Annotated in this window: 56 protein-coding genes (2 of these 56 running past the window's edge); 21 read left to right on the top strand and 35 right to left on the bottom strand. The window is 66.4% G+C overall.

The genetic code is table 11. The annotated features are described in order from the left end of the window. The 13 genes from A5724_RS27665 to A5724_RS27725 all read right to left on the bottom strand — a co-directional run. Positions 1-631, bottom strand: the 5' portion of a protein-coding gene (locus A5724_RS27665) for a VOC family protein (RefSeq protein WP_067810010.1). 119 nt of this gene lie to the left of the window's left edge; 631 of the gene's 750 nt are visible here — the first part of the coding sequence; it begins with the start codon at positions 629-631; the stop codon falls past the left edge of the window. Positions 632-694: 63 nt separating this feature from the next. Continuing rightward, positions 695-1,591, bottom strand: a complete 897-nt coding sequence (locus A5724_RS27670; protein WP_067809814.1) for an amidohydrolase family protein — start codon at positions 1,589-1,591, stop codon at positions 695-697. Positions 1,592-1,609: 18 nt separating this feature from the next. Continuing rightward, positions 1,610-3,034, bottom strand: a complete 1,425-nt coding sequence (locus tag A5724_RS27675) for an aldehyde dehydrogenase family protein (protein ID WP_067809817.1) — start codon at positions 3,032-3,034, stop codon at positions 1,610-1,612. Between the two features lie 14 nt (positions 3,035-3,048). Next, positions 3,049-4,764 (bottom strand): thiamine pyrophosphate-binding protein, encoded by a 1,716-nt coding sequence (locus tag A5724_RS27680; protein ID WP_067809818.1) that lies wholly within the window; start codon positions 4,762-4,764, stop codon positions 3,049-3,051. 14 nt (positions 4,765-4,778) lie between these two features. Further along, on the bottom strand, positions 4,779-5,720 hold the full coding sequence (locus A5724_RS27685; RefSeq protein WP_067809821.1) for an acyl-CoA dehydrogenase family protein: 942 nt from the start codon (positions 5,718-5,720) through the stop codon (positions 4,779-4,781). Beyond that, positions 5,717-6,883 carry an acyl-CoA dehydrogenase family protein gene (locus tag A5724_RS27690; RefSeq protein ID WP_067809824.1) on the bottom strand — a complete coding sequence of 389 codons (1,167 nt, stop codon included), beginning with the start codon at positions 6,881-6,883 and terminating at the stop codon, positions 5,717-5,719. The genes A5724_RS27685 and A5724_RS27690 overlap by 4 nt, the downstream gene beginning before the upstream one ends. After that, entirely contained in the window at positions 6,880-7,797 is a 918-nt protein-coding gene (locus tag A5724_RS27695) for an acyl-CoA dehydrogenase family protein (RefSeq protein ID WP_067809827.1), read from the bottom strand. Before A5724_RS27695 ends, A5724_RS27690 begins: the two co-directional genes overlap by 4 nt. Continuing rightward, positions 7,794-8,960, bottom strand: a complete 1,167-nt coding sequence (locus A5724_RS27700; RefSeq protein ID WP_067809829.1) for an acyl-CoA dehydrogenase family protein — start codon at positions 8,958-8,960, stop codon at positions 7,794-7,796. Before A5724_RS27700 ends, A5724_RS27695 begins: the two co-directional genes overlap by 4 nt. Positions 8,961-8,963: 3 nt before the next feature. Continuing rightward, positions 8,964-10,187, bottom strand: coding sequence for a CaiB/BaiF CoA-transferase family protein (locus tag A5724_RS27705; RefSeq protein ID WP_082965313.1), 1,224 nt, complete (start codon positions 10,185-10,187; stop codon positions 8,964-8,966). Then, on the bottom strand, positions 10,180-11,067 hold the full coding sequence (locus tag A5724_RS27710; RefSeq protein WP_067809831.1) for an SDR family NAD(P)-dependent oxidoreductase: 888 nt from the start codon (positions 11,065-11,067) through the stop codon (positions 10,180-10,182). The genes A5724_RS27705 and A5724_RS27710 overlap by 8 nt, the downstream gene beginning before the upstream one ends. A 62-nt stretch (positions 11,068-11,129) precedes the next feature. Next, entirely contained in the window at positions 11,130-12,977 is a 1,848-nt protein-coding gene (locus A5724_RS27715; protein WP_067809834.1) for an NAD(P)/FAD-dependent oxidoreductase, read from the bottom strand. Beyond that, positions 12,974-14,317, bottom strand: a complete 1,344-nt coding sequence (locus A5724_RS27720) for an SRPBCC family protein (protein WP_067809837.1) — start codon at positions 14,315-14,317, stop codon at positions 12,974-12,976. Before A5724_RS27720 ends, A5724_RS27715 begins: the two co-directional genes overlap by 4 nt. Positions 14,318-14,326: 9 nt before the next feature. Continuing rightward, positions 14,327-15,178 (bottom strand): SDR family NAD(P)-dependent oxidoreductase, encoded by an 852-nt coding sequence (locus A5724_RS27725; RefSeq protein WP_067809839.1) that lies wholly within the window; start codon positions 15,176-15,178, stop codon positions 14,327-14,329. Positions 15,179-15,315: 137 nt separating this feature from the next. Here A5724_RS27725 and A5724_RS27730 point away from each other — a divergent pair, with 137 nt between their 5' ends. Genes A5724_RS27730 through A5724_RS27750 form a run of 5 tightly spaced genes read left to right on the top strand, consistent with a single transcriptional unit; the run spans position 15,316 to position 21,445 of the window. Beyond that, positions 15,316-16,914 (top strand): SMP-30/gluconolactonase/LRE family protein, encoded by a 1,599-nt coding sequence (locus A5724_RS27730; protein WP_067809845.1) that lies wholly within the window; start codon positions 15,316-15,318, stop codon positions 16,912-16,914. Continuing rightward, positions 16,911-17,648 carry a GntR family transcriptional regulator gene (locus tag A5724_RS27735; protein WP_067809847.1) on the top strand — a complete coding sequence of 246 codons (738 nt, stop codon included), beginning with the start codon at positions 16,911-16,913 and terminating at the stop codon, positions 17,646-17,648. Before A5724_RS27730 ends, A5724_RS27735 begins: the two co-directional genes overlap by 4 nt. Before the next feature lie 10 nt (positions 17,649-17,658). Next, positions 17,659-19,212 carry an AMP-binding protein gene (locus A5724_RS27740; protein ID WP_067809850.1) on the top strand — a complete coding sequence of 518 codons (1,554 nt, stop codon included), beginning with the start codon at positions 17,659-17,661 and terminating at the stop codon, positions 19,210-19,212. Then, positions 19,203-19,976, top strand: coding sequence for an SDR family NAD(P)-dependent oxidoreductase (locus tag A5724_RS27745; RefSeq protein WP_067809852.1), 774 nt, complete (start codon positions 19,203-19,205; stop codon positions 19,974-19,976). Before A5724_RS27740 ends, A5724_RS27745 begins: the two co-directional genes overlap by 10 nt. Continuing rightward, the gene (locus A5724_RS27750; RefSeq protein ID WP_067810015.1) at positions 19,973-21,445 is read left to right on the top strand and encodes a long-chain fatty acid--CoA ligase; all 1,473 of its coding nucleotides are present in this window, start codon (positions 19,973-19,975) and stop codon (positions 21,443-21,445) included. Before A5724_RS27745 ends, A5724_RS27750 begins: the two co-directional genes overlap by 4 nt. 4 nt (positions 21,446-21,449) lie before the next feature. Here the strand turns inward: A5724_RS27750 and A5724_RS27755 are convergent, their stop codons facing one another. After that, complete coding sequence (locus A5724_RS27755) at positions 21,450-22,289, bottom strand: glucose 1-dehydrogenase (RefSeq protein WP_067809854.1); 840 nt, start codon at positions 22,287-22,289, stop codon at positions 21,450-21,452. A gap of 170 nt (positions 22,290-22,459) precedes the next feature. On the opposite strand from A5724_RS27755, the gene A5724_RS27760 reads away from it, so the two are divergent. Then, positions 22,460-22,891, top strand: coding sequence for a VOC family protein (locus A5724_RS27760; RefSeq protein WP_067809856.1), 432 nt, complete (start codon positions 22,460-22,462; stop codon positions 22,889-22,891). Beyond that, positions 22,891-23,556: an SDR family oxidoreductase gene (locus A5724_RS27765; RefSeq protein WP_067809859.1), complete on the top strand. Its 666-nt coding sequence runs from the start codon at positions 22,891-22,893 to the stop codon at positions 23,554-23,556. Before A5724_RS27760 ends, A5724_RS27765 begins: the two co-directional genes overlap by 1 nt. On the opposite strand, the gene A5724_RS27770 is transcribed toward A5724_RS27765, so the two are convergent. Then, positions 23,534-24,607, bottom strand: a complete 1,074-nt coding sequence (locus A5724_RS27770) for a dihydrodipicolinate reductase (protein ID WP_067810017.1) — start codon at positions 24,605-24,607, stop codon at positions 23,534-23,536. The two genes, A5724_RS27765 and A5724_RS27770, sit on opposite strands and share 23 nt — an antisense overlap. Positions 24,608-24,686: 79 nt before the next feature. Here A5724_RS27770 and A5724_RS27775 point away from each other — a divergent pair, with 79 nt between their 5' ends. The 7 genes from A5724_RS27775 (at position 24,687) to A5724_RS27800 (ending at position 29,774) form a co-directional block, all read left to right on the top strand. Continuing rightward, a complete protein-coding gene (locus A5724_RS27775; protein WP_067809861.1) occupies positions 24,687-25,286 on the top strand; it encodes a TetR family transcriptional regulator in 600 nt (199 codons plus the stop codon). A gap of 110 nt (positions 25,287-25,396) precedes the next feature. Then, complete coding sequence (locus tag A5724_RS27780) at positions 25,397-26,044, top strand: hypothetical protein (protein WP_232005005.1); 648 nt, start codon at positions 25,397-25,399, stop codon at positions 26,042-26,044. Positions 26,045-26,200: 156 nt separating this feature from the next. Next, positions 26,201-27,730: a nitric oxide reductase activation protein NorD gene (locus A5724_RS27785; RefSeq protein WP_067809865.1), complete on the top strand. Its 1,530-nt coding sequence runs from the start codon at positions 26,201-26,203 to the stop codon at positions 27,728-27,730. Further along, positions 27,727-28,512, top strand: a complete 786-nt coding sequence (locus A5724_RS27790; RefSeq protein ID WP_067809867.1) for a CbbQ/NirQ/NorQ/GpvN family protein — start codon at positions 27,727-27,729, stop codon at positions 28,510-28,512. Before A5724_RS27785 ends, A5724_RS27790 begins: the two co-directional genes overlap by 4 nt. Positions 28,513-28,526: 14 nt before the next feature. Further along, the gene (locus A5724_RS34985; protein ID WP_255397307.1) at positions 28,527-28,655 is read left to right on the top strand and encodes a hypothetical protein; all 129 of its coding nucleotides are present in this window, start codon (positions 28,527-28,529) and stop codon (positions 28,653-28,655) included. Continuing rightward, complete coding sequence (locus A5724_RS27795) at positions 28,652-29,347, top strand: hypothetical protein (protein ID WP_067809869.1); 696 nt, start codon at positions 28,652-28,654, stop codon at positions 29,345-29,347. The genes A5724_RS34985 and A5724_RS27795 overlap by 4 nt, the downstream gene beginning before the upstream one ends. A 13-nt stretch (positions 29,348-29,360) precedes the next feature. Continuing rightward, a complete protein-coding gene (locus A5724_RS27800; RefSeq protein ID WP_067809871.1) occupies positions 29,361-29,774 on the top strand; it encodes a hypothetical protein in 414 nt (137 codons plus the stop codon). Positions 29,775-29,777: 3 nt separating this feature from the next. Here the strand turns inward: A5724_RS27800 and A5724_RS27805 are convergent, their stop codons facing one another. Beyond that, positions 29,778-30,761 (bottom strand): methyltransferase, encoded by a 984-nt coding sequence (locus A5724_RS27805; RefSeq protein ID WP_082965317.1) that lies wholly within the window; start codon positions 30,759-30,761, stop codon positions 29,778-29,780. A gap of 284 nt (positions 30,762-31,045) precedes the next feature. Here A5724_RS27805 and trpC point away from each other — a divergent pair, with 284 nt between their 5' ends. Next, positions 31,046-31,852: an indole-3-glycerol phosphate synthase TrpC gene (trpC, locus tag A5724_RS27810; protein WP_156752485.1), complete on the top strand. Its 807-nt coding sequence runs from the start codon at positions 31,046-31,048 to the stop codon at positions 31,850-31,852. Here trpC and A5724_RS27815 read toward each other — a convergent pair. The 9 genes from A5724_RS27815 to A5724_RS27855 are packed head-to-tail and all read right to left on the bottom strand — an operon-like array spanning position 31,849 to position 40,904. Further along, complete coding sequence (locus A5724_RS27815; protein ID WP_067809876.1) at positions 31,849-32,286, bottom strand: SRPBCC family protein; 438 nt, start codon at positions 32,284-32,286, stop codon at positions 31,849-31,851. The genes trpC and A5724_RS27815 overlap by 4 nt on opposite strands. A gap of 3 nt (positions 32,287-32,289) precedes the next feature. Further along, entirely contained in the window at positions 32,290-32,472 is a 183-nt protein-coding gene (locus A5724_RS27820) for an antitoxin (protein ID WP_067809878.1), read from the bottom strand. A gap of 9 nt (positions 32,473-32,481) precedes the next feature. Next, positions 32,482-34,884: a cation-translocating P-type ATPase gene (locus tag A5724_RS27825; protein ID WP_067809880.1), complete on the bottom strand. Its 2,403-nt coding sequence runs from the start codon at positions 34,882-34,884 to the stop codon at positions 32,482-32,484. Further along, complete coding sequence (locus A5724_RS27830) at positions 34,881-36,467, bottom strand: serine hydrolase (RefSeq protein WP_067809882.1); 1,587 nt, start codon at positions 36,465-36,467, stop codon at positions 34,881-34,883. The genes A5724_RS27825 and A5724_RS27830 overlap by 4 nt, the downstream gene beginning before the upstream one ends. A 48-nt stretch (positions 36,468-36,515) precedes the next feature. Then, positions 36,516-37,223 carry an SDR family NAD(P)-dependent oxidoreductase gene (locus A5724_RS27835; protein ID WP_067809884.1) on the bottom strand — a complete coding sequence of 236 codons (708 nt, stop codon included), beginning with the start codon at positions 37,221-37,223 and terminating at the stop codon, positions 36,516-36,518. Next, positions 37,220-38,083, bottom strand: a complete 864-nt coding sequence (locus A5724_RS27840; protein WP_067809887.1) for an NmrA/HSCARG family protein — start codon at positions 38,081-38,083, stop codon at positions 37,220-37,222. Before A5724_RS27840 ends, A5724_RS27835 begins: the two co-directional genes overlap by 4 nt. Further along, entirely contained in the window at positions 38,080-39,018 is a 939-nt protein-coding gene (locus A5724_RS27845; protein WP_067809889.1) for a DUF5996 family protein, read from the bottom strand. Before A5724_RS27845 ends, A5724_RS27840 begins: the two co-directional genes overlap by 4 nt. A gap of 33 nt (positions 39,019-39,051) precedes the next feature. Continuing rightward, a complete protein-coding gene (locus A5724_RS27850; protein WP_197518799.1) occupies positions 39,052-40,170 on the bottom strand; it encodes an MBL fold metallo-hydrolase in 1,119 nt (372 codons plus the stop codon). Continuing rightward, the gene (locus A5724_RS27855; RefSeq protein ID WP_067809891.1) at positions 40,170-40,904 is read right to left on the bottom strand and encodes an enoyl-CoA hydratase; all 735 of its coding nucleotides are present in this window, start codon (positions 40,902-40,904) and stop codon (positions 40,170-40,172) included. Before A5724_RS27855 ends, A5724_RS27850 begins: the two co-directional genes overlap by 1 nt. 25 nt (positions 40,905-40,929) lie before the next feature. Between A5724_RS27855 and A5724_RS27860 the strand changes: the two genes are divergently transcribed. Genes A5724_RS27860 through A5724_RS27870 form a run of 3 tightly spaced genes read left to right on the top strand, consistent with a single transcriptional unit; the run spans position 40,930 to position 43,802 of the window. Beyond that, the gene (locus A5724_RS27860; protein ID WP_067809893.1) at positions 40,930-42,399 is read left to right on the top strand and encodes a carboxyl transferase domain-containing protein; all 1,470 of its coding nucleotides are present in this window, start codon (positions 40,930-40,932) and stop codon (positions 42,397-42,399) included. Further along, the gene (locus A5724_RS27865; RefSeq protein WP_067809895.1) at positions 42,396-43,094 is read left to right on the top strand and encodes an alpha/beta fold hydrolase; all 699 of its coding nucleotides are present in this window, start codon (positions 42,396-42,398) and stop codon (positions 43,092-43,094) included. Before A5724_RS27860 ends, A5724_RS27865 begins: the two co-directional genes overlap by 4 nt. Positions 43,095-43,109: 15 nt before the next feature. Then, on the top strand, positions 43,110-43,802 hold the full coding sequence (locus A5724_RS27870; RefSeq protein WP_197518800.1) for a hypothetical protein: 693 nt from the start codon (positions 43,110-43,112) through the stop codon (positions 43,800-43,802). A 5-nt stretch (positions 43,803-43,807) separates the two neighbouring features. On the opposite strand, the gene A5724_RS27875 is transcribed toward A5724_RS27870, so the two are convergent. The 3 genes from A5724_RS27875 to A5724_RS27885 are packed head-to-tail and all read right to left on the bottom strand — an operon-like array spanning position 43,808 to position 45,064. Then, entirely contained in the window at positions 43,808-44,056 is a 249-nt protein-coding gene (locus A5724_RS27875) for a hypothetical protein (RefSeq protein ID WP_067809897.1), read from the bottom strand. A gap of 3 nt (positions 44,057-44,059) precedes the next feature. Then, positions 44,060-44,509 carry a hypothetical protein gene (locus A5724_RS27880; RefSeq protein ID WP_067810026.1) on the bottom strand — a complete coding sequence of 150 codons (450 nt, stop codon included), beginning with the start codon at positions 44,507-44,509 and terminating at the stop codon, positions 44,060-44,062. Between the two features lie 9 nt (positions 44,510-44,518). Then, positions 44,519-45,064: a TetR family transcriptional regulator gene (locus A5724_RS27885; RefSeq protein ID WP_067809899.1), complete on the bottom strand. Its 546-nt coding sequence runs from the start codon at positions 45,062-45,064 to the stop codon at positions 44,519-44,521. A gap of 93 nt (positions 45,065-45,157) precedes the next feature. On the opposite strand from A5724_RS27885, the gene A5724_RS27890 reads away from it, so the two are divergent. Continuing rightward, positions 45,158-46,297, top strand: a complete 1,140-nt coding sequence (locus A5724_RS27890; RefSeq protein WP_067809901.1) for an FAD-dependent oxidoreductase — start codon at positions 45,158-45,160, stop codon at positions 46,295-46,297. Here A5724_RS27890 and A5724_RS27895 read toward each other — a convergent pair. The 4 genes from A5724_RS27895 to A5724_RS27910 all read right to left on the bottom strand — a co-directional run bounded on the left by A5724_RS27895 (position 46,275) and on the right by A5724_RS27910 (position 51,781). Further along, positions 46,275-46,682 (bottom strand): hypothetical protein, encoded by a 408-nt coding sequence (locus tag A5724_RS27895; protein ID WP_067809904.1) that lies wholly within the window; start codon positions 46,680-46,682, stop codon positions 46,275-46,277. The two genes, A5724_RS27890 and A5724_RS27895, sit on opposite strands and share 23 nt — an antisense overlap. Before the next feature lie 128 nt (positions 46,683-46,810). Then, the gene (locus tag A5724_RS27900) at positions 46,811-48,745 is read right to left on the bottom strand and encodes a primary-amine oxidase (RefSeq protein WP_067809907.1); all 1,935 of its coding nucleotides are present in this window, start codon (positions 48,743-48,745) and stop codon (positions 46,811-46,813) included. Continuing rightward, positions 48,742-50,193: an APC family permease gene (locus A5724_RS27905; RefSeq protein ID WP_067809909.1), complete on the bottom strand. Its 1,452-nt coding sequence runs from the start codon at positions 50,191-50,193 to the stop codon at positions 48,742-48,744. Before A5724_RS27905 ends, A5724_RS27900 begins: the two co-directional genes overlap by 4 nt. 88 nt (positions 50,194-50,281) lie before the next feature. Next, the gene (locus tag A5724_RS27910) at positions 50,282-51,781 is read right to left on the bottom strand and encodes an aldehyde dehydrogenase family protein (RefSeq protein ID WP_067810028.1); all 1,500 of its coding nucleotides are present in this window, start codon (positions 51,779-51,781) and stop codon (positions 50,282-50,284) included. Between the two features lie 243 nt (positions 51,782-52,024). Here A5724_RS27910 and A5724_RS27915 point away from each other — a divergent pair, with 243 nt between their 5' ends. Then, a complete protein-coding gene (locus A5724_RS27915) occupies positions 52,025-53,476 on the top strand; it encodes an APC family permease (RefSeq protein WP_067809911.1) in 1,452 nt (483 codons plus the stop codon). Continuing rightward, positions 53,473-54,225 carry an IclR family transcriptional regulator gene (locus A5724_RS27920; RefSeq protein ID WP_067809913.1) on the top strand — a complete coding sequence of 251 codons (753 nt, stop codon included), beginning with the start codon at positions 53,473-53,475 and terminating at the stop codon, positions 54,223-54,225. The genes A5724_RS27915 and A5724_RS27920 overlap by 4 nt, the downstream gene beginning before the upstream one ends. Positions 54,226-54,234: 9 nt before the next feature. Here A5724_RS27920 and A5724_RS27925 read toward each other — a convergent pair whose 3' ends face one another. The 3 genes from A5724_RS27925 to A5724_RS27935 form a co-directional block, all read right to left on the bottom strand. Further along, positions 54,235-55,104 (bottom strand): hypothetical protein, encoded by an 870-nt coding sequence (locus A5724_RS27925; protein WP_197518801.1) that lies wholly within the window; start codon positions 55,102-55,104, stop codon positions 54,235-54,237. Between the two features lie 99 nt (positions 55,105-55,203). After that, entirely contained in the window at positions 55,204-56,817 is a 1,614-nt protein-coding gene (locus A5724_RS27930) for an AMP-binding protein (RefSeq protein WP_067809919.1), read from the bottom strand. Continuing rightward, positions 56,814-57,202 carry the 3' portion of an AMP-binding protein gene (locus A5724_RS27935; RefSeq protein ID WP_067809921.1) on the bottom strand. It continues 1,291 nt past the right edge of the window, so the window shows 389 of its 1,680 coding nt (coding positions 1,292-1,680); its start codon lies beyond the right edge, outside the window — the gene reads right to left on this strand; the stop codon is at positions 56,814-56,816. Before A5724_RS27935 ends, A5724_RS27930 begins: the two co-directional genes overlap by 4 nt.

Genomic DNA, 57,202 nt, shown 5'->3' on the forward strand with positions numbered 1-57,202 from the left:
GGACGGTCTTGTCGACGTCGTCGGCGCCGAGGAAGAAGAACCAGGTCGCCGCGTCTTCTGCCATCACGCCCAACAACGCTTCGCCGTCGAAATTAGCTGTGCTGTAGCGGAATTCGTCGGTGTCGGAGACGACCTCGGTCTGCCAGCCGAACACCTCGCGGTAGAAGTCGAGAGCCTTGGCATAGTCGCGGGTGGTCAGCTGGTGATAGACCGGCGCGCCCGCCTCATTGACGACGGTGTAGCCATGGTGTCCGATCGGCTGCCACAGCCCGATAGCGGCGCCGGTGGGATCGGTGAGCATGGCCATGTGTCCCTTGGCCGGAACCTCCATCGGTCCGACATCCGTGGTGGCGCCTGCAGCGGTGGCGGCCCGCACCGTTGCCGCGATGTCCGAGGTGTGCAGATAAGTGGTCCAGCCGTCGGGCGAGCGGAATTGCGGATCGTTGCCCATCAGCCCCGCCACTGGCTGGCCGTCCTTGGATGCGGTGACGTAACCGCCGTATTCCGGGCCCGCTGATTCGAACGTCCAGCCGAACACGTTGCCGTAGAACTCTTTGGCGCGCTCGAGGTCAGATGTGAGCAGGTCGATCCAGCATGGGGCGCCGAGCGGTGCGCGGTGGCGGATGGGCACGACGGTCTCCTTCAGGTGGTGTGTGGTTCGGTCGTGAATGCAGACCACGGTCGCGTGCAGAATTCATCGCGTGACTCCCAACACCCGCAGCGCGTTGTCCTTGAAGATCAGCGGCGCCAGCGCCGGGTCGATGTTCAGCTCCTGGAAATCACTGCGCCAGCGGTCGATCTTGATGTACGGGTAGTCGGTCCCGAACAGCACCTTGGTGCGTAGTTGGCGGCTGATGGCGTGCACGAGTTGCGGCGGGAAGTACTTGGGCGACCAGCCGCTCAAGTCGACGTAGACGTTGGTCTTGTGCGACGCGATCGCGATCTGCGAGTCCACCCACGGCACGGCCGGATGCGCCATCACGATGGTCAACTCGGGGAAGTCGGCCGCCACATCGTCGAGCAGCATCGGGTCGGAGTAGCGCAACTTGATCCGGTGACCGCCGGGCAGCCCCGACCCGAGACCGGTCTGCCCGGTGTGGAACAACGCGGGCACACCCGCCTCGGTGATGGCCTCGTAAATCGGATAGAAGCGACGGTCGTTCGGCTCGAACGCCTGAATGCTGGGGTGGAATTTGAAGCCTTTGACGCCGTAATCGCGGACGAGTTCGTGCACGCGGTGCACCGCGCGCCGCTCATGCCACGGGTCGACGCTGCCGAACGGGATGAGCACGTCGTTGTTGCGGATCGCGCCTGCGATCAGGTCCTCGATCGAATTCGGCACGTGCCGCGCACCTGTGCGCGCGTCGATGGTGAACACTACCGCGGCCGTGTTGTGCCTGCGGTATTCGTCGGCCAGCGCGTCCACACTCGACAGCGCCTCCGGGCCACGCCTGAAGTACTTGCCGACGGCGTCGACCAGTTCGTCGTCGTAGGCCTTGTGGCCGTGGCCGTCGACCTCCACGTGGGTGTGGATGTCGACGGCCGCGACCCGCTCGAAATCGATACCGTATTCGTACTTTTCGCTGGGCATTGCCGCAGTGTATTGCGGCTACTCCGGCGCGTAGCCCAGTGCCGCCTTGGTCTCCAGATACTCGTCGAACGCGAACTGGCCCCACTCGCGACCGTTGCCGCTGCGCTTGTAGCCGCCGAACGGGGCGTTCATGTCGAAGCCGTGATTGATCGCGACGGACCCCGCGCGGATCTTGCGGGCGACCGCGCGGGCCTGGTCGAGGTCGGCGCCGGAAACATAACCGGCCAGACCGTATTCGGTGTCGTTGGCGATCTCCAGCGCCTGATCGAGATCGTCGTAGCCGAGGATGCACAGCACCGGCCCGAAGATCTCCTCGCGTGCGATGGTCATGTCGTTGCGGACATCCGCGAATACCGTGGGTTTGACGTAGTAGCCGGAGTCGATGCCGTCCGGCCTGCCGAGGCCGCCGACGACGACCGTCGCGCCCTCGTCGATGCCCTTCTGGATCAAGCCCTGGATCTTGTCGAACTGCGCCTTGGACGCCACCGGCCCGATCGCGGTCTTCTCGCTGGGGTCGCCGACCTTCACCTGTTCGGCGACGGCCTTGGCGACGGCGACGGCTTCGTCCTTGCGCGAGTTCGGCACCAGCATGCGCGACGGGGCGTTGCAGCTCTGCCCGCTGTTCATCATCATCACCGTCACGCCCGCGGCCACGCTCTTGGCGAAGTCGTCGTCGTCGAGCACGATGTTCGGGCTCTTACCGCCCAGTTCCTGGCTGACCCGCTTCACCGTCGGCGCCGCATTCCGCGCCACCTCGATACCCGCGCGGGTGGACCCGGTGAACGACACCATGTCGACGTCGGGATGGCTGGACAGCGCGGCGCCGACGCCGGGGCCGTCGCCGTAGACCAGGTTGTACACCCCGGCGGGAACGCCTGCCGCGTCGAGGATTTCGGTGAAGATCTGCGCCGAGTAGGGCGCCACCTCCGACGGCTTTAGCACCAAGGTGCATCCGGTCGCCAGGGCGGGGTACACCTTGACCGCGATCTGGTTGATCGGCCAGTTCCACGGCGTGATCAGCCCGCACACGCCGATCGGCTCCTTGACCACAAGTGTGCTGCCGTGCTGCTCCTCGAACTCGTAGTTCTTCAGCACGTCGATGGCCGTCGCCAGATGCCCGAGGCCCAGGTTGACCTGTGGGCCTGCCGCCAGCGACGGTGGCGCACCCATCTCCTCACTCACCGCGTCGGCCAGATCGGACGCGCGCTTCTGGTATTCGGCCAGCATCGCCTGCAGCACGTCGAGGCGCTCCTCGCGGGTGCTCTGTGACCAGGTAGCGAAGGCTTTTCGCGCCGCCTTGACCGCCTTGTCGACGTCGGCGGCCGCGCCGACTGCGATCCTGCCGGAGACCTGTTCGGTGGTCGGGTTGTCGACGTCCAGGGTGTTCGCCTCGACCGGGTCGACCCACTTGCCGTCGATGTAGAACTTCAGATATTCGCGCATAGCTCCACCTTTCCCTACTGCGTACCTTCGGCATACCAAGTTCGGAATTCGTCGTACTTCGGCATCTCCTCGGAGTTGGCCTTCGGATCGATGCAGACGTGCACCACGGCCGTCTTACCGCTGGCGTACGCCCTTTCGATGGCCGGGCCGATCTCGTCTTCCTTTTCCACATATTCGCCGTGGCAGCCGAAGCCCTCGGCGATCTTGTCGAACCGCACGTCCTTGCTCCAGTGCACACCGGGCTGCGGTGACGGTTGCTCGAAGGTGCGCTTGTACACGCCGACCTCGAGTCCCCACTGGTGGTCGACGCCGACCACGCACACCAGCGGCAGGTTGTGCCTTGCGGCGGTCTCGAGTTCGGCGATGTGGAACAGGAAGGCGGAGTCGCTGGTAAGCAGCATGACCGGGCGCTTGCCGCCGTCGGCGACCGACGCCCCGACCGCGTACGGCAACCCGGTGCCGAGGTGCCCGAAGTTCTGGTTCCAGATCACGTCGCGCGGTTTGGCCTGCGAGTAGGTCCAACCGAAGATGACCGTGGCACCGCCGTCGCGGACCAGGATGCCGTTTGCGGCGAATGCCGAAAAGGCGCGAGTTGCCTCGACGACGTAGCGGGCCGGGTGTATCGGAGTCCTGCCGGTCGGCGCGTTCTCGGCGAGCTGCGCGAGTTCCTCGGCGTCCTTGTTGATCAGCTCGTCCAGGGTCGGTGACGGCTGGCGCGGAGTGTCCTTCAGCGCCTCGACCAGTTGTGGCACCACGCCGCGTAGATCCCCGACCAGCGGCACGTCGATCGGCCGGTTGACACCGATGGCGAACGGATCCTGTTCGACCAGGATCCACTTGCGAATGTCGTTGCGCTGCGCCCAGTGTCGGGTCTTGCCGTAGTGCACCGGCTCGCCGAGTTCGGTGCCGAGTGCGACGCACAGATCCGAATTGACCACCGCCTCGACCGCCGACGGCGAGAAGCCGTAGGCGAACGTCCGGTCCTCCAAACCCGGGATGAACGACGTACCACCGGACGTCTGGATGACCGGGCAGGCCATCAGGTCTGCCAGTTCTTTGACCGACCCCTGGCTGCGCGACGTGTGAACGGCGTGGCCCACCAACAGGATCGGGCTCTGCGCCTCGCGGATCAGCTTCGCGGCCTCGGCCACCTCAGGCGCACCCGCACCCTGGTTGACCAGCCGATACCGATGCGGCGGCACGGGGTCGGGGACGTCGAGCTCCGCCAGCAGCACATGCGCCGGGTACTCGACGTAGGACGGGCCAGGGGTGCCCGACATCGAGCGGCGAATCGCCTCGCGGATGATCTCGTCGGTCTGGTCGGGGTACTCGATGGACGCGCTGTACTTGACTGAGGGCGCGAAAAGCGGTTCCTGGCGCACGAATTGGATGCGGCCGCGACGCACCCGGCGTTCGGTGATGCGGGCCCGTTGGCCGCCGAGGAATATCACCGGGGAGTTCTCCACCTTCGCGCACTGGATCGCGCCCGCAATGTTGGCCATCCCGGGGCCGAGGGTGCCGATGCACAGGCCAGGCCCGCCGGTCATGCGCGAGACCGCCTCTGCCATGAAGCCTGCGCTCAATTCGTGGTGCGGCGCCACCACCGACCATCCACGCGCATCGGCTTCGGCGAACATGTGCACGAAGTTCGGGTCGGGGATGCCGAACAGGGTGTTGACCCCCTCGGCCTCGAACAGGTCGAGGATGCGCTTGTAAACGGGGACAGCCATTTATCGAAACTCCTTTACCGATAGCGTTTGGCGAGGTGTCTGCGGTGCTCCGCCGGTGAGCCGAACAGCGACCGATTGAGTGCGGCGCGTTTGAGATAGACGTGGATGCCGCTTTCCCACGTGTAGCCGATACCGCCGTGTAGTTGCATGGCCTTACCGGCGATGTCGACGGCGGTGCTGCAGACGTAGGACTTCGCCATCGCGGCGGCCACGCCTGCATCTGTGTGGTCGTCGACGATCGCCTGCACCGCCGCGTCGACGAGCTGACGCGCGACGGCGATGTTGACCGCCATATCCGCGCAGGCATGCTTGACCGCCTGGAAAGACCCGATGGGGCGGCCGAACTGGTGACGCACCTTCGCATAGCCGACGGTGGCAGACAGCATTGCCTCGGAAAGTCCGAGGCTGTCGCAGGCAACGGCGACGGCGGCGCGCTGGCGCAACCGTTGGATGTCCCCGGCAAGCCTGAGTCGCTCCGAGATCTGCACGTCACCAACGGATGCCAGGCGCCGCGTCTCGTCGAGGACCGGCTGCGGTGTGGCCGTCGCGGTCGCCACGGCGACGTCCTCGTCTGCGATCAGCAGGATGCAGTCGGCACCTTCGGCGTCCGGCACGAACTCCGATTCGAGCGCCACCGCTACCCGGACGGCGCCCGACGCCACATCGGCAAGCAACCGGTCACGAGTCGTGCTGGGCTGCAGCATGTTCAGCACGCCCACCGCCAACACCGCGCCGCCAAGGTAGTTGTTGGCGCTGGCGGCGCGACCCATCTCCTCGCAGATCACCGCGACCTCGGCGAACGTCGCGCCCGCACCGCCGGCCTGTTCCGGCACCTCCAGCCCGACCCAGCCCGCATCGACCAGCGACGCCCAGTCGACGGCCCGATCCTTGGCCAGCAGATCGCTCGCCACCGACCGCAATTCGGCGTGGAACTCCGCGAACTCGGGGACCGTCACAACGCGCTCGGTTCCCGCGGCAATCCCAGCCCGCGCTCGCCGATGATCGTGCGCTGGATCTCGCTCGAGCCACCGGGGATCGTCCACTCCCACGACCCGATGAAGTCCAGCATCCACGAACCGGACTCCCAGCCACTGGACATCGGTTTCGCCAGTCGGGTATGCGCGGCCATCCCGCCGATCTCTGCCCCGAAGTCGGTGAGCCGCTGCAGCAGTTCGCTGTAGAACAGCTTGACGATCGAGGCGTCCGCCGGGCCCGCGGTACCTTTCTCGTTGTCGTCGATCACCTTTCGGCACAATCCTCGCAGCCCGGTGATCTCGGTTTCGAACTGCGCCAACCGGTCGGCCACGATCGGATCGTCGACCGGAGCGACCTGCAGAAGCCAGCGGAAGCCCGCGTTGCCGAGACGCTCGGCCAGTTCGAGCATGGTCAGGCCGCGTTCCGCACCAAGGGTCGCCTGCGCCACCTGCCATCCAGCGTTCTCTTCGCCGACGAGGTTGGTTGCCGGGATCTCGACGTCGTTGAGGAAGATCTCGCAGAAGTGCGAGTCGCCGATGGCGTTGCGGATCGGTCGTACTTCGACGCCCGGGGTGGTCATGTCGAGCAGAAAGTACGAAATGCCGCTGCGTTTGGGCGCATCCTGGTCGGTGCGGGCGATCAGCAGGCACCAGTCGGCGTGCTTGCCGCCGCTGGCCCACAGCTTCTGCCCGTTGACGATGTACGAGTCGCCGACGCGCCGCGCCGATGTTCGCAGGCTGGCGAGGTCGGACCCGGCCTCCGGTTCGGAGAACCCCTGCACCCAGATCTCGCCGTCCAGGATCGCAGGCAGGTGGCGTCGACGCTGTTCGTCGGTGCCCGCCGCGAGCAGCGTCGCGGCGGCGTGGTGAATGCCGACGAATGCCAACACCAGTCGCGGTGCGTCGTGCGCGGCGAGTTCCTGGTACAGCACCACCTGCTCGGAAACCGAGAGCCCACCGCCCCATTCGCGCGGCCAGTGCGGCACCGCGTAACCCGCGCTGTGCAGTTCGGCGAACCAGGACTTCTGGAAGCGGACGAACTCCTCGTCGTCGACACCGGTCTGGGTCTGCCGCCAGTCGGGCGGGATGTGCTGTTCGCACCAGGTGCGGACGGTCGCGCGGAATTCGTCGAGATCGGCCCTCACGTGAACAAGCCCGTCAGACCGGTCCGCCCCGCGCGGTGGGTCAGTTCGTCGCGGGTGGCCGACAGGCCGAGCGGCAGCCTGCGCAACGGTTGACTGTACCGGGACAGCCACGACAGCGTCGTCTCGTCGCAGAAACCGACCGCGCCGTGCAACTGGTGGCAGACGCGGAAGACCACCTCGGCGGCCTCGAGTGCCGACATCCGCAGCGCCAGCGCATCATCCAGTGCTTCCTGGCGCCCGGTGCCGATGCTCCACAGCGCATACTTGGCCAGCATGTCCAGGCCACTGCGCTCGACCTCGGCGTCGGTCAGCTGGAACTGCACACCTTGGAAAGCCGACAACGTCTGACCGAACTGCTTGCGCAGGCTGACGTGGGAGATGGTGAGTTCGATAGCCCGGTCCAGCATGCCGAGCAGTGTCCAGCACGGCAGCACGAGGCCAAGCGCGATGTCCCCAGCGCCGTCGGTGTCGATGGCCGCCAACTCCAGTTCGACCACGAACCCGGCGCCCGCGGGCCGTTGACCGATCACCCGGCTGCGGGTGCCGCCCAATGAGACTGCCGCCCAATTCAGTTCCAGCCCTTGAAGCGCGCCTGACGGCCGGTTGTCCGCGGTGACGAGCAACCCGTCGACATCCAGGTCGGTCGGTTTTGCCAGCCGCTCGGCGACCGGGTACGGCAGCGCCCAGTAACCGGCGCTGCGGCACAAGGCCGCGGCCGCCTCGAGGCCGTCGGCGTCGGTGCGGGGATCCAGCTCCCATGCGCCGAGTTCGTTGAGCACCGGACCCGCGAGCGATTCGCGCAGGGCCGGTTTTGCTTCGGCCGGCTGCACCAGTTGATCGCCGCCCGCGGCCTCGAACGCCCGAAGTGCTTCTCGGCCATATTCTTTGGCGTCGTCGCCTAAGTCGAGGATCACTTCGTACCCGCCAGCAAGACCCGCGACAACAGGATGCGCTGCATCTCGATACTTCCAGACGACACGGTCGACGCCTGCGAGTACTTCCAGTGGTCCTCGACCTCACCGAGGAACCATTCCGCCTGCGCGTCGTCGTGGGACACCTCCGCCGCGATGTCCATCAGCACCTCGGCGCTGTCCTGGTCGAGCTTGGTGACCGCGATCCGATAGGCCGCCGCGTCGCCCGGCTGGATGCGGCCACTGCTCTGCAGATCGACCACGCGGTAGGCCATCAGGCGCGCGCGGCGGCAGTGCGTGAGCATACGCACCCACCGCGCCCGCAGCTCCTCGGGCAGGTCCTCCCAGCGGTCGCCGAGAACCGCAGGCGCCGCGGACAACAGCCGTTCGCAGCGCGCGTAGCGGGCGATGCCGACGCGTTCGAACGACATCACGTCCTGCACGATCGACCAGCCCGCGTCGACGGTGCCGAGCACGTCGGCGTCGGTCACCCGCAGGTCGTCGAAGAAGACCTCGTTGAGGTGGTGCGGCCCCATCATGCAGCGGATCGGCCGCACCTGGATCGCGGGATCGTCCATCGGGACAAGGAAAATCGTGAGGCCCTGTTGTTTTTTCTGGGTTGCGCCCTCTCCGACTTTGGCCGTGCGGGCCAGCAGGAAGCACCACTGCGCCATGGTGGCATACGACGTCCAGATCTTCTGGCCGTTGACCAGCCAGCCGTCGCCGTCGCGACGGGCGCTGGTGCGCAGCGACGCGAGATCGGAGCCGGCTTCTGGTTCCGAAAAACCCTGGCACCAGATGACTTCGCCGCGCGCGATCGGTGGCAGGTGTCTGCGTTGCTGCTCTTGCGTGCCGTGCCGCATGATGATCGGCCCGACCCAGTTCACCCCCATGTACTGCGCGCCGCGGGGTTCGTGGTGCGCCCACATCTCCTCACGCACCACGGTCTGCTCCCATACCGAGGCGCCGCGGCCCCCGAATTCCTCGGGCCACGCGAGGCACAGCAGATTGCGGTCGGCGAGGGTGCGGCAGAACCGCTGAGCCGTTTCGAGGTCGGCAGGGTTGTCGGTGAACGCGCCCAGATAATGCTCGGGCACATGGGTTTTCACCAGCTCACGCAGTTCACGACGCAGCTCGGCGGCCTGCTGCCCCATCTCGAAGTCCATCGGCTACCCCTGCCCCACCGCGTCGGCGCTACGGTTTCTGACGGAATCCGTCCGATTCCCGTCAGAAACCGTCGTCTCGGCGCTACCGGAGCCGAGACCGAGTTCGCCAAGCACCGCTTCGGTGTCCGCACCCAACAGCGGCGCCGGCCCGGCAACCTTGCCCGGAGTGCGCGAAAACCAGGTGGGCACACCGGGAAATCGGACCGGTCCGTGCGGGGTGTCGACGGTTTCGAACAGGCCGACCGCGTTCAGGTGAGGATGGGAGAACAGCGAGTCGGGGGTGTTCAGCGGCGCGGCGGGAATCTGGAGTTCACGGAACAGCGCCAGCCATTCCTCGGTCGTCCGTTCGGCCATGGTTTCGGCCAGCAGGCCGTACACGGTGTCGATGTCGCGGGCCCGCTGCTCGAGCGTGGCGTAGATGTCAGTGGCCCACGCGGGCCGCACCGCGTCGACGAACGCCTTCCAGTGCCTGTCGTTGTAGATCAGCGCGGCGATCTGGCCGTCCTTGGTGCGGTACGGCTTGCGGTTCGGCGCCACCGTCCTCGGATAGACGGCCGGGCCGAGCGGGGGATCGAACATCGCCCCATTAGCATGCTCGACCAGCATGAACGATGCCATCGTTTCGAACATGCTGACCTCGACTTCTTGGCCCTCCCCGGTGCGTTCCCGGTGGAACAGAGCCATCATCGTGGCGTAGAGCGCGGTCAGCCCTGCGACCTTGTCCGCCATGATGGTGCCGACGAAGGTGGCCTCGCCGGTCAGCTGTTCCTGTACGGCGGGTATCCCGCACTCGGCCTGGATGGTGTCGTCATAGGCGGGCAGGTCGCGTTCGGGTCCGCGCCTGCCGTAGCCGTAGCAGTTGGTGTAGACGATGCGGGGGTTGAGCGTCGCGACCCGGTCGTAGCCGAAGCCGAGTTTGGCGATCGCCTTGGCCCGCATGGAGTGGATGAAGACGTCGGCCTCACGCACGAGCGCCTCGAGCGCCGTCTTGCCCGCCTCCGTGCGCAGATCGAGCACGACGCTGCGCTTGCCGCGGTTCACATTGACGAAGACGCCGCTCATGCCGGACGCAGGCCCCACCGAGATGAATCGGGTGTTGTCCCCTTCCGGGGGCTCGACTTTGATCACGTCGGCGCCCATGTCCGCCATGATCTGCGTGCAGTACGGCCCCATCACCATCGCGGTGAGGTCGACCACCGATACACCCGCAAGTGGCCCGCTAGACACTTTGCGCCGCCCGTCCGAAGCTGTATCGGATGTGGTCGCCGTGGCCGTCCGGCACGACCGGAAACACGATAGGTGCCGACGCGTCGCGGATCGCGGCGATGTGGTCGCCGACCTCCGCGATAGACCACGACGGCCGGTACACGCCCGGCGTCTCTGCGACCACCGCCCTGGCCACCCTGCCCGCCAGTGCGATGAACATCTCCCCTGTGACAGAACAGGATTCGTGTGCCAGCCAGCCGACCACGGGTGCCACCAATTCCGGGCCCATAGGAGGGTAGGCCGAGGTGTCGATGCCCTCGGCCATCCGGGTCACCGCAGCGGGCACGATCACGTTGCTCTTGACGCCGTGCGCGACACCTTCGAGCGCGGCGACATTCGAGAGACCGATCACCCCCGCCTTGGCCACCGCATAGTTCGCCACGTCGTGGTTTCCGTAGAGCCCGCCGATCGATGACGTGAGCACGATGCGGCCGTAACCCGCGTCGCACATCAACGGAAACGCCGGCCGCACAACATGGAACGCGCCGCGCAGGTGCACATCGACGACGGCCTCGAAGTCGGCGTAGGACATCTCCTTCAGCGATGCGCGCAGCACGTTGCCCGCGTTGTGCACCAGGATGTCGATGCGCCCATAGCGATCCGTGGCGGTGTCGATGATCGCCTGCCCGCCCTCGGGGGACGCGACCGAGCCGACGCAGGCCACGGCATCGCCACCGGCACTGGTGATTTCGCCAACGACGTCGTCGGCCGGGTCGGCGTCGACGTCGTTGACGACGACTTTGGCGCCGTGCTCGGCGAGCAACAGGGCATACGAGCGGCCAAGTCCTCGACCGCCGCCGGTGACGACCGCGACCCGGCCGTCGAATCTCAGGTCAGCCATCTGTTTTCCTGTGATTTGTGTGCAGAAAGGAGCGCTCACCGCTCCTCAACGCACACAAATCGCTAGGTACCGAGCACGAGGCCATCAAGATCACCCTTGGCGCGCCACCGGCTCAACACGTCGTCGAAGGCGTAGAAGCCGGGGGCGTACGGCTCACCGAGGAACGATCGGATGCCTTGGCCGCCACCGCCGCCCTCGTTGTTGTAATAGCCCGGCGTACACGACACTTCGAACGCGGAGTTGTCGATCGAAAGCTCTCGGATGGTTCTCACCCACTGGTCCTGTGCCTGCAGGCTCGGCTCGACGGTCGTCGCCTTGCGCTTGACGGCCTCGGCGATGATGTAGGCGATGTGTTCGGCCTGCTGTTCGAACATCGCGGTGGTGTTGGCCGAGACCCCGCCCTGGATGAAACCGGTGTGGAACTGGTTCGGGAAGCCGCGGCTGGTGATCCCGTGCAGCGTCTTGAAACTGTCGGCCCAGTGGTCGAACAGCGAAACCCCGTCACGGCCTTCGATCGTATCGATCGCATAGCGGCGGCTGATCTCCGTTGAGATCTCGAAACCGCTCGCGAAGATGACACAGTCGACCTGGTACTCGACGCCGTCGGCGACGATCCCGTTCTCGGTGAGCCGCTCCACCCCTTTGCACTCCGAGACGTCGACCAGCGTGACGTTCGGCCGGTTGAACGAGGGCAGGTATTCGTCGCTGGAACATGGCCGCTTGCAGAGGAACCGGTAGTACGGTTTGAGCGCCTCCGCCGTCTCCGGGTCGTCGACGATCTCACCGATCCGGCGACGCAGCCGCTCCATGATCTTGTAGTCTTCCTCTTCCCGGATCGCCATGATCTGCTCGGTGCTGAGCGAGGCGGGATCCTCGCTGGCCGCGATCCGCGCCGTCATGTTCCGGCCCAACTCGGTCCAGAAGTCGCAGACCTGATCGGCCGCGTCGAAGACCACGCCTTCGAACGGCGACCACCGGTGGAAGTTGCGTTTGCGCTCGGCCTGCCAGCCAGGCTTCAGCGACGCCGCCCACTGCGGGTCGGTCGGCGGGTTTCCGCGCTCGTCGACTGACGACGGTGTGCGCTGAAAGACGAACAACTGCTGGGCATCCCGCGCGAGGTGGGGCACCAACTGGACACCGGTGGCTCCCGTCCCGACCAGCGCGACCCGCTTGTCATGCAATTTGTGCAGGCCACCGCTGGCATCGCCGCCGGTGTACTCGTAGTCCCATCGCGCGGAATGGAACATGTGCCCCTTGAAGTCCTTGATCCCGGGGATGCCCGGCAACTTCGGCCGGTTGTAGGAGCCCTGCGTCATCACCACGAAGCGGGCGCGGATGTCGTCGCCGCGGTTGGTGCTCAACCGCCAGCGCTTGATGGACTCGTCCCACCGCATCGAGCGCACCTGGGTGGACAGGATAGCGCCGTCGTAAAGGCCGAAATGCTTTGCGATGCGGCGGCAGTGCTCGTAGATCTCGGTGCCGTCGGCGAACTTCTTCGACGGCATGAAGTCAAGCTCTTCCAGCATCGGGATGTAACAGTATGCGTCGTTGTCGCATTGGATCCCAGGGAACCGGTTCCAGTACCAGACACCGCCGAAGTCGCCGCCCATCTCGACGATGTGGACGTCGTCGACGCCTGCCTTCTTCAGGTAGGCGCCCGCCAGCAGACCTGCGATGCCGCCGCCGAGCACCGCCACCTCGACGTCCTCGTTGATGGGCGTGCGCGGGGTGACGGGGGTGTGCGGGTCGACCTCCGCGAACTCCGCGTAGTCGTCCTTCAGTTCCAGGTATTGCGTCGAACCGTCTGCGCGCAACCGCTTGTCGCGTTCATACAGGTACTTCTCGCGCAGCGCGTCGATGTCGATGTCGTCGGGCGTCTGCGTCGGCCCGCAGGTGTCGAACAGCGTCATCGCAACTCCTGTGGTTCGCCCGTGCCCATGTACTTGCTCAGCTGGTAGTGCAGGTTGACCGTGCTGCGCTCGCGGTACGGGTTGGGTTTGGTTCCTGGGAAGCCCGCCGATTTCATGCCCTGCTGCACGGCGGCCATGTTCGAGAAATCCTGCGGCAGCACGGACAGCCAATTCGGGCTCTCCTTGGGCGTGTACTGCCATTCCGTCTGCGGCTCCTCGCCTTTCGGGAACAACTCGTAGGTCGCGACTTCGAAGATGCATTTGTTCGGGTCGTAACTGGGGTGCGGCCGTGCGCTGTAGCACAGTGCGCTGGTGAGGCCCTGGCCGATCTGGAAATTCGGGAAGATCTGCCATGCGGTGCCGCTCTGGCCCAGAATGTCGGCCGGAATGGTAGGCCAGATGACGCCCCTGGCCTCGTCGTCGCGGCGTGCCGAGGACAGCCAGTGCTCGAGCACCTTGTCGGCCGGGGTGCCTTCTGGCAGTTCGTCGATGAGCCGCTTCGCCGCGTTCACCAGCGTCTGCGTGGTGGTGGCATTCGTTTCTTCCATTGTGTAGACCTGCATTTCGGCGGTCGAGATGCGAGGGTCACCGGTGCCAAGCCGGATTTTGGACTTGGTCTCGTCCAAGCCTTTCGGCGCGTCGTAGCCGATGTTGCTGTGCTTACCCTGCGCCTTGGCCCAGCCCTTGAACTCGCCGAACTTGTTGAACTCCGGATGCGTGGTGAACACGTGGTAGGTCTCGTTGAAGGCCTCCATCGCGACCTTCCAGTTGCAGTCGAAGCACAACCACTTGCGCCACTTGTACCGCATGTTCTCCAGCCCGAACGGATCCAGGATCTTCGCGGCGGGGAACAGGAAGTCCGCCAACGGTTCACAGTCCGGGTCCATGTTTACGAACAGCCAGCCACCCCAGGTGTCGACCCGGACCGGCGCGAGGTGGGTGTTCTGCGGAGTCAGCGCACCTTTCCAGTCGTCCTGTTCGCGGATGTGTGTGCAGGCACCGTCGAGCCCATAGGTCCAGCCGTGGAAACCGCAGACGAACGACTTGCGTGCCCGTCCACACGCGTTCTTCGCGCCGTCGGGGGTGTCGACGAGTCGGCGGCCGCGGTGCATGCAGACGTTGTGGTGTGCAGCGAACTCGTTCGGACCCGTGCGCACCACCAGAATCGAGTCGTCGAGGATGTCGTACGTGAGGTAGTTGCCCACCTCGGGGATCTCCTCGACACGGCCTACCTGCTGCCACACCTTGCGCCACAGCTTGTCGCGTTCGGCGCGGGCGTAGTCCTCCGAGATGTAGGCGTCCACCCCGATGGTCATCGGCTCGCAGAGTTCTTCGGTCATCGCATCCTCCTAGAACCGCCTGATGGCGTTGCGGAAGTCGTCGTCTTTGAGGAACAGGGAGGTGTTGTCGGCGCCGAGGTGCGTCCACTTCAGGTTCAGCCCGCCGTCGACGAGCAGGGTCTGCCCGGTGATGTAGCTGGACAGGTCCGACAGTAGAAACAGGATTGCGCCCGCCTGCTCCTCCGGTCGGCCCCGCCTGCCCATCGCGATGGCTTGCCGGTCGCGCTCCGGATCGTCACCGGTATAGGTGCGGGACGCCTCCGTCGCTGTCACTCCGGGTGCGACCGCGTTGACGCGAATGTTGTCCAGCGCCAACTCAACTGCCATCGTGCGGGTCATCGCGGCCACCGCGGCCTTGGCCGTTCCGTAGGCGATGTGAAACGGTGCGGTGTTCATCCCGCTGATCGACGAGATGGAGACGATCGACCCCGGGTTGCCCTGCTGACGGATCTCGCGGGCCACCGCCTGGCTCATGAAGAACGCCGTCTCCAGGTTCCTGGTGAACAGGTCGCGCCAGTCCTGCCGCGTCACCCGCGTCGACGGCATCCACGACGACGGCTCCGCGCCGCCCGCCACGTTGACGAGTCCGTAGAGCGTCCCGTCCGCGTCGCGGACCCCGTCGATGACCGTCGCGACGCCGTCGTCGGTGGACGCGTCGGCCGCGATCGGGACGACGGAAAGGCCCTGCTGCGCCAGCGGGGCCACATGCTCATCGAGGTTGTCCTTCGACCGACTGACCGCGACGACGGTGGCGCCGGATTGCGCGGCCAGGCGCGTCACGGTGGTGCCGATGCCGCCGCCACCGGCGCCGGATACAACGACGATGCGGCCGTCCAACCTCAACGAACCATCGACATTCACGCTATTTGTCCGGACAACATACGGTGCTCTGCATATTGCAGAACACTATTCCGCAGCACGAATCGCGCCGTCAAGGCCGATCTGGCTCGGCATAGCACTATTGTCTGGACTATTCGAGCTTGATAGCGTCCGGGATCATGAGCTCGTCCGTGCTGCAGGCCCGCGATACTGCCGCCAACCCCACCGCCGCCGACGGATGGCGGCTCGAGCGGCTGACCGCGCCCAGTCGACTGTTCGGCGCCAACGGCCTGCGCACCGGTCCCGACGGGCGCGTCTACGTCGCGCAGGTGACCGGCAGCCAGATCAGCGCGCTGGACCTCGACACCGGCCTGCTGGACACGGTCAGCCCGAAAGGCGGCGACATCATCGCGCCCGACGACGTCGCGTTCGATGCGCGCGGCAATCTGTACGCGACCGAGGTGATGGACGGCCGGGTCAGCGTGCGGGAGGCCGGCGGCGCCACCCGCGTGCTGCGCGACGACCTTCCCTGCGCCAACGGCATCACCGTGCACCAGGACCGGCTGTTCATTAACGAGTGCCGCGACGGCGGCCGGCTTCTCGAGCTCGACGCCACCGGGTCGATCGTGCGGACCCTGGCCGAGAACCTGCCCTCTCCCAACGCGATGGAGGTCGGTCCCGACGGGATGCTCTATTACCCGTTGATGACCGCGAACGAGATCTGGCGCATCGATCCCAACGGCGGTGAGCCGCAACGTGTCACCGGTGACCTCGGAGTGCCCGACGCGGTGAAGTTCGACTCGGCGGGCTTCCTCGTGTCCACCCAGGTGGCCAGCGGTCAGGTGCTGCGGATCGACCCGCGGACCGGGACTCAGACAGTGCTGGCCCAGCTGACGCCCGGCCTGGACAACCTGACGTTTGTCGGTGACCGGTTGTTCGTCTCGAACTTCACCGGTCAGATCACCGAAATCCGCCCCGACGGGGACACCTGCACCGTGTTGCCGGGTGGACTGAACTGGCCACTGGATCTGACTGTCGACGCCGACGGGAATCTTCACGTCGCCGACGGCACCTACTTCTACGTCGTCGGCGATGACGGCGCGCTAAAGACCGCGGGCATGCTGTTTTCGCCGGGCTATCCCGGATTCCTCCGCGGCGTCGCGGCGGCCGGTCCCGGCGAATTCGTGGTGACGACGTCCGGCGGCCAGGTGGCGAAGTATCGGCCTGCAGCCGGTGAAACCGATTATCTGGCAACCGACTTCGACCAGCTCTATGGGGTAGCGGTCGGCCCGGACTCCTCGGTCGTCTTCGCCGAACTCGGCACAGGGCGGGTGCACGCCCTGCGGTCGGGCGCTGTCGAGACACTGGCGTCCGGTCTGCAGGACCCGGTCGGCGTCGCCTTCGACCCCGCGGGTGATCCTCTGGTCGCGGAGGCCGGCCGGGTGGCTCGGCTGACGGGCTCACGCGCCGAGACCGTCGTCGACGGACTGCAGCGGCCGCAGGGCATCGCCGCCGTCGGCACCGCGTTGTACATCGTCGACGCGGGCGCCAAGGAAGTGGTGGCGGTCGACCTCGACAGCGGTGCGAGCGACACCATCGCCTCCGGACTGCCGGTCGGGCCGCCGCCCGGCGTCGAACCCAAGCCGCTGAAAGGAATGCCGCCGTTCTCCGGGCCGCAGGGACCGTTCGCGGGCATCACCGCGGGACCCGACGGGACGCTTTACCTCTCGGCCGACGGCGACGGCAGCGTGCTGACGCTGCGGCGGGTGGCGACATGACGGTTTCGTCGGCCGACCACCGTTACCTTCAGGTCGCCCGCACCCTGCGCAAGGAGATCGTCGACGGGGTGTATCCGGTGGGCTCGCAACTGCCCACCGAACACGATTTGTGCGAACGGTTCGCGGTGAGCCGGTACACCATCCGCGAGGCGCTGCGCAGGCTGCGCGAAGACAATCTGGTCGCGTCGCGGCCCAGGGCCGGCACCCTCGTCGTACCGAGGCCCGCAGCGAATTCCTATGCCCAGGACGTGATGTCGATCAACGACCTGCTCGAGTTCGCGACCGGGGCGCCGTTCACCATCGAATCCAACGCGATGGTGACCATCGACGACGCCCTCGCCGCTCGCACCGGCCTGCAGGCCGGATCGGAATGGCTGGCGGTGCGCGGCTACCGGCAGGCCGACGGCGCCGACACACCGGTCTGCCGGACTGAGATCTACATCAACCGTGCGTTCGCGGCGGTGGGCAGGCTGCTGCAACGGCATTCGGGACCGATCTTCCCACTCATCGAGGACCTGTTCGGGGTCAGCATCGTCGAGGTACACCAGCAGATCGCCGCAGTGGTCGTGACTCCAGAGCTCGCAGACTTGCTCAAGATCGAATTCGGCAGTGCCGCACTCGAAATGCAGCGCACGTACACGACGTCCGACGGTGAGATCGCCCAGGTGACCGTCAACACCCATCCCTCGGCACGGTATCGCCATTCCATGACGATGCGCAGGGTCAAGGGTTAGGTTCACGCTCGTGTGGGTCGACGACGATCGCGCGGCCGAGGCGTACCGCCGGGGACTGTGGGTTCGCTCGACGCTCGCCGACGCCCTGCGCGATGCGGCGCGCAGCACCCCGGACCGAACGGTGTTGATCGACGGTGCGGTTCGCGTCGACTGCCGGACACTGCACGAGCGGGCCAGCGCGCTGGCGCATGCGTTGATGGACAGGATGCCGCCGGGCAGCGTCGTGTCCTTCATGCTGCCGAATTGGTATGAGGCCGCGGTCATCTACCTCGCCGCGACGTTGGCGGGCATGGTGGTGAACCCGATACTGCCGTCGCTGCGGGATCGTGAGTTGGGGTTCATACTCTCCGACGCGAACAGTCGCGCGGTGTTCATCCCCGCCGGCTTCGGCAACCACGATTACGTCGCGATGCTGGACCGCGTCACGGCCGACATGCCCGCACCGCCCGAGGTCGTCGTGCTCAGGGGTGACGCGGGAAGGCACACCGCGTACGAGTCGTTGTTCACCGGGGGTGGCACGGTCGGTCTTCCTGTGCTGAATCCCGATGCCGTGCGGATGATCCTGTACACGTCGGGCACCACCGGCAGACCGAAGGGCGTTCTGCACAGCCACAATTCGATTCATGCCCTGATCGCCCAGATCGGCGAGCATTGGATGGTCGACGCCGGCGACGTGTTCCTGGTGCCGTCGCCGATCGCGCACATCGGTGGCTCCATCTACGCGTTCGAATGTCCGCTGCTGCTTGGCACCACGGCGGTGCTGATGCAGCGGTGGGACCCGGATGCCGCGGTGCAGCTGATGCAGACCGAGCGCTGCACGCACATGGCCGGGGCCACGCCGTTTCTGGTCAGCCTGCTTGGCGCCGCCGAGAAGGCCGCGACGCGGTTGCCGGATCTGAAGGTGTTCATCTGCGGTGGCGCGTCGGTGCCGCCGTCGCTGATCCGCAGCGCCGCAGCCTATTTCGAACGCGCGGCGGTGAGCAGGGTGTACGGGTCGACGGAGGTGCCGGTGACGACGGTCGGTGCGTTGGGCGACATCGGGCACGCTGCGGATACCGACGGTCGAGCGGGTTTCGCCGACATCGAACTCCACGACGGTGAGATTCAGGCCCGCGGGCCGCAGATGCTGGTCGGCTATCTGCATGCAGACGACGAGACCGACGCGTTCGACGACCGAGGGTACTTTCGCACCGGCGACCTCGGCCGCTGGGTGGACGACACGTTTCTGGTGGTGACCGGCAGGGCGAAGGACATCATCATCCGCAACGGAGAGAACATCTCCCCCAAAGAGATCGAGGACATCCTGATCGCTCACCCGGGTATCGCGGAGATCGCCGTAGTCGGTGTGCCCGACGCGCGCACGGGCGAACGCGCGTGCGCGGTGATCGTGGCCGCCGATCAGCCCGCGCCCGATGTGGCCGAGTTGGGCCACCTGCTCACCGGCGAAGGGGTTGCGAAGTTCAAAATTCCTGAGCAGGTGGAGGTCTGGGATGCGCTGCCGAAGAACGATGCGGGCAAGGTGCTGAAACACCGGATCCGGGAGAGGCTGATGACATGCAAGTAGCGATCGTGACGGGGGCGAGCAGTGGCATCGGCTACGGGTGCGCCACCAAACTTGCCTCACAAGGCATGTCGGTCCTCGGCACCGCGCGGGATGCGGACAGGTTGGCCGATCTGGAGAAAGCCATCGGCGACAGCGACCGCGTCGCCACGCTCGCGGTCGACCTGACCGCCGACGACGCTCCGCGGCGGATCGTCGACCTGGCCCTGCAGCGGTGGGGCCGGATCGACTTCCTGATCAACAACGCAGGCGTGGGCAGCCCCAAGCCGTTGCATGAAACCGACGACGAAAGCCTGGATCATTTCCTGGGTTTGATGTTGCGGGCGCCGTTCCGATTGGCGCGCGAGGTGATCGGCCACATGCAGGCCGGGTCGGCGATCATCAACATCACCTCGACGTTCGCGGTCGTCGGCGGCTTGCGCGGCGGCGCGTATTCGGCGGCCAAGGGCGGGCTGACGGCGCTGACCACCCACATCGCGTGTCAGTACGGGAGGCAAGGCATCAGGTGCAACGCCGTGGCGCCCGGTGTCACGCTCACCCCGATGGTGGCGACGCGCCTGGAGGACGAGCGGTTCCGCAAGATGAACACCGAGATGACGCCCTATCCCCGGCTGGGCAAGGTGGACGACATCGCCAGCACCGTCGCGTTTCTGTGCTCCGACGGTGCGGGTTTCATCAACGGCCAGACGATCGTGGTCGACGGCGGATGGACGTCCACCAAGTACCTGTCGGAATTCGCGCTGAACTCCGAATGGGTCGCGCGTTGAACCTGTTCGCGCTGCTCGATCAGGCCGCCGCCCGGTTGGGCGACCGCGGTGCGGTGTATTCCGGTGAGCAGCAACGACATACCTGGGCGCAGTTGCGCGACCGGGCGCTTCGGTTGGCCGCCTCGTTCGGCGGGCTGTCAGCGCCGGGCGCTCGCATCGCGGTCGCCAGCGAGAACTGCCCGGAGATCGTCGAGTTGATGTTCGGGATTTGGGCCGCCGAGCGGGTGTTCGTCCCGATCAACTACAAGCTGCACCCGCGCGAGATGGCGCAGATCCTCGACGACGCCGGCACGACCCGGGTGTTCGCGTCGGCAAAGATCGCCGAGGGGCTCACGCCGGTGACCGGTGTTCCCATCGAAGTGATCGGGACGCAGACCTACGAAAGCCGGTTGCGGACAACGGCATTGACACCGCCCAGCAACACCGATCCGTCGGCGTTGGCGTGGTTGTTCTACACCAGTGGCACGACCGGCCGGTCCAAGGGCGCGATGCTGTCACATCGCAACCTGATGGCGATGACCGTCGCCCACTTGGCAGATTTCGACGACCCCGACCAGAACTGCAGCCTCATCCACGGCGCGCCGATGTCACACGGGTCCGGCCTTTACGTGCCCCCGTACGTGCTGCGCGGGGCACGGCAGGTGGTGCCCGCATCGGGCGCGTTCGAACCCGACGAATTCCTCGACCTGTGCGAAAACCATCCGGGCTGCAGCGCGTTTCTCGCGCCGACGATGGTGCAGCGCCTGGTGCAGACCGGCCGGTCGTGCCCGCGTAATTTGAAGACCGTGGTGTACGGGGGCGGTCCGATGTACGTCGACAGCCTGAAGAAGGCGATGGCGGCGTTCGGTCCGATCTTCGTGCAGTTGTACGGACAGGGCGAAGCCCCGATGACGATCACCGGTCTGCGTCGGGCCGACCATCTGGACGCCGACGACGCCACCCTGGGCTCCGTCGGGTATGCGCGCTCCGGCGTCGACGTCGCGGTGCGGGCCGCCGACGGCCAGCCCGCCGCGGTCGGCGAGATCGGCGAGATCGTCTGCCGCGGCGACGTGGTGATGTCCGGTTACTGGCAGAACCCGGATGCCACCGCGGCCACGGTCGAGGACGGCTGGTTGCACACCGGCGACATGGGATCGTTCGACGCCAACGGCTTTCTGACGTTGCGCGACCGGTCGAAAGACGTGGTGATCAGCGGCGGCAGCAACATCTACCCGCGCGAGGTCGAAGAGGTGCTCATCGAGCATCCGGGGGTGACCGAGGCGTGCGTCGTCGGCGCACCCGACGAGGAGTGGGGCGAGATCGTGGTGGCCTTCATCGCCGGTTCGGCATCGGCCGCCGAACTCGACGAGCATCTGCTGGAGCGCATCGCGCGGTTCAAGCGGCCCAAGCGCTACGAATTCGTCGACGAGATCCCGAAGAACAGCTACGGCAAAGTGCTCAAACGCGAGTTGCGGGAACGGTTGGCTTGAGGCGTCACAGGATGGGCCGCCCGCCTGTCACGGCGACCCTGGCCCCGCTGATGTAGCTGCCGTCATCGGAGGCGAGCAGCACGTAGGTGGCCGCCAGTTCGGCGGGCTGTCCTGCGCGGCCCAGCGGTGTGTCGTCGCCGAAGTTCTGCACCTTCTCCGACGGCATGGTGGCGGGGATGAGCGGCGTCCAGATCGGGCCGGGCGCGACACTGTTCACCCGTATTCCCTTCTCCCCCAACAGCTGCGCCATGCTGGCCGAGAAATTGGCGATCGCCGCTTTGGTGGCCGCGTATGGGGCCAGTGTGGGGGATGGCATGTCGGAGTTGACCGATGAGCTGCCGATCACCGAGGAGCCGGCAGGCATATGCGGAAGCGCCGCCTTGAGCAGGTAGAAGTAGGCGCCGACGTTCAGCCGGAAAGTGTGGTCCCACTCCTCGTCGGAAATCTCGTCGAGGCTCTGGTGCGTCATCTGGTAGGCCGCGTTGTTGACAAGGACGTCGATGCGCCCGAACTCGTCGACGGCTCTGTTGACCACCTCGCGGCAGTGGCCGGGGTCGGACAGGTCGCCAGCCATCAGCACACACTTCCGGCCCGCGTCCTCGACCAGGCGGGCGACTTCAGCGGCGTCCTCATCCTCGTTGAGGTAGGCGATCAGCACGTCCGCGCCCTCACGCGCGAACGCGATAGCCACGGCCCGGCCGATGCCGCTGTCGCCCCCGGTGATCACCGCCGTCTTGCCTGTCAGCTTGCCCGACCCGCGGTAGGACTGCTCACCGCAGTCCGGGACGGGGTCCATCTGTGCCTGAATTCCTGGCACCGGCTGTTGTTGATCGGGAAAACCCATGGTCAGACCTCTCTAATCGGCGGCGCGGACTCCTTTAGGTCTAGCCACTGGGCTCCGGCGGAAACCTGCAGCTGCCGCACCGGTCACTGGGAGCTTTGGCGTCGCCAGAGCCGGGTACAGAAGGGCTCGCACCGCAGCGAGGAGGGGTCAGCGGTCCGTAGCATCGCGACATGACCGTTCTCGACTCCCCCATTCCGCGCTTCCACCTCGCCATGCCGGTCGACGACCTGACCGCCGCGCGCCAGTTTTACGGCCAGGTACTCGGGTTGGCACAGGGCCGCAGCGCCGACACGTGGATCGACTGGAACCTGTACGGACATCAGGTGGTCACGCATCTCGCGCCGGGCGGACCACGGCCGGCGCACAATCCGGTCGACGGGCACGACGTGCCGGTCCCCCACTTCGGCCTGATCCTGACCGTGCAGGATTTCCACACGCTGGCCGAGCGACTCAAGGCCGCCGCCGTGGAATTCGTCATCGAACCGTACGTGCGCTTTGCCGGTGAGACCGGCGAACAGTGGACGATGTTTCTTCTCGATCCGGCAGGCAACGCCTTGGAATTCAAGGCGTTCGCCGATGACTCGCAAGTGTTCGCGGCCTGATGCGCGTCGTCATCGCCGGCGGTCACGGCAAGATCGCCCTGATCCTGGAACGGTTGCTCACCCAACGGGGCGACTCCGTCGCCGCACTGATCCGCAACCCCGACCATGCCGCGGACCTGCTGGCGGCCGGGGCCGAGCCGGTTGTCCTCGACCTGGAGAACGCCTCGGTCGACCAGCTTGCACCCCATCTCGACGGCGCCGACGCGGTGGTGTTCGCCGCGGGAGCCGGTCCCGGCAGCGGGGCCGCGCGTAAGGAATCGGTCGACCGCGACGCGGCGGTGCTCTTGGCAGACGCCGCAGAGGCCGCGAAAGTTCGCCGCTACGTGATGATCTCGTCGGTGGGCGCCGACGCCGGAGCGCCCGACGACGTGGGCGACCCGGTGTTCGTCGCGTATCTGCGGGCCAAGGGAGCCGCGGACGACAACGTCCGTGCACGCACCGCACTCGACGCCACCATCGTCCGGCCAGGTGGGCTGACCAACGAGCCCGGCACCGGACGCGTGCAGATCGCAACGCACACCGGCCGCGACAGCATCCCGCGCGCCGACGTCGCCGCGGTGCTGTTGGCGGTGCTGGACACGCCGGGCACCGCGGGTCAGACGTTCGAGGTGGTCTCCGGTGACACCCCGATAGCCGACGCGGTCACCACATCAGCCCACGGATGATCTCGGCCTGCGGGATGTCCTCCACCGCAACCAATCCCGCGGGCGCCCGGCAGATCCAGTCGATCGCATTGACGACCCGCGCGGCCGTCGACAGGCAGCCCGCCCCGGTGAGTTCGAGAGCCGGATGCCAGACGTGGGTGTTCAGCTCGACGCGGGGTTCGCCTTCCACCACCACACGGTGCACGCCGTCTTTCCCGTCGGGCGGAAACTCCCATCCCGGCGCCGCCGCGGCGGTCAGCCGATTGATGTGCTCCATGGTGATCACCGGAACCCCGTCCAGGACGCCCTCGACCGCGAAGCGTGCCGCGGCCATCCCGCCGGGCTCCACCGCCATCATCTTGCATTCGATCCGCTTGTCCGTGTACCACGCCTCAGTACGCTGGCGAACCTCGTCGAGTTCTATGCCCAGCTGGGCGGCGAGGTTGCGGACCGGGCCGCCCCACATCGTGGTCACGACCCCCGGCAGGAACAGCATCGGCGTCTCGTCATCGCGGTTTGCGCCGAAACCCATTGACTTACCGGTGAATTCATAGTCGTCGTGGCTACCGTAGTCGAAGATCTCCTGCACAGTGATCGACGTGGCGCGGGTGACGAGGCTCAGCGCACTGTGCACCTCGGTGTCGCCGGAGTAGCCGGGATCGATTCCGTTCACGTACAACGAAGCGTCACCTGATTCGCAGGCTCGCTCCAAGGGCACCCGTAGCCAGTCGTCGGCCTGGCGCGGAGCCACGAGCCACACCATGGACGTGGCCGCGACATTGACCCCTGCGGCGAGGAACTTCGACATCTGCGCGATGGCTTCCATTGGCCGCGTTTCGCCTTGCGCGGTATAGACGACGCAGTCCGGCTCCAACGCGATCAGCGCGTCGATGTCGTCGGTTGCGACGATCCCGGTCCGATGGTCCAGTCCGCAGAGTTCGGCAGCATCGCGCCCGATCTTGGCCGCACCCGCCGCGTGCACCCCGACCAACTCCAGATCGGGTCTGCCGATGATCGCCCGCAGGGAATGGCGGCCGACGTTGCCGGTGGAAAACTGGACGACCCTGCGCACCATCTGCCTTTCGCTTCGCCAAATTGACTGCAGTCAATCACATGTGTCAAGACCCGACGCTGGTTGCTATCGTCGGAGCATGGCCGTGGTGGACAAACCCTCAGCGCGCGAAGCGAAACGGCTACAGACGCGCGAACGTTTGATGGGCGCCGCCGTCGCCGAGTTCAAGCGCGCCGGCATCGCCGAGGCCGATGTCGGTGCGATCGTCGCCGCCGCTGGCGTTGCACACGGCACCTTCTTCTTCCACTTCCCGACCAAACAGCACGTCCTGCTCGAACTCGAACGGCGCGAGGAGGAGCGGATCGCCAAGCAGCTGAGCCGGTACGCCGACTCCCACCGCGACATCGAGTCGATACTGAACGAAGCGGTTCGGCTGGTGCTCGGGCTGGAACGCCGGTTGGGCGCGGTGTTGTTCAAGGATTTTCTCGCCCTGCACTTCTCGCAGTCACGACCTGCCGACGAGAGCAACGAACACCCCGTCATCGTCAGGGTCGCCCAGGAGATCGAGCGCGCCAAGCAATCCGGGCGGGTCGCACCGGACGTGAACCCGATGAACAGCGCGGTGTTCTTTCTGCTCGGCATCTACGCCCTGTTGACCACCACCCACAATTGGCCGAACCAGAGCGCAATGCTCGACGACTATGTCGCCAGGACGTTACGAGGCATAGAAGCCCGCTGACTGGTTGACTATAGTCAGTTTCACTGGGAGGCTCTGGCTACCGATCGCAGGAGGAGCCCCCCGTGAATCCCCCATCGTTGACCGTGACCGCCAGCGGCCTGGACGAACACATGGAGCAGTCGCGCCATGCGCAACGACGGGCTGACAAGTGGCTGATCTCGGGCAGTCTGCTGATCGGCACCGCGGCACTCGGCGTGTTCGGCCTCCCCCTCTTCCTGAGGGGAGTGTGGCTGCTGCGCAAGGCGCAGCGCGAAGGGCTGACCGTCCGGCCGATGTTGGTGACGCTGCTCGGTTATCTGGTCATCATCGATGCGGCCATCAACACCGTGGGCTGGGCGCTGGACCTGGTCGCCAACCATACGATCCTGGCCCGAATCTTGTTGAATGGCTGGGGCGCGATGTTCGACGCCGGTTACTTCTGGCACTACAACGAACTGTGGCTCGGGGGCGCTGCGGGGCCCGGCGAGAAAGCCATGGAAGTGGGGATGATCCTCACGGTGTTCACCATGCGGATCGCCGCTGCGATCGGGTTCCTGCAGATGAAGCGCTGGGGTCACCAGTGGATGATCGTCACCTGCTGGATGGGCGTGCTGATCTGGTGTCTGTACGTGTTCAACATGACGATGTACGCCGACGTGCGCTATGCGGGTGTCGTCCTACCCGTGGTCGGATGGTGGCTGTACGACATCTTCTACATCACGCCGTTCCTGGCCATCCCCTACCTGCACTCGGTTAACAGGGAGATCTTTTCCGATTGACTTGACTCATTGACTTAAGTCAGTGTGTGGGTTACAAAAGGCGGATGGACTGGGTTTGGGAGATACTGCGCTACGTCGCGGCGTGGGGCGGTACCGGACTGATCATCTGGTTCTGGTACTGGATGTTCTCCAACATCGGCACCTTCTGACGCGTCGATGACCAAGGTGTCCGACTCGCATGCAACGGCGACCGAACGCAGTTGCGCTGTCACGGCCGTCGCGTTGAGCAGCCAACGCCGCCAAGGCGTGCGACTCGTCACCGGCGAACACCGCGCCTTCAGCCTGAGCTCCGGCCTCGGCTACGTCCATGTGCCGTATCCGCCGATCGGCGACTGGACCCGCAGGACCCTGACTTGCGGTGTGGCGCTGCAATGTTCGCCGTCCAAGGACCGGCTCGGCGGGTATCGGCTCAACGAGCTGTCCACCCGGGAACTGCGGGCGCTTCACCTGGTCGAGGCGGCCGTCGCTCTCGGGTGGATCGCGACCACTTGGCCGGGCCTCGTCGACGAAACGCGCCGCGTGCTGCCCGATCTGGTGGCGCTGCCCGGCGACCTCGCTGCCGCGGAGATGCTGACCAGGGCTGTGTCGCTGGCTCGCACCGGGCAGGCCCTGAACGTTCACCCGCTGATCGGCAGGTTGCCGTCGGCCTTCACCACGCCGCAGGGCTTGTCGGACAAGCTGCGTCGCACCTTCGGCAGGATGCCGTGGACCACAACGCAGAAGCGTTTGCCGCGGCCATACTCGGTGCCCGTCGGCGGTGACGGCGGTGTGCGCAATTCCAACCTGCCGCCGCCGAGCCGGCCACAGGACAACGACCTCGACATCACCCCGCAGCACCGACCGGGAATCCCGTATCCGGAATGGAATGCGTGGACCAACAGCTTCATGCTGAACCACGTCGCAGTTCTCGAGCGCCAGCGCACCAGCCACACCCGCGAGCCGGGCATGGTGTCTGCCGACCTCCGAAAGTGGTTCGAGGAGCACACCCATCGGGCGATGAAGAACCGCCTGGAAGACGGCTCCGATCTCGACGTCGAGCAGTACGTCAGCCATTACATCGACCTGACGACGGGCGAGGCCATCGAGCCGCGGATCTTCCGCGAACTGCTGCCCGCCAGCCGCGACGTCACCACGGCGCTGCTGCTCGACGGCAGCTCGTCGCTGGGGGTGCACGGTGGACAAATCTTCAGATTGGAGTTGGCGTGTGCCGACGCGCTGTCGCAGGCGATGACGCATGCGCGCGAGCGGCACGGCATCTTCGTGTTCACCGGCAACACACGCCATCGCGTCGAGGTCAACTGCCTCAAGGATTTTCACGACCGCCGCTTCTTGCCTCCGAGCCGGCTCGGCCTCGTGACCGGCGGCTACACCCGGCTCGGCGCGCCGCTGCGTCACCTGACCAGCAGGCTCCTCGCGCAGCCGTCCGAACGGCGGCTGGTCATCGTGATCGGCGACGGCCTGATCTCCGATGAAGGGTACGAGGGTCGTTACGCCTGGGCCGACGCCGCGCACGCAGTCGAAGAGGCGAACGACGCGGGTGTCGCGATCTACTACGTCGGGGTCGGGCCGACGCGGGTCGACCCGCTTCCCGAAGTGTTCGGACCGCGCCGCTCGCAACGCATTCGGTGCGTCGAAGACCTACCGCGGGTACTCGCCCACGTGCACAGGGAGTTGGTGGCCGCATGAGCGAGACGTATTACGCGAACGGTAACGAAGTCCAGTTGTTCGAGCAGGCGTACCGGCAGCGACTGCCGGTGATGCTCACCGGGCCCACGGGATGCGGTAAGACGCGGCTCGTCGAGCACATGGGCGTGCTGCTGCGCAGGCCCGTCGTCACGATCAGCTGTCACGACGATCTGACGAGTTCGGATCTGGTCGGCCGGTTCATGGTGACCGGCGGCGACGTCGTGTGGACCGACGGCCCGCTGACCAGAGCCGTCAAGGCCGGTGCCATCTGCTACCTCGACGAAGTCGTCGAAGCACGCCACGACTCACTGGCCATCCTGCATTCGCTGACCGACCATCGGCGTGCGCTGTATCTCGACCGCGCGGGCGAAGTCGTCAAGGCGCCAGACGAATTCATGCTCGTCTGCTCGTACAACCCCGCATACCGAAGCTCACTGAAGGAGCTCAAGCCTTCGTTCCGGCAGCGATTCGTCACGCTGCCGATGCGATACCTCCCCGCAGACCGCGAAGCAGAGGTCGTCGTCGCCGAGTCCGGTGTCGAACCCGCGACGGCCAGGCGCCTTGTCGGCTGCGCCACCGCCATCCGCACGGCCGACGAGGCATTTCATTTCGAACCGCCGTCGACGCGGGTGCTGGTCACCGCCGCGCAGCTGATCGCCTCCGGCGCAACGGAATTGGAAGCTGCCGAGGCGTGCATCCTGGCACCGCTGTCGACCGACGGCGCCATCACCGACGGCTTGCGCGAAGTGGCGGTGGCCAGCCTGGCGACCGCCGACAGTTAGAAGGGATTCTCGAGATGGATCAGAAGGAGCGCAAGCGCAAGAGGGCGCTCATCGTCCTGCAGATCGTGATCTACGGCTACCTGTTGACGATGTTCGGAATCCAGCTCTACATGTCCTTCGCGCGAGGGTGGTGGGATCTGTGAGTGTGGACGTGCGGTCCGGCGGTGCGGTCAGCCTCGAGCAGCACGACGAGGAATCACGGCTGGCGCAACGCCGAGCGGACAAGTGGATGATCGTCGGCGCCGCCCTGATGGGGATGTGGGCGCCGGGGATCTTCGGCTTGCCCATCTTCCTGCGCGGGGTCTGGCTGCAGCGGCAGGCCGCCCGCGCCGGTCTGTCGATGCGGCCGATGATCGTCACGTTGATCGGATACCTGGTGCTGATCGACGGAATGCTCAACAGTTTGGGCTGGGCGCTGGATCTGGTGGCCAACCACACGCTGATCAACCGGGTGCTGATGGTCGGCTGGGGCGCCATGTTCGATGCCGGCTACTTCTGGCATTACAACGAACTGTGGGTCGGCGGCGCCGCCGGACCGGGCGAGAAGTCCATGGTGTTCGGGATGATCCTGACGGTCTTCGCGATGCGGTGCGCCGCCGCGATCGGGTTCCTGCAGATGAAGCGCTGGGGCCACCAGTGGATGATCGTCACCTGCTGGATGGGAGTGCTGATCTGGTGTCTGTACGTGTTCAACATGACCATGTACGCCGACGTGCGCTACGCCGGTGTGGTGTTCCCGGTCGTCGGCTGGTGGCTCTACGACATCTTCTACATCACGCCGTTCCTCGCCATCCCGTATCTGCACACGGTCAACCGCGAAATCTTCTCCGACTGAAGGAGTTCCGATCATGACGACAGCCGCCGAAGAGAAGTCTGCGTACCTGCCGCCTGGCACCACGCCGTACTACGCCAACATGCACAAGTGGATCAAACGCGCGGTGCTGGTCTGCCTGGTCGCACTCGTGATCGAGGGGGCGTTCACACTGCCGTTCATGGCGGTGTACTACGGCTATCCGACGCTGAGCCTGACCGAGATCTGCAGTGAACTCCTCAAGGTCCGCTATTCCGACGACACGTTGGAATGCAAGGTGCCCTACCCGCCGCTCGGCCCACCTGAGGGTGCCGAAGGCAAGGACACGGCCCGCGACGACTGGGGCATCCAGCCGGTGCCGAAGTACAACCGGATCGGCTTCCGCGAACTCGTCCGCATCCACGACGAGCGCATCGCGAGACAGGCGGCCGAACAGCACGCCGCCCCGTGACTTTCACATCGCCACCGTCTCGATGACCGCGAACTGCCCAACGTGGCCGACGGACTTGCGACGAAGTCCGGCGGCACCGAAGAGATCGTCGAACTCGTCGATGCCGCGTTCCTTGCCGCCGGTGATGACGAGCATGTTCATGTCCATCAGTGGTGGCAGCCCCGGCGCACCCAATTCGCCAACGAGGTAGTCGATGACGACGATGCGCCCGCCCTCTTCCAGTGCAGAACGGCAGTTGTTCAAGATCTGTATGCAGGTCTCGTCGTCCCAGTCGTGCAAAATGTACTTGAGCAGGTACAGGTCGGCGGTCGGAACCGACTCGAAGAAGTCGCCGGCCACCGCGCTGAAGCGGTCGCACAGGCCGTCTTTGCGAGCGGCCGCGTCGGCCTCTGGCACCACGTGAGGCAGGTCGAAGACGCCCGCGCGTAAGTCGGGGTTCGCGCGCATCAACGCACGGACAATTTCACCGTTGGCTCCTCCGACGTCCAGCGCGAAATCGACACTGCGGGTATCGATCATTGCCGCGATGTCGTTCGCCACGGTGGCGGTGAGGTTCGACATGGCTTCGGTGAAAAGACTGCCCTCGTCGGGATGCGTGGCAAAGTAGTCGAAGATCGTCTCGGCCTCGCCGTGTGCCGCCCTGATCTGCCGTTCACCACCGCGCACGGCATCCGGGAAGCGTCCCCAGGTCAACCAATGGCCGGGTGCGGCCTGTGCAAGTGCCATGCCCCGCATCGAGTTTGGATCGTCTTTGCGCAGTGTGCTGAGCAACGACGTTCCGGTGAAGTGCACCCCATCGGCGGACGTCACCAGCCCCAGCGAGGCGCAGGTGCGTATCAACCGCCGGGTGGCGTCCACGTCGATGGACTCCGCGGCCGCGATCGCATCCGGCGTGTCGATACCTGCCGCGAGGTGATCCGCCAGATTGAAGACGGCTGCCGCACGGACGATCTGAGTAACCCAGAATCCGGTCACCATGGTTGTCATGCGCGCATAGTCCTGCGCTCCTGCTGGAACGGATCTCGTCATCGATTCTCCAATGCTCATTGGTTCGGCCGGGCATCGATGCTCCGGTTGGCTACGCGCGGAAAGCTTTTGAGTGCAGTCGGCGGCCAGCATAGACAGGTTGGCGGCCGTATTCCTGCGGGGATGAAACGGGCTGCCGGGTTCGTTAGTGGATGTGTGACAGTGCTTCAGCGGCGCGGGCGGCGTAAGGCGGATCGAGGTGCCCGCCTTCGTGTTGTAGCATGCGCGCGATCAGCCAAGGAGACATGCCTGTGAGTGTTTTGGACGGAATTCTCGAAGGAGTTCGCGAAGACCTCGCGGACCGCAAACGCCAAGTCTCGCAGGCGGAACTGCGATCGCGAGTCGCCGACAAGGGTCCCGTGCGCGATCCGATGCCCGCTTTTCGCTCACCGGAGATATCGATCATCGCCGAGGTGAAACGCAAGAGTCCAAGCAAGGGCGCGCTGTCCGACATCCCCGATCCTGGATTGCTGGCGAGCCAGTACGCGGCGGGTGGCGCGGCAGCCATCAGCGTGCTCACCGAGCGCCGTCGCTTCGGTGGGTCTTTGGCCGACCTGGACGAGGTGCGCTCGCGCGTCGACATCCCGATCCTGCGCAAGGATTTCATCGTCGACCCGTATCAACTGTGGGAAGCACGCGCCCACGGCGCGGATCTCGCACTGTTGATGGTCGTGTCTCTCAGCGATACGCAATTGGCCGACCTGTTGGGGCTGTGCGCCGAGTTGGGGCTCACGGCTCTCGTCGAGTCGCACACCGCCGAGGAAGTCGGCCGGGCAATCGAGTCCGGCGCGCAACTCCTCGGCATCAACGCTCGGGATTTGACCACTTTGGAGGTGGATCGCTCCGTCTTCGCCGAACTCGCGCCACTCATCCCGGAAGGCATTGTGCGCGTGGCAGAGTCGGGCGTGGCCGGTCCCCAGGACGTGGCGGAGTATCGGAGCTGGGGCGCCGATGTGGTGCTGGTCGGTGAGGCGCTGGTCCGGTCGAGGGACCCTCGGACGGCCGTCCGCGAGTTCAGCCAGACGCCTGCGGCTAGCTCGCCGAAAAACTAGGCCGGGGCGAAGACCGCCTTGAACCTGTTCAGCGATTCGCGGATATCGCTCTTCAGCGCGCCTGCCACCACCATGCCGATGGGGCCGAACAACGCAGGACCGCCGAGGTGGACATCGAAGGTGACCGTCGAACCCTCGCCGGCGGGTTTCACCTTGCCGATCAGTTTGACCTTCACGCCGCCCTTGCCGTCGCCGTTCAGCGTCATGGCCTCCGGCGGCCGGTAGTGGACGATGGTCCACTTGATCCGGTTCGGCATGCCCTTGACCTCGACGATGGAATCGAGGGTGGTGCCCTTCTCCAGCGTGTCGGGCAACTTCGAACGCCATACCCGATGGATGGACAGCCATTCCTTGTATCGAGACAGGTCAGACGCGCACTCCCAGGCGTTCTCCGGCGGTAGGGGGACGTCGACCGAGACGGAAAGTTTGGCCATAGCTCAGTTCTGTCGAGGAGGGGTCTTGTCGACGGCCTTCTTGGCCGCGTCCTGCACCTTGTCGACCTGACTCGCGTACTTCCCCTGCGTCTTCTGGTCGACGATGTCTCCGGCCTTGTCGATGGCGGTGTCCACTGCGCTCTTGTTCTTCGAGGCCAGGTCTTTCAGCTTGTCCAGAAATCCCATGTGCCCACCCTACCGCTGCTTCCACAACGCGCGGCGCTCGCCTAGAATCCGCCCCTGCACCCACCAGATGACCTCGATCGCCGCCGCTGCGGCCAGGCCGATGCCCACCGCGATCGAGGTGGTCTTGGGGTTGGACGGGTCGAGCATGAACGTCTTCTGCGCCAGCGGAACCGAGAAGATCACCACGTAGGCCAGGCCGGACACCGCGACCAGCAACACGCGCCACCACTCATACGGACGTGCGACCACAGCCAACACCCACACCGCGGCGATCAGCAGCGTGATCAACGCGGCCGTCGAGGACTGCGTCTGCTCGACCGCCGACGCCTCGCGGCCCTGATACGCGGCCAGATACGACGTGAACGTCGCGATCCCGACCACCAGGCCCGACGGCAAAGCTGCCGTCATCACCCGGCGCACAAAGCCGGGGTGCGCCCGCTCGTCGTTGGGGGCCAACGACAGGATGAACGCCGGGATGCCGATGGTGAACCACGCCGCGATCGTCACGTGGATCGGCTGGAACGGAAACAGCAGCGGATCCGACCCGAAGACCTTGGACGCGAGGCCCGCCAGTCCCACGCAGATGGCGAGCAGCACCGAATACACCGTCTTTGTCAGGAACAGGTTCGAGACCCGTTCGATGTTGCCGATCACCCGCCTGCCCTCGGCAACCACATGCGGCAGCGTCGCGAACTTGTTGTCCAGCAGCACGATCTGCGCCACGGCGCGCGACGCCGAACTGCCGGACCCCATCGCCACGCCGATGTCGGCGTCCTTGAGCGCGAGCACGTCATTGACGCCGTCGCCGGTCATCGCGACGGTGTGCCCGCGAGACTGCAACGCGTGCACCATCGCGCGCTTCTGGTCCGGCCGCACCCGGCCGAACGTCGTGCATTCCTCGAGAGTGTCGGCGAGCCTGTCGTTCTCGTCGGGAAGTTCGCGGGCGTCCATCGTCGCGCCCTCCAGGCCGAGGGACCCTGCCACCGCGCCGACCGAGACCGCGTTGTCACCGGAGATGACCTTGACGCAAACCTTCTGCGAGGCAAAGTATTCGAGCGTGTCACGGGCGTCGGGTCGGACCCGCTGCTCGAGCACCACCAGGGCCACCGGCGTGACGACGCCCGGCGCGTCGGGATGGGCGACGGGCAGGTCGCTCGAGCCGAGCAGCAGCACCCGCAAACCCAACGCCCCGATCTGCTCGGCCTGATCGGCCACCGGCGACCCCGGCTCGAGCAGGACGTCGGGCGCCCCGATCACCCAGTTGCCGTGGTCGGCGTACGACGCGCCGCTCCATTTGGTCGCCGACTTGAACGGCGCGGTCGCCGTCGCGGTCCAGCCCGGCGGCATCTTGTACGCCTCCGCGATCGCGGCCATGCTGGCGTTCGGGCGGGGATCGTCGGCGGCCAGTTGCGCCAGCACATCGCCGACCGTCCCCGACTTGCGTGTGGGCCCAGCCTCGCTCAACGGCTTGAGATCCGCTACCCGCATGCCGTTCTCGGTCAGTGTCCCGGTCTTGTCCGCGCACACCACGTCGACGCGGGCCAGCCCCTCGATGGCGGGCAGCTCGTTGACGAGGCACTGCCTGCGTCCCAGCCGGACCACGCCGACGGCGAACGCGATCGACGTCATCAGCACCAGGCCCTCGGGCACCATCGGGACCAGCGCGCCGACCATTGCGAGCACCGCCCGCCGCCACCCCACGTCAGTGGTGAACAGTTGCGTGTAGATGGTCAGCAGGCCGGCGGGCCACAGCAGGTAGGTGATGAACTGCAGGATTTTGTTGATGCCGCTGCGTAATTCGGAGTTCACCAGCGTGAACTTGCTGGCCTCCTCGGCCAGTTTCGTCGCGTACGCCTCACGCCCCACCTTGGTGGCGCGATACGCGCCGGTGCCCGCGACGACGAAGCTGCCCGACATCACGGGGTCGCCTGCGTCTTTCGCGACCGGATCGGCCTCCCCGGTCAGCAGCGATTCGTCGATCTCTAGGTTGCTCTCCTCCAGGATCTCGCCGTCGACGACGATCTGATCGCCGGGACCGATCTCGATGACGTCGTCGAGGACCACCTCGCCGGGCAACCGCGCCACGGCACCGGATTGCCTGCGCACCAACGGTTTCGCCTGACCGACGATGGCGAGTCTGTCGAGCGTCTGCTTGGCCCGCAACTCCTGGATGATGCCGATGGCGCTGTTGGCGACGATCAGCAGGCCGAACAATCCGTTGATCACCGATCCGGTGCACAGCACGATGATCAGCAGCACACCCAGGATCGCGTTGATGCGGGTGAAGACGTTGGCCCTGACGATGTCGGACACGCTGCGCGCCGCACGGGTCGGCACGTCGTTGGTCTTGCCCTCGGCTATCCGCTGGGCGACCTCAGCGTCGCTCAGGCCCGTCGCGATAGTGGTGGTCACTTCGTGAACGTCCCGTTCTTGGCTGCGTCGTAGTACTCGAGCGTGAGCGTGTTGCCGTCGAAGGTCGCCGTGGAAACTGATCCCGGCGGTGAGTTCTCCGAAACCCACTCATAGGTGAACACGTTGCCGTCCCAATGACGCAGTGGCACATCGAGTGTCGTGCCCAGCGCGAGGTGAAGCGCGCCGTCCTGTTCGGTGACGCGCGCAGGACCCCAGTAGTCGTTGCGGTAGGCGCCGACGTAGGAAGCCAGCGGGGCGGCTGGCGCGGGGTTCGGCGGTGGCTTCTGGCCGACCAGTGAGCCGGTCGGCTGTTCCATCTGTTTGAAGATGTCGCCGTAGAGCTTGTACCAGTCCTCGCGCACCTCGCCGAACTGCACGAGATCGGCGAATTCGGCGGTCAGCGATTCCGGCACACCGGACGGTGTGGCGTTGGTGAGCGCGATGATCGCCACGTCAGCCGACGGCAGGATGACGAAGTTGGTTCCTGCGCCCAGTTCGAAAGCCCCGGAATGGCTCAACGCCATCCGCGCCGCCGACGTCGCGCTGACGTTGAAGCCGAAGCCATAGAAGCCAGACCGCATCGCGGGCTCCGACGCCGGACTCGACACGATCTGCGGTGTCACCGCCGGAAGCAACGCCTTGGAATCGATGATCTGCCTGCCGTCGTGACCGCCGTCGGCGAGGACCATGGCCAGCCAGCGGGTCATGTCGTTGAGCGACGAACTCGCCCCGCCCGCGGGGGATTCGGGGTCGGCGTCGCGCACATAGCGTGGTTCGTATCTGCCGTCGACGTGAATATGGCCGACGGCGCGGTCCTGCCGGGTTTGGTAATCAGCGAACCGGAAGCTGGTCGACGCCATGCCCAGCGGGCGCAGCAGCACGTCGTCGGCGAGATCTTCCCAGGCCTTACCGGCGCTCGTCGCAACGGCTTCCGCGCCGGCGGTGAAGCCAAAGTTGGTGTAAGCATAGGAAATTCGGAACGGATCGAGCGGCAGCTGGCGAAGTTGCCCGAGCACATGGCGCCGGTCGTAGCCGAGGTCCTCGAGCATGTCGCCCGCATGGTCGGGCAGTCCGGAGCGGTGCGAAAGCATGTCTCCAACGGTGACCATCTGCGTGACGGTCGGGTCCGCGAGTGCAAACCATGGCAATTTGGTCACGATCGGGGTATCCCAGCCGACCGCGTTGACGCCGACTTGGTGTGCGACGACGGTCGATGTCAACGATTTGGACAGCGAGGCCAGCTGGAACACGGTATCCGGGCCGACCTTGTTGTGCGGCTCATCGGCTGCACTTGTGTCCTTCACGCCGAAGCCCTTGGCGTACACGGTCTTCCCAGCGTGCACCACGGCGACCGCCATACCGGGGATGCCGGACTTCTTCATCAGGGAGCCGACGATGCCGTCGAGTTTGGCCACCGCGTCGTCGACAGCCTTGTCGGGCAGCGGCATCGCGGGCACCAGCGGCGGCGGTTGATCCGACAGCGACTGGGCCGTCGGCGGCGGTGCCTGCTCAACCGGTTTCGCGCAGCCCGTTGCCAACGCGAGCACCAGCATGGCAACGCTCGCCTTGGCCACCGCGTTCATGCCGTGAACGTTAGCCCGTCGGGTGTGCAGTTGTTGTGCACATGTGCCTCACGCGGCGAATCCGCCGTCGACGTTCCAGCTGATTCCGGTGATGAAGCCGGCGTCCGGGCCGGCGAGGTATGCCACCGCGCTGGCGATGTCCTCTGGGCGGCCGTAGTGCCCGAGTGCGGTGCGTTGGCGCATCTCGTCGGCGAATTCACCCGAGTCCGGATTGGAGTCGGTGGCGGTCGGACCTGGCTGGACGACATTGACGGTGATGCCACGGGGGCCCAGTTCGCGGGCCAGTCCGCGTGTCAACCCAGCGACCGCGGCCTTCGTCATCGCGTACACGGCGCTGCCGGGGCGTGGGACGTGGTCGGCGAAGATGCTGCCGATCGTGATGATGCGGCCGCCGGCCTCCAGATGAGGTACCGCTCGCTGGACAGCCGCGAACACCGCACGAACATTGATCGCGACCATCCGGTCGAACTGCTCCATGGACACGGATTCGACCGTGGCCGACGTCGTTGTCCCGGCGTTGTTGACGAGGATGTCCAGCCCGCCAAGGCGCTCCACCGTCTGATCGACCGCCGCGGTCACCTGCTGCGCGTCTGCGCTATCGGCTTTGATCGCCGCCGCCGAACTCGCGGGCGCGGCCGACGAAGCGTAGGTGAACGCCACCTCGGCGCCGTCCGCCAGGAGCCGCTCAACGATCGCGGCGCCGATTCCGCGTGAGCCGCCGGTCACCAGTGCACGCTTGCCGGACAAGGGCGTCATGATGTTGTCCCCCTAGAGGTTTCGAAAGTGCGGCGGGCCCACTCGGCAAACGATGTCCAGGCAATGTCAGGGTTCGCCACGCGTAGCGCTTCGATATCGACTCGGTATCCGGGTCCGTTGAGGAACCGCCACATGGCGTGCATGTCAGGATTGCCGATCGAGTCAAGCGGCGTCTGACGATGCCGGACGGGTCGGCCCAACACCTCGCTGAACACGGCGGCCATCTCGCGCGGAGTGACGGCATCTCCTGCCAGCTCGATGCGTTGTCCAACGTAGCGCTCGGGGTCGAGAAGGACCTTCGCGACGAAGCTCCCCAGATCGGCGCGGGCCAGCTGTTGCAGCGCACCGTCGGGCGGGAGAGGCAGTTCGAGAATCCCCGCCGAGAGCTGGTCGAGTCCACCGAGGGCATTGTCGAAAAAGTAGGTGGGGGCAGTGACCGTGTATGGCAACCCTGTTGCAATCAACTCGTTTTCGATGATCGCCTTGCTGTCGAAGTGCGGCACCCCGCTGTGTTGATCGGCGCTTGCGACGGAGCTGAACACCATGTGGGGGATCTGCGAATCCACCGCCGCGGCAAGGATTGTCCGGCCCTGTGCCACCTCGGCATCGACTCCTGCTTCAAAGGGGGTGGTCAGCGCGAACACCGCGGCAACACCACGCATCGCCGCATTCAGCGCCGCACTGTCATCGAGTGAGCCTGCGACGACTTCGACGCCAACGTCGAGTAGTCGCCGCGCGGACGGCCCCTCGGGCCTGCGCACCATCGCACGTACGCGGGCGCCCCGCTCGATCAGCGCGGCGGTCACTGCGCCGCCTTGCCCACCAGTGGCGCCCAGCACCAGGACCGGTTCTTCCGTCATGAGTCACGTCGCAGGCGCTGCGGGTCGTCCTCGAGTGCTGCGCGGTCCCAACCGCCGAGTTCGGCAGCAGCCTCGTACGTGCTGTGCAGGAAGTGCAGCAGCGTCTGGTCCGGGTGAGACGAGGTGCGCACCGCCTCATACGGGAGCAGAAATTGTTGGTACTCATCGCTGTAGAACGCGGCATCGGGCTGCACCGGATAGCCGCCGAAGCCGTCGGGTTCGGGATAGGCATAGGCGTAGAACGCGCCCTCCTCGCCGCCGCCCGGCCAGAAGCCGCAACTACTCAGTTCGCGGGAGTAGCCCTCCACCATCACCCAGTCGGGACAGTTGGGTGCCCCGCCGGCGTGCTTGGGCGCGGGCCTGCCCGAAAACCGGGTACATGCCAAATCGAAAGAGCCCCAGAAGAAATGGACAGGGCTCACCTTACCAACGAATGACGCGCGGAATTCGCCGATGACGCGGTCGGCCTGTATGAGCTGCTGCCAGAAGGCGTGTGCGGCCTCGGCGTCGTACTCGGCGTGCCGGTAATCCTCAGGGAACGGGATGGCGTCGCTCACCTCGTTGGGGCGAGCGGCGATTCGCGTCGAGATACCCAGACTGTCCAGCGCGGAAAGGGTTTCCTGGTAGAACTCGGCCACCGGCTTGGGTTGCAGCGGCACCGAACGTGCGCTTCCGTCGCTGTGACGGATCTCAAGAGAATGGGCGATGAAGTCGAACTCGATGTCGAATAGCGCATTGCCGTACGGGATCGCGCCGGTGGTCAGCCCGCGAGGACTCACGTACAACGTGACCTGCCACCAATGATTGATCAGCGGCATATGTGCCAACCGGACCTTGCCCACGATCTGCGTCCACATATGCAGCGTGTCGCGCGTTGGCGTCCAGTCGTCGACTCGCAGCGAGGGCCATCCGGAAGTTCCAACGAAGCGATCCATTCGTGCTCCTTTTCTGCGTTGCCCGCACCGGGTCTAAAGCTGCCACCACGGTTGCACCGACGACGTGTCGGGACCGACACGTTGCCCGGGTTTGGGCACCACCACGTGCACGTTCGCGGAGTCGGCGGCCCGCAACAGACGCTCGACCGGCTCCGCCCACGGGTGCGGCGCGAGCCGGAACGTCGCCCAGTGAATCGGCACGAGTAGCCCAGTGTCGGCCTCGGCGACGTCGAGATGGGCGCGCACGGCTTCTTCCGGGTTCATGTGGATGTCGGGCCACGCCGGATGATATGCACCGATCGGCAGCAGCGTCAGGTCGAAAGGGCCATGGTCACTTCCGATTTCGGCGAAGCTCTTCGTGTAGCCGGTGTCGCCGCCGAAGAACGCACGGTGCTGCGGGCCTGCGAGCACCCATGACGCCCAGAGCGTGGTGTCCCGGCTGAACAGTCGTCCCGAGAAGTGCCGGGCCGGCGTGCACACCAGTGTCAGATCGGCGATCGTGTGGCTCTCGTTCCAGTCGAGTTCGACGATGCGGCTCTCGGCAATCCCCCACTTGCGCAGATGTGCGCCGACCCCGAGCGGCACCACGAAGGGCGCCCGCTGGGTGCGGGCCAACCCCAGGATCGTCTCCATGTCGAGGTGGTCGTAGTGGTCGTGGCTGATGATGACGGCGTCGACGGCGGACAGCGCCTCCAACGGCGCCGGCACCTCGTGCAACCGCTCGGGACCCACCGTCTGGGACGGTGAACAGCGGCGACTCCAGATCGGATCGGCCAGCACGCGGTAGCCGTCGACCTCGATGAGCGCCGAGGAGTGCCCGAACCAGCGCACCGCCAGACGCGATGCGGCCGTCTCGCCTGGCGCGGGTTCGACCACGGGGATCGATCCCGACGGCCGCGACTGTCCCCGCGAGCCGATCAATTCCCAGACGATGCGCCGCTGTTCTTCGCGGTCGAGGCTGATGCCAGACGCCGGGTCGACGTTGGTGAAGGCGCCGTCGCGGAAGTTCGGCGAGCGCCAGGCGACCTCCGCGATCTCGGCGGGCGAGGCACCCAGCGCGGCGGGAGCGCCGTGCAACGCGCGCAACACCCAACTTCCGGCCAGCAGTGATGCCGTGCCGAAGCCGAAGCGCAGGGCGGCGCGCACCACCATCAGGCCCCCTGGAATCTCGGTGGCCGCTTCTCGATGCGGGCCACCTGGGCCTCGATCACGTCCTGCGACGCCCACGCCTTGTCGAACAGGGTCTGATGCTCGGGCCACGGGTCTTCGTAGGCGCCGTCGTCGTTGAGCACCCGCTTCGCGTGCTGCAGGGCCAGCGGCGCGTATCCGGCGATCTCCGTCGCCCATGCCTGCGCGTCGGCCAGGGTGCCGATCCGGTTGGCCATTCCGGTCTGCAGCGCGACATCGGCGGTGAGCCGCTCCGCGGCCAACAGCATGCCCCTTGCCCGGCCGGCGCCTACCAGTGACGTCAACCGCCGGATGCTCCAGTTGTCCAGCGCCAGGCCGTATTTCGCGACCGGGAACTGGAAGTAGGCGTCGGGCGCGACGACACGCAGGTCGCAGATCATCGCGAGGATGACGCCTGCGCCGATCGCAGGTCCATTGATCGCGCCGATGACGGGAACCGGTGCGGCGTCGATCGCGAGGTTGAGCGCCTTGGCCTTGTCCGGCAGCTCGTCGGCCACGCCCTGTGCGTCGGACAGGTCCGCGCCGGAACTGAACACGTGTCCTTGACCGGTCAACACTATGGCGCGGACGTCTTCGGTGGTGGCCTTCTCGATCGCTTCGCGGAGGCTGTCGACCAGCTCACCGTTCAGCGCGTTGCGTCGTTCGGCACGCTGCATCTCGAGGGTCAGCACGTTGCCGTCGCGGGTCACACCAATCATGGGTGCAGCCTATTAGCCTCGTGCTGTGAGCCGGATCGGTGCCCTTGACCTGCGCGACGCCGTGCTGGACCGGGGTTCCTTCCGCAGCTGGGACACCCCGCCCGTGGCCGTCGCCGGCAGCGAAGAATACCGCCGCGAGCTCGCCGACGCGTCGGCACGAACGGGGCTCGACGAGGCGGTGGTGACCGGCGATGGCACGGTGCTCGGCCGCAGGGTCGCTTTGGTGGTGTGCGAGTTCGACTTCCTGGCGGGCTCGATCGGGGTGGCCGCCGCCGAACGCATCACCACCGCGGTACAGCGGGCGACGGCCGAGCGGCTGCCGCTGCTGGCGTCGCCGAGTTCGGGCGGCACCCGGATGCAGGAGGGCACCGTCGCATTCCTGCAGATGGTCAAGATCGCCGCCGCCGTCGAACTGCACAAACAACAGCACCTGCCCTACCTCGTCTACCTTCGCCACCCGACCACGGGCGGCGTGTTCGCGTCGTGGGGGTCGCTCGGTCACGTCACCGCGGCCGAGCCTGGCGCACTGGTCGGCTTCCTCGGCCCGCGGGTGTACGAGCACCTGTACGGCGAACCGTTCCCCGCGGGTGTGCAGACCGCGGAGAACCTGCACCGGCACGGCGTCATCGACGGCGTGGTGCCGCTGGACGCGCTGCGCGCGACGCTGGACCGCACATTGACGGTGGTGGCCGATCCGGCAGGTGCACCGCCTGCGATGCCTACCGCTGATCCGATCCCGGACGTCGGGGCCTGGGCGTCGGTCGAGGCATCGCGGCGCCCCGATCGGCCCGGCGTCGGATACCTGTTGCGGCACGGCACAACTGAGCGACTGCTGCTGTCGGGCACCGAGCGCGGCGAGGCCGCCACGATGATGCTGGCCCTGGCCCGGTTCGGCGGCCAGCCTGCCGTCGTGCTCGGACAGCAGCGGGTGGTCGGAGGTCTGGTCGGCCCTGCGGCGCTGCGAGAAGCCCGGCGCGGTATGGCGTTGGCGGCGGGGTTGCGGCTGCCGCTGGTGCTCGTGATCGACACCGCGGGCCCCGCCTTGTCGACCGAGGCAGAACAGGGCGGGTTGGCCGGTGAAATCGCCCGCTGCCTGGCCGAACTCGTCACGCTGGACACCCCGACCGTTTCGGTGCTGCTCGGTCAGGGCAGCGGCGGGCCTGCGCTGGCCATGGTGCCCGCGGACAGGGTGCTGGCCGCCCTGCACGGTTGGCTGGCGCCCCTACCGCCGGAAGGCGCCAGCGCGATCGTGTACCGCGACGTCGCGCATGCGCCGGAACTGGCTGCCGCGCAGGGCATTCGATCGGCAGACCTGTTACGCGACGGAATCGTCGACGCGATCGTGCCCGAGCATCCCGACGCCGCCGACGAGCCGATGGCGTTCACCCTGAGGTTGTCGGCGACGATCGCCAACGAACTGCACACGCTGCGTTCGGTGCCCGCACATGAGCGGCTGGCGGCACGGCTTGGGCGGTACCGGCGGATCGGGCTGTGAGCCCAACGTTGCTGTTCGTGCACAGCCCGGTGGCGGGGCCGTCGACGTGGCACTACGTCGCAGAGGTGTTGCAGCAGAACGGGTTCCGGTGCCTGGTCCCTGATCTGACCGGCGTGGCGGCGGCGGGTGGGCCGTACTACCCGAAATACGCCACGGCGGCGGCCGCCGCCGTCGACGGCGAGGGTGCTGTCGCGCTCGTCGGACACAGCGCCGCGGGTGCGCTGCTGCCAGTCGTCGCCGAGGGGCTCGGCGACCGGGTACGAGCAGCGGTGTTCGTCGACGCCATGCTGCCGCAACCGGGACGCAGCTGGTTCGACACCGCGCCACCGGGGCTGGAGCGACAGTTGCGTGGCCTGGTCGACGACGGTGTGCTGCCGCCGTATCACGAATGGTTCCCACCCGGGACGCTCGCGGAACTGGTGCCCGATGCGGCGCGACGCGACCGATTGATCGGTCAGAATCCGCAGCTACCGGTGGCGTACTTCGACGAACCGGCGCCGCCCGCACGGTTCGCGGATTCGATCGCGTGCGCGTTCGTCCGTCTCGGTGCGCCGTTCGACGCCGCCGCGGACAAAGCCGAACGGCTCGGCTGGTGGGTGACGCGTCGGGACTGGGATCACCTGCGGATGCTCAGCGATCCCGACGGGGTCGCCGACCTTATCGCGCACGCGATTTCCGCGACCCATCCCGACTGATGGCATGCTGGCCTTGTGGCACCTGTGTTCGAGTTCGCGGGCCACTTCTGGTGGCTGATCTTCCCCTTCATGGGCGCTGTCGGCGGGGCGGTGCGCGCGGTCGCGGTGGCCAACGAGCGGCGGGCGCAGCGCCGACTCGAGCGGTACCGCATCAAGCAGCAGACCAAGGTCGCGCTCGCCGAGGCCTCCGGCCGTGCACGCGCCAACGAAGCCGGCTACAAGCGGGAGATGGCCAAGGTGCTCGAGCGGCACAACCGCACCGACGAGCGCTGGCTCGAATACGAACTCGACATCGCGAAGCTGTTGGACTTCCCGCTGATGACCGATATGCGGGATCCGTTGACCATCGGCTTCCACAAGGCCAAGAGCCGCGCTGATCTGCTGCGGCCCGACCACGTCGACGACATCCTCGACGACCGGGCCGCGCAACTCGAATACCGGGACGCGGTAGCCGAATACGTGTCCGCGTTCGATGTCGCGGAGTCGGAGGCGATCCGGCGGCGGCGCAGTGATTTCTCCGCCGAGGCGCAGGAACGGCTGGCCCGTGGGCAGCATCTGCTGCGGCTGGCTTCGGACGAGGGGGCGACACCGCAGGAGCGGCAGAGCGCCTACACGCGGGCGCAGAAGGAGCTCGACGGGCTCATCGTGCTGCCCGCGAGGACACGATCCGGTATCGAGCGAAAGATCGCGGGCGAGATCGAGGCTTGACCGTTTCAACCGCCCAATTCGTTGACCGCGGCGTCGAGTTGAGCGGCCTGTTCGGCGATGTCGTGGTCCGACGGCGCGTCACCCAATCGCTTCACCAAGTCCTCGCGCGAGACGACTTCCAGCGCGCCGCGGTACTGCTCCGCCGCGAGTTGCCCCGCGCCGATCACCTCCGTCCGCCCCTCCACCAACACCAGCACGGCGTTGGCATCGTCGGCTTGTAACAGGCGTCGCACGTCGTCGGTCGAGATGGTCATGGCTCAGCTATACCCCACCAGCGCGGCAAGCATCGCGGCGGACGTAACCACGTCGAACGGCAGACGCAGCAGGCTGCGGCGGGTCCAGCGGACCGCGGACGCCTCGTCGACGGTCGCGGGGTCGGCCTTCTCGAACGCCAACGCCTTGGGGATGAAGTACGCCAACGACCACACCCGCATGACGACGTGGCTGGCCAACGCGACCAGCAGGGCGGCCCGCGCGTCGACGTCGTGCCAGGCCGCCACCAGCGCGACGATCAGCAGCACCTCGAAGATCGTGTGCGCGGGCAGCCAGAACCTCGTGCGAAAGACGCCGCCGTTGCGGGGCTGGATGATGCCGGGCCGCTTGGGCCACGCCGGGTCGACGACGAGAACCTCGTACAGGCCTCCGCCGAGCGTGACGCAGCCCGCGAGGGTGGTGAGGGCGATTAGGACGAGAGTCGGGGTCCACATCACCGCCAATTATTGCGGGCCGGTCAGATAGCGCTGGATGGTCGGGCCCAGCCAGGCGACCACCTCGTCGTGGGACATGGCCGTCACCGGCGGCAGCCGCAGCACATAGCGGCACAGCGCCAGACCCAGCATCTGGGTGGCGATCAACCCGGTGCGCCGAGGTGCGTCGTCGGCGTTGATCTTGGTGATCGCGGGTAACAGCTGGCCGGCGAAGATCTCCTGCATGCGTTGCGCCGCTTCGGCATTCGTCGTGCTCGATCGCAACAGCACGACCAGGGCCTCGTCGCGTTCCCAGCGATCCATGAAGTAGCCGACCAACTGCGGACCGAGTTGGTCGTGCTCGGCGGTGGCGAAGTCGGGCAGCTGCAGGTCGAAGTCGGCCGCCGCCGCGAACAACTGGTCTTTGTTGCCGAAGTAGCGCATCACCATCGACGGGTCGATGTTGGCGTCGGCGGCGATGGCCCGGATGGTGGCGCGCTCGTAGCCGGACTCGGCGAACCGCTGCCTGGCCGCGGCCAGGATCACTTCCTTCGTTTCGGCTGACGATCGACGCATGCCAACAAGTGTAGGCCAACAAGTGTTGACATCGCCGATGGGCGCGCGCATAGTTATGCCAACAAGCGTTGGCATACGACCAAAGGAGAGGAAATGACCGACACCGATGTACTCGTCGTAGGGGCAGGCCCGAGCGGGCTCGCGTTGGCCGCGTCGCTGGTCACGAAGGGTGTGAGCACCACAGTGGTGGACCGGCAGGCCGCGGGTGCCAACACGTCGCGCGCCGCGGTGGTCAATGCCCGGACGCTCGAGGTGCTCGACGACCTCGACGTGTCCCGCAGGCTGGTCAAGGAAGGCATCCAGGCGCCGCGGTTCACGATCCGCGACGGGCGGCGCACGCTGATTCCGGTCGACTTCTCGGGGCTGCCGACCGAGTACCCGTACTCGCTGATGGTGCCGCAGTCGACGACGGAGAGGTTGCTGCTCGATCGGCTGACCGAACTGGGCGGCACGGTGATCCGGCCGAAGACCCTGACCGCGGTGGCGCAGGATGCCGACGGGGTGAGCGCCACGTTCGACGACGGTGAGGTGATCCGGGCGCGTTATCTCGTCGGCGCCGACGGCATTCACAGCATCGTGCGCGAGCAGGCAGGCATCGGCTTTCACGGCGGCGAATATCAGGAGTCGTTCGTGCTGGCCGATGTCCGGTTGCGCGGCGAGGCGCCGACCGACGAGGTCATCCTATTCTGGGCCACGGCGGGGATGACGGTGGTGGCGCCGCTGCCGGGCGACATCTTCCGCATCGTGGCACCGGTCGTCGACGCCCCTGAGCAGCCGTCGGCGGCGTTCATTCAGCAACTTCTCGACGAGCGCGGACTTGGCACGGGCCGGATGGTCGTCACCGAGGTTGTCTGGGGCTCGCGGTTCCGGATCCACCATCGGGTCGCCGACACGTACCGGGCCGGACGCCTGGTGTTGGCAGGTGACGCCGCGCATGTGCACAGCCCCGCCGGAGGGCAGGGCATGAACCTGGGTATTCAGGACGCCGTTGCACTGGCCGACGCGCTGGCCGCGGTGCTCGACGGCGCACCTGAGCGGGTGCTCGACGAGTACAGCGCGGCACGGCGTCCGATCGCGCAGCAGGTCGTCGAAATGACCGACAAGCTAACGCGTTTGGCGACGCTGCCGCGATCGGTGCGGCCGATCCGCAACACCGTGATCAGCCTGGCGGGCCGAGTTCCTGCGGCGCAGCGCGCGGTGGCGTGGCGGCTCAGCGGGCTGGCGAACCGCTGATCCGTTCGGCGTTCGCGCGGGTGCGGTAGAACAACACCGCCATCGCGACGGCGGCCTCGACCGCCGCGATGCCCGTCGCCAGACCCATCAGTGTGGATTGCTGCGCCATGGCGGGCATGGGCATGTCGTGGTGGTGGGCCGGCATCGGCAGATGCACCGCGATCATCGCGATGTTCATCAGGCCCACCACGCACCACGCCCGGATCGACCCGCGCATCCACAGGTCGCGGGCGCAATACCCGCAGGCGACGATCATCGCGGCCAGCAGGCCCGCCGTCAGCACGTTCGACGCGTGACCCAGCATCGCGGCGTGCAATCCCGCCGACGTCAGGGCCAGCACCGCGCACGCCCGTCGCCCGAGGGTGGCGGACGTGGCGGTGAGCATCTCACTCCTCATACAGGTACAGACACATCAAACGAACAAAACTCATCCCTCTTGCACCGAAACGGCATTCCGGTACGCCTTTTCTCGCACTTTCCGTGCTGGAATGCCGTTTCGGCGCATCTCTGAGGTCAATCGTCGCAGCAATGGGCCCGCGGCGCAGCCGGAACGTTCAACGCCGGATTACGGTCGAAGAAGCCCTGCGGTTTGAGCTTGAAGCCGGCGTAGTCGACCGGCATCACCGGCCAGTCCTCCGGGCGCGGGAAATGTGTGAGCCCGAAGGTGTGCCACACGACAATGTCCTCGCCGTCGATGCTGCGGTCAGCCGCGGTGAATGCCGGCAGGCCCGCCCCGCCGGGATGCTGGTTGACGAACTGGCCCGCCGAATACCGTTCGGCCGGATCGTATTTCGTCACCCACAAGTGCTTCGTGGCGAACGCGGCGCGCTGGGCGATCGAGCTGGACGGGTCGGCGAGCAGCACCGGCTGGCCCTCCGGATACAGCGCGTAGCCGACGTCCTGACCCAGCCGATTCTGCTTGGTCGGGTTGGTGATGTGCCACACCCGCGCCTTGAGGTTGTCGGCCACCCGCTTGGCATCCGACTCGCGGGTCAGTTTGGTCTTCTGCGCTCGGAACGCGTTGCCCCACGGGTTGTCCGGCCCGATCGGCACCGGAACCGCGTCGACCTCCTCGACGACGTTGACATTGCCGTCGACCGCCATGTCCAGGCGCGCGGAGAACAGGTGCTGGTGGAAGGGCGCACCGAGACCGGGCGCCATCTCTGTCGCGAACCCGTCCGGTCCGCGATACGCCGAGGTGAACACGATGCCGGTCGCCTTGGCCTCGAGTTGGATCGTGCCGTCGAGGTAGAGATACCAGTAGAAGCCGTAGTCGTAGTTGCCGATGGTCAGGAAGAAGGAGATCACCAGTCGGCGGGACCGACGGGTCTCGGCCATACCGTTGAACATGTCGGTGTGCTTCCACAGCACGCCGAAGTCCTCCTCGTGCAGGCAGATCGCATGCTTGAGCACCCGTGGCTCACCGCGCTCGTCGGCGATCGTCACGTCGAAATACTTGATCTCGCCGAGGCAGTCGCAGCCCAGTTCCAGTGAGTTCGTGTAGCGGCCGAACAGATACTCGCCCTGGTCGAAGTAGTTCTGCCAGTAGCGCACCGGCGACGGGTCGGCGTAGGGCACCACCATCTCCGCGATCGACGCGCGGTACACCACCGGGCGACCACCGATCGCGACCTGGTGCAGCGTCAATCCCTCGCGGATGTCGAACCCGAACCTGAATGTCCAATCCGCCCAGGTGATTTGGTTACCGTCGACCGAGAAGCTCGGCCCTTCGGGCTGGCTGATCTCGATGGGCTTGAGGTCGGTGCGCGCTAAAACCGCGTGCGGTTCGGCGTTCCACTCCCCTCGTTCGGCGGGTACCGGCAGGTCGAGTTCGTCGATGACCTTCGTGACGCGCCGCGCGGTCAGGTCGACGTATGCGACGACGCCGTCGATCGGATGCGCCCACGGCAGGTCGGCCGCGTCGTACTGGTAGAACGCCAGCACCCGCACCACTCGCCTGCCGACCTCGTCCTCGTGCCCGAACACCCCTGCGGACAACGGGACGGCGCGCACATCGGTCGGGTTGAGGTCGCGCTTCTCCATTGCCGCAAGCCATTCTGGGCTTTCGAGCAGGAACGCCTCGATATCCTCGAACTCCTGGTCGAGGATCGGGACGTGCCCATCGGTCCCAGCGTCGATCGACTGTTGGGTCACGACGCAGTCGCCGGTGACCGACACCACGAGGTCGGTGCCGAGTCCGGTCGCCCTGTCCAGCAAGAGAACTCGGGCGCGCCGCTCGATCGGGTCACCGGGTTTGAACGCCAGCACGGTGTCCTTGCGCGGTTCATCGAGCGCGGTGTAGACGAACCGGACGTTCTCGCCGAGCAGACCGTGGCCGTCGACGATGCGGCGCACTGCCCGGATCTCGTCGGCCGTCAGTGGGGTCAACGGGTGATCCGGGGCCGCAGAGGCGGTCTGGTCGACGGTCTCGATGGTGGCGGTGCTCATCGGGAGATCTCCTTTTCGATTGACGGGTGGCCGGCGGTCGGACGCAGTACGGCGAGTACGGCGCCGCCCGCGAAGGTGCCGACCAGGAGGACGCCGAGGACGGCGGCCGTGGTGCTCGAACCGCCGACGAGCAGCGGCAGATTGAGGGTGGTCATCACGAGTAGCGCTGCCAGACCGAGCAATCCGAGCCCGGGAGCGACCATGGTGTGCCACGGTCTGGTGTCGACCTTGCTGCGCCGGAAGTACACGACGACCGCGACGGACGTCAGCGTCATCAACGCGATGATGCCGACCGACGAGATCCCGACGAACCAGGCGAACACCTGGGTGACGGGATCGAGACCTGCCAGCGCGGACACCGCGACGAGCACCAGCGCCGACACGGTCTGCACCGCGGAGGCGACGTGCGGCGACGCGTGCCTGGCGTGGCTGCGACCGCACGTCGACGGCAGTGCAGCGGTGTTGCCGAGCGAAAAGACGTACCGCGCAAGCACATTGTGGAATGACAGCAGCGCGGCGAACAGGCTGGTGATCAGGAAGATCTGGACCAGGTCACCTGCCACAGAACCGACGTAGCGGGTCGCGGTCTCGGTGAGCATGCCCTCGGGGTTGTCCGTTGCCATCTTCACCGCACCGTCGTCGCCCCATGCGCTGACCAGCGCCCAACTCGACAGTGCGTAGAAGCCGCCGATGAGCAGCAGTGCCAGATACGTCGCACGCGGGATGGTGCGCGCCGGGTCGCGGGCCTCGTCGCGGAACACCGCGGTGGCCTCGAACCCGATGTAGCCCGCGAGCGCGAAGATCAGCGCGATGCCGGGCGCCCCGGAAAAGAATTTGCCCGGATCAAAAGCGGCAGCTGAGATTCCGTCGTTGCCGCCGTGCCCGATGACCGCGAGATTGATCACCATCACGATGCCGACCTCACAGATCAGCAGGACACCGAGCACCTTGCCGGACAGTTCGATGTGCCGGTAGCCGAGGGTGGCGACGACGGCCATCATCGCCAGCGCATACAGGTACCACGGCACCGATGGGCCGCCGTGTGAGGTGACCAGTTCGTTGACGGCCGCGCCCAGGTAGCCGTACACACCGCCTTGTACCGCGGTATAGGACAGCAGCGCGAGGAAGGCAGCGCCCAGCCCCACGTGCCTGCCAAGGCCGTGACCGACGTATGTGTAGAACGCGCCCGCGCCAGGCACATGTCTGGCCATCGCGGTGAACCCGACCGCGAACAGGATCAGGATCGCGGTGCACACCACGTACGACGCCGGGTACGCGGCGCCGTTGCCCGCGGCAATCCCGATCGGGAACGTCCCCGCGACGACCGTCAACGGGGCGGCGGCCGCGACGACCATGAAGACGATCGCGGCCGGACCCAGTCGACCGGCCAATCGGTGGGGTTCACGCTCGCGGAGCTGGGCTCCGGATGCGAGGGCATCGGTTGTCATGGCAGTCAGCTTTCGTCGTGGGAATGGGTTTCGGGAGGTGAAATGAGAATGGCTTCGCGTCGAATTCTCATTTGACGCGGATAATGCGTTAAAGGGCCATATTGACGGCCTTCGTCTGGGTGTATTCGGCGATCGCTCCTTCGCCGAGTTCGCGCCCCCAGCCCGATTGTTTGTAGCCGCCGAAAGGCAGCGCGGTGTCGAATGCGTTGTGGCAATTTACCCATACCGTGCCCGCCTTGATCTGGGCGGCGACCTTGTGGGCCGTCGACACGTCGCGGGTCCACACGCTGGCGGCCAACCCGTACGGGGTGTCGTTGGCGGCGGCCCGCACGCCGGTGTCGCGGTTGAACGGGATCGCGACCGCGACGGGCCCGAAGATCTCTTCGCGGTAGACGCTGAAGTCCTCTCGGACGTCGACGAGCAGGCTGGGTTGGACGTAGAAGCCGGTGTCGCCGTGGCGGCCGCCGCCCGCCAGCGCGCGAGCGCCGTCGCCGATGCCGGCGTCGAGATATCCGGTCACCTTGGTCAACTGCTCGCGGGAGACCAGCGGGCCGATGTCGTTGGTCGGGTCGAGGCCCGGGCCGATCTTCTGCGCGCGGGCGAGTTCGGCGACGCCCTGGGTGAACTCGTCGAAGATGCGGTCTTCGACGAGCAACCGGGTGCCCGCGGTGCAGGTCTGGCCGTGGTTGAACAGGAAGCCGCTGGCCGCGCCGGGGATCGCGGCGTCGAGGTCGGCGTCGGCGAAGACCACCTGCGGGCTCTTGCCGCCGAGTTCCAGCGAGACCTTCTTGAGGTTGCCCGATGCGGCGTTGACGATCTTGCGGCCGACCTCCGTCGAACCGGTGAACGCGACCTTGTCGACGTCGGGATGCGCCGACAGCGCCGCGCCGACGTCGCCGAATCCGGTGAGTACGTTGACAACGCCGTCCGGGACGCCGGCCTCGGCGATGACCTCCGCGAGCAGCAGCGCGGTCAGCGGGGTCTGCTCGGCGGGCTTGAGGATCACGGTGTTACCGCATGCCAGCGCCGGTGCCACCTTGAACGCGGCCATCACCAGCGGGAAGTTCCAGGGGATGATCTGCGCGCACACGCCGACCGGCTCACGCAGCGTGAACGCGTGGAAGCGGGCGCCCGGCGCCCACGGCACCGACACCGGCACGGTGCGGCCCTCGATCTTGGTGGTCCAGCCTGCGTAGTAGTAGAAGATCTCGGCGGCCCAGGTCACGTCGACGGCCTTGGCGACGGCTACCGACTTGCCGTTGTCGATGGTCTCGAGTTGGGCGAACTGATCGGCGCGCTGCGCGATGCCGTCGGCGATGCGCCAGATCATCTGCTGCCGTTGCGCGGGGGTGAGCGTCGGCCACGTGCCTGTCTCGAATGCGCGCCTGGCCGCCCGCACTGCTTTGTCGACGTCCTCGGGTCCGCTGTGCGGGACCGTCGTGATGACCTGTTCGGTCGCGGGGTCGACGGTCTCGAACGTCTGGCCCGACGCGGCGTGCACCCACTGGCCGTCGATGTACATCTGCCGCGGGCGCGACATGAAGTCGACGGTTCTCGGATCCAGATCGGTGCTCAGCAGAGTGGTCATGCGGGTCATGATTACGCGCCGATGTGGTGCGCGTCACCACTTATTTCGAATGGGTATTTCGGCGCGGGACATTCTCATTTGAAATGGCGGATGCATTCTCATTCGGGTCGCCGCGAATACCCAGTTGGGCTTGATTCGTGGCGGTTTCCGGCGGCGGGGCGACGAACGATTCTCATTTGAAGATTTTCAAGATTTACCTGCGATCGCCCGCCCCCGGATGGGTGATGGACTACCTTCCGACGGATGGGCGCGAGTCGGGCCATGCGGAGCACGTCGCCTGTGTCGGGGTTGCGGCGGGCGCAGCTGTCGTTCGCTCAGGTGCTCGGGCAGTCGGTGTCGGCGGTGGCGCCGTCGGCGGTGATGGTCACGCTGCCCGCGCTCGTGATCCCCGCGGCGGGCCGGTGGCCGCTGGTGGTGTTCGTGGTGACGGCGTTGTTGATGGCGGCGGTCGGCTATTGCATCGGCCAGTTCTCCACCCGCATGGTCGCGGTCAGCGGGCTGTACAGCTACACCGTCAAAGGGCTCGGTCCGGTCCCGGGCATCGTCGCGGGCTGGTCGGTGGTGATCGGGTACGCGGCCGCCGCGATGGCCAGCACGCTTGGCGCCGCAAGCTATCTGGGCGCGCTGCTCGGCCGGCTGGGGATCCCCGACGGCAGACTCACCACCGCGTGTCTGGCGGTGCTGGTGGGTGCCGCGGCGCTGCTGCTGATGATTCGCGGTATCAGGTTGTCGGCGCGCATCTCGCTGACCATCGAGGTATTCGCGATCGTCGTCGCCGCCGTGGTGCTCGTCATCGTGTTCACCGGCTCCGTCGTGGCCGGCGCACCCAGAACCGATGGCGGGCAATCGCATTCAGCGCTCGGATTCGCGCTGCTGCTGGCCATCACGTCGTACGTCGGCTTCGAGAGCGCGGGCACGGTGGCCCGTGAGGCCCGCAACCCGTTCGTCACCGTCACGCGGGCCATCCGGTGGACGCCGTTGGCGTTGGGTGTGCTGTACACGTTCGCGGCGGCGATGCAGGCGCGCGGCACGGTCGGCGCGGGGATCGGGTCGACGCCGATCGTGCTGTCACTGCCATCTTCGGCGGGCACCGGGTCGACGGCGCTGTCGATCGTGATGGAACTCGGCATCCTCGGGTCGTGGTTCGCGTGCGTCATCGGTTCGACGACCGCGTTGTCGCGGACGCTGTTCGCGATGGGCCGCGAAGGGGTGGTCAGTGAACGGGTCGGCCACGCCCACCGACGTTTCCGCACACCGCACATCGCGCTGTGCGCGGCGATGCCGTTCATCGTCTTGGTGCCGGTCGGGTATCTGTTCGTCGTCGGTTCGAGCCGTGAGGTGCTGATCGGGCTGCTGGCGGTGTCGGCGCACGGCTATGTCGGTGCGTACCTGCTGGTGTGTCTGGCGACGCCTGCGTTCCTGCGCCGCATCGGCGAATTGACTTTGGCGCCGTTGCTTGTCGGGCTGATAACGGCGGCGGTGATGGTGGCGATCATCGTCTGGGCGGCGCTGACCGTCGACTCGCCGGTGTGGATCGCCACGGCGATCTATGCGGCGCTGATCGCGGTCGGGCTGGCCGTGTACGCGGTGCGCAGGCGGACCATTCCGGACTTGGCGCATCGCATCGGCGTGTTCGACGAGACGGTCACCGGTGACGTCTTCGCCGATTACAACCCATGGGAGGTTCGGCGATGAGCCCCGTGGACGGATCGCTGTCGGGCCGTCAGCCGAAGGCCGTGCAGAGCGCCCTGCAGGTGCTCGAGCAGGTCGCCAGGGCGGGCGTCGGGGTGACGGCCAAGGAGATAGCTGAGCAGTTGTCGATGCCGTCGGCCACCACCTATCGGCTGCTGAACCTGTTGGTCGCCGACGGTTATGTGGTTCGACTGCCGGACCTTTCGGGCTTCTCGCTGGGGCCGCGGATGGGCGTGTTGATCGACGCGGCGGTGTCGCCGATCGTGTGTACCGCGGCACGCGAGGTGCTCGGCGAGTTGCGGCTGTCGGTCCGATTCGGTGTGCATTTGTTCTACTTCACCAACACGGCGGTCCGGATCGCCGATGCGGACAGCGAATATCCGCCGCCCGCAGACGAATCGGTGCTGAATCGGCATCTGCACGCCTGCGGCGTCGGCAAGCTGCTGCTCGCCGAGAAGCGCGATGTGGACAGCCTGCTGGTGAATCCGCTTGCGGCGCTGACTGATCGCACGGTGACGTCGCGCACCGCGTTGGCCGAGCAACTCGCGGCTGTCCGGGCTGAGGGGGTGGCCGCGCAGACCGGCGAGTTGCGCGAGGGCTATGCGTGCATTGCGGTGCCGGTGCGGTCGTCGGCCGGTGCGCTCGTGGCGGCGCTGGCGATGTCGGGGCGCGACGAGCAGGCCGACCTGCTGCGTCGTCAGGTGGGCACTCTGCAGGAGTACGCCGCGCGGCTGAGCCCGCTATTGGCCTAGTTTTGGCGGTCAAGTGGGCCGCCAGCCGCGGGCCACCATCGCATCCCAAGCCTGCCTCACGAGGTCCGCGTCGCGGTCCTCCTTGATGGCCCGCACGACGTGCCAACCCAACGCCGCCAGCTTGGGCCACACCCGAAGGTCCTTGACGTATTGCGTCCTGCTGGTCCGATGCTGGTCGCCGTCGTACTCGGCGCCGACGTTGAAGTCCTCCCAACCCATGTCGATGGTGCGCACATACCGACCGCACTCGTCGTAAATGACGATCTGCGTGGTGGGCTTGGGCAGACCCGCATCGATGAACAGCAACCGCAACCGTGACTCCGGCGGCGAGGCGGCACCACCATCGACGAGCGGCAACACCGCCTTGAGTTTCGCGACGCCGCGCGCCCCCTGGTAGCGCTTGGTGAGCAGCATGACGTCCTCGATCGAGAACGGCGCCGCGCGCATCAGCGCGTCGAGACGCGCCAGCGCCCGGTCCCGCCTCAAATAGCGGCCGAGATCGAACGCTGTGCGTGCGGGAGTCGCGACGCGAAGCCCGCCAAAGATTTCCCACTCGTCGTCGCTGGTGCGCTCGTTGCGAACGATGATGCCGTCAGGCGGATGCGTGCTGTTCCACAAGAGTTCGACTGGAACGTCGTCGTCGACCCATTCCGCGCCGTGCAACGCTGACGCCGCGACGCCAGTGATGATGCCGTTGCGTTTCGACCACAGCCACGCGCCGGCGGTCCTGTCATGCAGCGACGGATCCCTGCCTCGCTCACGATGCACGTTTGGATAGAGCGGTCGATAGTGGCCTTGGCCACCGACACCCCGCCGAAGCTCGCGACGCGTCACGATGCCATTCACGACAGCCTCGCTGCCGATGATGATCTCCCCCATGGCCGCATAGTGGCCTTGGCCACCGACACCCCGCCGAAACGGCATTCCGGCACGCTTCTTCTCGCACTTTCTGTGCTGGAATGCCGTTTCGGCGCAAAATCACAGGCCGAGGAGCTTGACCGATTCCTCGCGCATCTGCACCTTGCGCACCTTGCCGGTGACCGTCATCGGGAACTCGCCGACGATGTGCACATACCGCGGGATCTTGTAGTGCGCCAGCTTCCCGGTCGCGAACGCCTTGACGGCCTCGGCGTCGAGCGGCGGCCTGCCCGGCTTCATCCGGATCCAGGCGCAGATCTCCTCGCCATACTTTCGGTCGGGCACACCGATCACCTGGGCATCCTCGACGTCGGGATGCGTGTAGAGAAACTCCTCGATCTCGCGGGGGTAGACGTTTTCGCCGCCGCGGATGACCATGTCCTTGATGCGGCCGACAATGTTGCAGTAGCCGTCCTCCCGCATCACCGCCAGATCGCCGGTGTGCATCCAGCCGTCGGAATCGATTGCCTCTGCGGTCTTTTCGGGTTCATCCCAGTATCCCAGCATCACCGAGTAGCCCCGCGTACAGAACTCGCCGGGCTGGCCGCGCTCCACTTCGTCGCCCGTCTCGGGGTCGACGATCTTGATCTCGACGTGCGGGTGGGCCCGGCCGATCGACGACGTCCGCCGTTCCAGATCGTCGTCGATCCGCGTTTGACAACTCACCGGCGACGTCTCCGTCATGCCGTAGGCGATCGCAACCTCGGACATGTTCATGTCGTTGACGCAGTGCTTCATCACCTCGACCGGGCACACCGACCCCGCCATGATCCCGGTGCGCAGCGACGACACGTCGCGCTCAGGGAATTCGGGATGATTCTGCATCGCGATGAACATCGTCGGCACCCCGTACAGCGCGGTGCAGCGCTCCTGCTCGACGGCGTTCAACGTCAGCGCAGGATCGAAGCCCGGCGCCGGGATCACCATCGCGGCACCGTGGCTGGTGCATCCCAGATTTCCCATCACCATGCCGAAGCAGTGGTAGAACGGCACCGGGATGCACAGCCGATCAGTCGGCCCCAGCTTGATCAGTTCGGTGGTGAAGTACCCGTTGTTCAGGATGTTGCGGTGCGACAGCGTCGCGCCCTTCGGGAAACCTGTTGTGCCCGAGGTGTATTGGATGTTGATCGGCTCGGTGTTGACCAGCGCGGCCATCCGCTGCGCCAACGCCTCCGTGCTGACCTGGTCGGCGCCGGCCCGCAACGCGTCCCAACCAGGCGTGCCGATGAACACCACCTCGGCCAGGTGCGGCATCTCGGGGCGCACCTCGTCGACCATCGCGACATAGTCCGAGGTCTTGAACGAGGTCGCGGCCACCAGCATCCGCGTGCCGGACTGGTTGAGCACGTAGCCGAGTTCGTGCGTGCGGTACGCCGGATTGATGTTGACCAGGATGGCGCCGATCTTCGCCAACGCGTACTGGGTGATGGTCCACTGCGCGCAGTTCGGCGCCCAGATGCCGACCCGGTCCCCCTTCTCGATGCCCATCGCCATCAAACCCCGTGCGACGAGGTCGATCTCGGCGTTCAACTCGGCGTAGGTGTAGCGCAACCCCTGCGCGACGTCGACCAGCGCGTCGCCGTCCGGGTAGCTGGCCGCGATGCGTTCGAAGTTGGCCCCGATGGTCTCTTCGAGGATCGGGATGTCGGTCGGCCCTGCGTCGTAGGACTTCATTTCACCAGATCCTCGTAGCGGAATTCGGTCTCGATCGGTTGGCCGGCCTCTTCGCGGCGGCGCAACTCGACGCGGCGGATCTTGCCGGAGATCGTCTTGGGCAGTTCGTGAAACTCGACGCGACGTACCTTCAGGTACGGCGCCAAATGGTCGCGCGCGTATTCCATGATCTGGCGGGCGGTCTCGGCGTTCGGTGCCCAGCCTTCGGCCAGCGAAACGTACGCCTTGGGCACGCACAGCCTGGTCTCGTCGGGCTGGGGCACCACCGCCGCCTCCACCACGGCGGGATGCTCGATCAACACGCTCTCCAGTTCGAACGGCGACACTTTGTAGTCCGACGACTTGAACACGTCGTCGGTGCGGCCGATGTAGGTGATGTAGCCGT

The organism is Mycobacterium sp. ACS1612 (genome assembly GCF_001667505.1).
In the GTDB taxonomy this organism is placed as follows: Bacteria; Actinomycetota; Actinomycetes; order Mycobacteriales; family Mycobacteriaceae; genus Mycobacterium.

Coding starts and splice junctions, on each gene's coding strand:
- A5724_RS34985 (WP_255397307.1), top strand. CDS start 28,527: ATGGATCAGAAGGAGCGCAAGCGCAAGAGGGCGCTCATCGTCCTGCAG.
- A5724_RS27895 (WP_067809904.1), bottom strand. CDS start 46,682: ATGCTCACCGCCACGTCCGCCACCCTCGGGCGACGGGCGTGCGCGGTG.
- A5724_RS27835 (WP_067809884.1), bottom strand. CDS start 37,223: ATGACGCCCTTGTCCGGCAAGCGTGCACTGGTGACCGGCGGCTCACGC.
- A5724_RS27785 (WP_067809865.1), top strand. CDS start 26,201: ATGACCAAGGTGTCCGACTCGCATGCAACGGCGACCGAACGCAGTTGC.
- A5724_RS27775 (WP_067809861.1), top strand. CDS start 24,687: ATGGCCGTGGTGGACAAACCCTCAGCGCGCGAAGCGAAACGGCTACAG.
- A5724_RS27745 (WP_067809852.1), top strand. CDS start 19,203: ATGCAAGTAGCGATCGTGACGGGGGCGAGCAGTGGCATCGGCTACGGG.
- A5724_RS27680 (WP_067809818.1), bottom strand. CDS start 4,764: ATGGCTGTCCCCGTTTACAAGCGCATCCTCGACCTGTTCGAGGCCGAG.
- A5724_RS27735 (WP_067809847.1), top strand. CDS start 16,911: ATGACGGTTTCGTCGGCCGACCACCGTTACCTTCAGGTCGCCCGCACC.
- A5724_RS27840 (WP_067809887.1), bottom strand. CDS start 38,083: ATGACGGAAGAACCGGTCCTGGTGCTGGGCGCCACTGGTGGGCAAGGC.
- A5724_RS27805 (WP_082965317.1), bottom strand. CDS start 30,761: ATGACAACCATGGTGACCGGATTCTGGGTTACTCAGATCGTCCGTGCG.
- A5724_RS27760 (WP_067809856.1), top strand. CDS start 22,460: ATGACCGTTCTCGACTCCCCCATTCCGCGCTTCCACCTCGCCATGCCG.
- A5724_RS27905 (WP_067809909.1), bottom strand. CDS start 50,193: ATGACAACCGATGCCCTCGCATCCGGAGCCCAGCTCCGCGAGCGTGAA.
- A5724_RS27800 (WP_067809871.1), top strand. CDS start 29,361: ATGACGACAGCCGCCGAAGAGAAGTCTGCGTACCTGCCGCCTGGCACC.
- A5724_RS27885 (WP_067809899.1), bottom strand. CDS start 45,064: ATGCGTCGATCGTCAGCCGAAACGAAGGAAGTGATCCTGGCCGCGGCC.
- A5724_RS27700 (WP_067809829.1), bottom strand. CDS start 8,960: ATGGACTTCGAGATGGGGCAGCAGGCCGCCGAGCTGCGTCGTGAACTG.
- A5724_RS27880 (WP_067810026.1), bottom strand. CDS start 44,509: ATGTGGACCCCGACTCTCGTCCTAATCGCCCTCACCACCCTCGCGGGC.
- trpC (WP_156752485.1), top strand. CDS start 31,046: ATGCCTGTGAGTGTTTTGGACGGAATTCTCGAAGGAGTTCGCGAAGAC.
- A5724_RS27755 (WP_067809854.1), bottom strand. CDS start 22,289: ATGGGTTTTCCCGATCAACAACAGCCGGTGCCAGGAATTCAGGCACAG.
- A5724_RS27850 (WP_197518799.1), bottom strand. CDS start 40,170: ATGGTGGTGCGCGCCGCCCTGCGCTTCGGCTTCGGCACGGCATCACTG.
- A5724_RS27820 (WP_067809878.1), bottom strand. CDS start 32,472: ATGGGATTTCTGGACAAGCTGAAAGACCTGGCCTCGAAGAACAAGAGC.
- A5724_RS27815 (WP_067809876.1), bottom strand. CDS start 32,286: ATGGCCAAACTTTCCGTCTCGGTCGACGTCCCCCTACCGCCGGAGAAC.
- A5724_RS27675 (WP_067809817.1), bottom strand. CDS start 3,034: ATGCGCGAATATCTGAAGTTCTACATCGACGGCAAGTGGGTCGACCCG.
- A5724_RS27710 (WP_067809831.1), bottom strand. CDS start 11,067: ATGGCTGACCTGAGATTCGACGGCCGGGTCGCGGTCGTCACCGGCGGC.
- A5724_RS27920 (WP_067809913.1), top strand. CDS start 53,473: ATGAGCCCCGTGGACGGATCGCTGTCGGGCCGTCAGCCGAAGGCCGTG.
- A5724_RS27915 (WP_067809911.1), top strand. CDS start 52,025: ATGGGCGCGAGTCGGGCCATGCGGAGCACGTCGCCTGTGTCGGGGTTG.
- A5724_RS27925 (WP_197518801.1), bottom strand. CDS start 55,104: ATGGGGGAGATCATCATCGGCAGCGAGGCTGTCGTGAATGGCATCGTG.
- A5724_RS27910 (WP_067810028.1), bottom strand. CDS start 51,781: ATGACCACTCTGCTGAGCACCGATCTGGATCCGAGAACCGTCGACTTC.
- A5724_RS27930 (WP_067809919.1), bottom strand. CDS start 56,817: ATGAAGTCCTACGACGCAGGGCCGACCGACATCCCGATCCTCGAAGAG.
- A5724_RS27890 (WP_067809901.1), top strand. CDS start 45,158: ATGACCGACACCGATGTACTCGTCGTAGGGGCAGGCCCGAGCGGGCTC.
- A5724_RS27845 (WP_067809889.1), bottom strand. CDS start 39,018: ATGGATCGCTTCGTTGGAACTTCCGGATGGCCCTCGCTGCGAGTCGAC.
- A5724_RS27670 (WP_067809814.1), bottom strand. CDS start 1,591: ATGCCCAGCGAAAAGTACGAATACGGTATCGATTTCGAGCGGGTCGCG.
- A5724_RS27830 (WP_067809882.1), bottom strand. CDS start 36,467: ATGAACGCGGTGGCCAAGGCGAGCGTTGCCATGCTGGTGCTCGCGTTG.
- A5724_RS27715 (WP_067809834.1), bottom strand. CDS start 12,977: ATGACGCTGTTCGACACCTGCGGGCCGACGCAGACGCCCGACGACATC.
- A5724_RS27855 (WP_067809891.1), bottom strand. CDS start 40,904: ATGATTGGTGTGACCCGCGACGGCAACGTGCTGACCCTCGAGATGCAG.
- A5724_RS27720 (WP_067809837.1), bottom strand. CDS start 14,317: ATGACCGAAGAACTCTGCGAGCCGATGACCATCGGGGTGGACGCCTAC.
- A5724_RS27790 (WP_067809867.1), top strand. CDS start 27,727: ATGAGCGAGACGTATTACGCGAACGGTAACGAAGTCCAGTTGTTCGAG.
- A5724_RS27765 (WP_067809859.1), top strand. CDS start 22,891: ATGCGCGTCGTCATCGCCGGCGGTCACGGCAAGATCGCCCTGATCCTG.
- A5724_RS27900 (WP_067809907.1), bottom strand. CDS start 48,745: ATGAGCACCGCCACCATCGAGACCGTCGACCAGACCGCCTCTGCGGCC.
- A5724_RS27875 (WP_067809897.1), bottom strand. CDS start 44,056: ATGACCATCTCGACCGACGACGTGCGACGCCTGTTACAAGCCGACGAT.
- A5724_RS27730 (WP_067809845.1), top strand. CDS start 15,316: ATGAGCTCGTCCGTGCTGCAGGCCCGCGATACTGCCGCCAACCCCACC.
- A5724_RS27780 (WP_232005005.1), top strand. CDS start 25,397: ATGGAGCAGTCGCGCCATGCGCAACGACGGGCTGACAAGTGGCTGATC.